Origin of the sequence: Antrihabitans auranticaus (assembly GCF_016481275.1) — a bacterium.
Taxonomy (GTDB): domain Bacteria; phylum Actinomycetota; class Actinomycetes; order Mycobacteriales; family Mycobacteriaceae; genus Antrihabitans.
Genome location: NZ_JAEMNW010000002.1, coordinates 1 through 57,430, shown reverse-complemented (window position 1 = coordinate 57,430; position 57,430 = coordinate 1). Strand labels below are relative to the sequence as shown.

51 protein-coding genes (1 of these 51 cut by a window edge) are annotated in these 57,430 nt (G+C 63.5%); 19 read left to right on the top strand and 32 right to left on the bottom strand.

Annotated features, from left to right (window positions below; all coding sequences use genetic code 11):
• Positions 1–858: the 5' portion of an oxidoreductase gene (locus tag JGU72_RS08210; RefSeq protein WP_199683329.1), read on the bottom strand. Its footprint begins 54 nt before the window's first position; the window shows 858 of its 912 coding nt (coding positions 1–858); its start codon is at positions 856–858; its stop codon lies beyond the left edge, outside the window.
• 77 nt (positions 859–935) lie between these two features.
• Between JGU72_RS08210 and JGU72_RS08205 the strand changes: the two genes are divergently transcribed.
• Complete coding sequence (locus JGU72_RS08205) at positions 936–1,538, top strand: TetR/AcrR family transcriptional regulator (protein ID WP_199683328.1); 603 nt, start codon at positions 936–938, stop codon at positions 1,536–1,538.
• Positions 1,539–1,639: 101 nt separating this feature from the next.
• Here the strand turns inward: JGU72_RS08205 and JGU72_RS08200 are convergent, their stop codons facing one another.
• Positions 1,640–4,816, bottom strand: a complete 3,177-nt coding sequence (locus tag JGU72_RS08200; protein ID WP_199683327.1) for a multicopper oxidase domain-containing protein — start codon at positions 4,814–4,816, stop codon at positions 1,640–1,642.
• 80 nt (positions 4,817–4,896) lie between these two features.
• Positions 4,897–6,141, bottom strand: coding sequence for a PucR family transcriptional regulator (locus JGU72_RS31240; protein ID WP_199683326.1), 1,245 nt, complete (start codon positions 6,139–6,141; stop codon positions 4,897–4,899).
• A gap of 208 nt (positions 6,142–6,349) precedes the next feature.
• On the opposite strand from JGU72_RS31240, the gene JGU72_RS08190 reads away from it, so the two are divergent.
• Both JGU72_RS08190 and JGU72_RS08185 read left to right on the top strand, forming a co-directional pair.
• Positions 6,350–8,053: an aldehyde dehydrogenase family protein gene (locus JGU72_RS08190; protein ID WP_199683325.1), complete on the top strand. Its 1,704-nt coding sequence runs from the start codon at positions 6,350–6,352 to the stop codon at positions 8,051–8,053.
• Positions 8,054–8,121: 68 nt separating this feature from the next.
• The gene (locus tag JGU72_RS08185) at positions 8,122–9,621 is read left to right on the top strand and encodes a carboxylesterase/lipase family protein (protein ID WP_199683324.1); all 1,500 of its coding nucleotides are present in this window, start codon (positions 8,122–8,124) and stop codon (positions 9,619–9,621) included.
• A gap of 87 nt (positions 9,622–9,708) precedes the next feature.
• Here JGU72_RS08185 and JGU72_RS08180 read toward each other — a convergent pair whose 3' ends face one another.
• Positions 9,709–10,323 (bottom strand): TetR/AcrR family transcriptional regulator, encoded by a 615-nt coding sequence (locus JGU72_RS08180; RefSeq protein ID WP_199683323.1) that lies wholly within the window; start codon positions 10,321–10,323, stop codon positions 9,709–9,711.
• A gap of 111 nt (positions 10,324–10,434) precedes the next feature.
• Between JGU72_RS08180 and JGU72_RS08175 the strand changes: the two genes are divergently transcribed.
• Positions 10,435–11,175, top strand: coding sequence for a nuclear transport factor 2 family protein (locus JGU72_RS08175; protein WP_199683322.1), 741 nt, complete (start codon positions 10,435–10,437; stop codon positions 11,173–11,175).
• Between the two features lie 10 nt (positions 11,176–11,185).
• On the top strand, positions 11,186–11,869 hold the full coding sequence (locus tag JGU72_RS08170) for an O-methyltransferase (protein ID WP_199683321.1): 684 nt from the start codon (positions 11,186–11,188) through the stop codon (positions 11,867–11,869).
• Here JGU72_RS08170 and dapA read toward each other — a convergent pair.
• Complete coding sequence (gene dapA / locus JGU72_RS08165) at positions 11,859–12,770, bottom strand: 4-hydroxy-tetrahydrodipicolinate synthase (protein WP_199683320.1); 912 nt, start codon at positions 12,768–12,770, stop codon at positions 11,859–11,861. The two genes, JGU72_RS08170 and dapA, sit on opposite strands and share 11 nt — an antisense overlap.
• Before the next feature lie 70 nt (positions 12,771–12,840).
• Between dapA and JGU72_RS08160 the strand changes: the two genes are divergently transcribed.
• From JGU72_RS08160 to JGU72_RS08150, 3 genes are read left to right on the top strand one after another with little or no spacing between them, the layout of a single operon-like run.
• A complete protein-coding gene (locus JGU72_RS08160) occupies positions 12,841–13,767 on the top strand; it encodes a LysR family transcriptional regulator (RefSeq protein ID WP_199683319.1) in 927 nt (308 codons plus the stop codon).
• Positions 13,768–13,799: 32 nt separating this feature from the next.
• Positions 13,800–14,627: an LLM class flavin-dependent oxidoreductase gene (locus JGU72_RS08155; RefSeq protein ID WP_199683318.1), complete on the top strand. Its 828-nt coding sequence runs from the start codon at positions 13,800–13,802 to the stop codon at positions 14,625–14,627.
• Positions 14,624–15,523: an alpha/beta fold hydrolase gene (locus JGU72_RS08150; RefSeq protein WP_199683317.1), complete on the top strand. Its 900-nt coding sequence runs from the start codon at positions 14,624–14,626 to the stop codon at positions 15,521–15,523. The genes JGU72_RS08155 and JGU72_RS08150 overlap by 4 nt, the downstream gene beginning before the upstream one ends.
• A gap of 10 nt (positions 15,524–15,533) precedes the next feature.
• Here JGU72_RS08150 and JGU72_RS31235 read toward each other — a convergent pair whose 3' ends face one another.
• Entirely contained in the window at positions 15,534–17,747 is a 2,214-nt protein-coding gene (locus JGU72_RS31235; RefSeq protein WP_199683316.1) for a serine/threonine-protein kinase, read from the bottom strand.
• 280 nt (positions 17,748–18,027) lie between these two features.
• Between JGU72_RS31235 and JGU72_RS08140 the strand changes: the two genes are divergently transcribed.
• On the top strand, positions 18,028–18,171 hold the full coding sequence (locus JGU72_RS08140) for a hypothetical protein (protein ID WP_199683315.1): 144 nt from the start codon (positions 18,028–18,030) through the stop codon (positions 18,169–18,171).
• Here JGU72_RS08140 and JGU72_RS08135 read toward each other — a convergent pair.
• Positions 18,150–18,965, bottom strand: coding sequence for a PIG-L deacetylase family protein (locus JGU72_RS08135; RefSeq protein WP_199683314.1), 816 nt, complete (start codon positions 18,963–18,965; stop codon positions 18,150–18,152). The two genes, JGU72_RS08140 and JGU72_RS08135, sit on opposite strands and share 22 nt — an antisense overlap.
• Positions 18,966–19,069: 104 nt before the next feature.
• Between JGU72_RS08135 and JGU72_RS08130 the strand changes: the two genes are divergently transcribed.
• Positions 19,070–20,251 carry an acyl-CoA dehydrogenase family protein gene (locus JGU72_RS08130; protein WP_199683313.1) on the top strand — a complete coding sequence of 394 codons (1,182 nt, stop codon included), beginning with the start codon at positions 19,070–19,072 and terminating at the stop codon, positions 20,249–20,251.
• Positions 20,252–20,255: 4 nt separating this feature from the next.
• Here JGU72_RS08130 and JGU72_RS08125 read toward each other — a convergent pair whose 3' ends face one another.
• Both JGU72_RS08125 and JGU72_RS08120 read right to left on the bottom strand, forming a co-directional pair.
• Complete coding sequence (locus JGU72_RS08125; protein WP_199683312.1) at positions 20,256–23,120, bottom strand: AfsR/SARP family transcriptional regulator; 2,865 nt, start codon at positions 23,118–23,120, stop codon at positions 20,256–20,258.
• 1 nt (position 23,121) lies between these two features.
• A complete protein-coding gene (locus tag JGU72_RS08120) occupies positions 23,122–24,759 on the bottom strand; it encodes a glutamate decarboxylase (protein WP_199683311.1) in 1,638 nt (545 codons plus the stop codon).
• 144 nt (positions 24,760–24,903) lie between these two features.
• Here JGU72_RS08120 and JGU72_RS08115 point away from each other — a divergent pair, with 144 nt between their 5' ends.
• Positions 24,904–25,737: an SDR family NAD(P)-dependent oxidoreductase gene (locus JGU72_RS08115; RefSeq protein ID WP_199683310.1), complete on the top strand. Its 834-nt coding sequence runs from the start codon at positions 24,904–24,906 to the stop codon at positions 25,735–25,737.
• A gap of 55 nt (positions 25,738–25,792) precedes the next feature.
• Here the strand turns inward: JGU72_RS08115 and JGU72_RS08110 are convergent, their stop codons facing one another.
• From JGU72_RS08110 to JGU72_RS08060, 11 genes are all read right to left on the bottom strand, one after another.
• Positions 25,793–26,719 (bottom strand): potassium-transporting ATPase subunit C, encoded by a 927-nt coding sequence (locus JGU72_RS08110; RefSeq protein WP_199683309.1) that lies wholly within the window; start codon positions 26,717–26,719, stop codon positions 25,793–25,795.
• A gap of 1 nt (position 26,720) precedes the next feature.
• Positions 26,721–28,850, bottom strand: a complete 2,130-nt coding sequence (gene kdpB, locus JGU72_RS08105; RefSeq protein WP_199683308.1) for a potassium-transporting ATPase subunit KdpB — start codon at positions 28,848–28,850, stop codon at positions 26,721–26,723.
• Positions 28,850–30,520, bottom strand: a complete 1,671-nt coding sequence (gene kdpA / locus JGU72_RS08100) for a potassium-transporting ATPase subunit KdpA (RefSeq protein WP_199683307.1) — start codon at positions 30,518–30,520, stop codon at positions 28,850–28,852. The genes kdpB and kdpA overlap by 1 nt, the downstream gene beginning before the upstream one ends.
• Entirely contained in the window at positions 30,521–30,610 is a 90-nt protein-coding gene (locus tag JGU72_RS30645) for a potassium-transporting ATPase subunit F (RefSeq protein ID WP_233531802.1), read from the bottom strand.
• A gap of 212 nt (positions 30,611–30,822) precedes the next feature.
• Complete coding sequence (locus tag JGU72_RS08090) at positions 30,823–32,595, bottom strand: AMP-dependent synthetase/ligase (RefSeq protein WP_199683305.1); 1,773 nt, start codon at positions 32,593–32,595, stop codon at positions 30,823–30,825.
• Positions 32,596–32,610: 15 nt separating this feature from the next.
• On the bottom strand, positions 32,611–33,447 hold the full coding sequence (locus JGU72_RS08085) for an SDR family oxidoreductase (protein ID WP_199683304.1): 837 nt from the start codon (positions 33,445–33,447) through the stop codon (positions 32,611–32,613).
• A 19-nt stretch (positions 33,448–33,466) separates the two neighbouring features.
• Complete coding sequence (locus tag JGU72_RS08080; protein WP_199683303.1) at positions 33,467–34,324, bottom strand: alpha/beta fold hydrolase; 858 nt, start codon at positions 34,322–34,324, stop codon at positions 33,467–33,469.
• 5 nt (positions 34,325–34,329) lie between these two features.
• Positions 34,330–35,217 (bottom strand): SDR family oxidoreductase, encoded by an 888-nt coding sequence (locus JGU72_RS08075; RefSeq protein WP_199683302.1) that lies wholly within the window; start codon positions 35,215–35,217, stop codon positions 34,330–34,332.
• A gap of 34 nt (positions 35,218–35,251) precedes the next feature.
• Positions 35,252–35,686, bottom strand: a complete 435-nt coding sequence (locus JGU72_RS08070; RefSeq protein ID WP_199683301.1) for a type II toxin-antitoxin system Rv0910 family toxin — start codon at positions 35,684–35,686, stop codon at positions 35,252–35,254.
• Between the two features lie 67 nt (positions 35,687–35,753).
• Positions 35,754–36,965, bottom strand: a complete 1,212-nt coding sequence (locus JGU72_RS08065; protein WP_199683300.1) for a lipid-transfer protein — start codon at positions 36,963–36,965, stop codon at positions 35,754–35,756.
• A 14-nt stretch (positions 36,966–36,979) separates the two neighbouring features.
• Complete coding sequence (locus JGU72_RS08060; protein ID WP_199683299.1) at positions 36,980–37,834, bottom strand: MaoC/PaaZ C-terminal domain-containing protein; 855 nt, start codon at positions 37,832–37,834, stop codon at positions 36,980–36,982.
• 142 nt (positions 37,835–37,976) lie between these two features.
• Here JGU72_RS08060 and JGU72_RS08055 point away from each other — a divergent pair, with 142 nt between their 5' ends.
• A complete protein-coding gene (locus JGU72_RS08055; RefSeq protein WP_199683298.1) occupies positions 37,977–38,975 on the top strand; it encodes an AraC family transcriptional regulator in 999 nt (332 codons plus the stop codon).
• A gap of 69 nt (positions 38,976–39,044) precedes the next feature.
• On the opposite strand, the gene JGU72_RS08050 is transcribed toward JGU72_RS08055, so the two are convergent.
• The 4 genes from JGU72_RS08050 to JGU72_RS08035 all read right to left on the bottom strand — a co-directional run bounded on the left by JGU72_RS08050 (position 39,045) and on the right by JGU72_RS08035 (position 44,671).
• Positions 39,045–40,148 (bottom strand): CaiB/BaiF CoA transferase family protein, encoded by a 1,104-nt coding sequence (locus JGU72_RS08050; RefSeq protein WP_199683297.1) that lies wholly within the window; start codon positions 40,146–40,148, stop codon positions 39,045–39,047.
• A complete protein-coding gene (locus JGU72_RS08045; protein WP_199684512.1) occupies positions 40,148–41,272 on the bottom strand; it encodes an acyl-CoA dehydrogenase family protein in 1,125 nt (374 codons plus the stop codon). Before JGU72_RS08045 ends, JGU72_RS08050 begins: the two co-directional genes overlap by 1 nt.
• A 231-nt stretch (positions 41,273–41,503) precedes the next feature.
• The gene (locus JGU72_RS08040) at positions 41,504–42,907 is read right to left on the bottom strand and encodes a WS/DGAT/MGAT family O-acyltransferase (protein ID WP_199683296.1); all 1,404 of its coding nucleotides are present in this window, start codon (positions 42,905–42,907) and stop codon (positions 41,504–41,506) included.
• A gap of 48 nt (positions 42,908–42,955) precedes the next feature.
• Complete coding sequence (locus JGU72_RS08035) at positions 42,956–44,671, bottom strand: GMC oxidoreductase (protein ID WP_199683295.1); 1,716 nt, start codon at positions 44,669–44,671, stop codon at positions 42,956–42,958.
• A gap of 100 nt (positions 44,672–44,771) precedes the next feature.
• Here JGU72_RS08035 and JGU72_RS08030 point away from each other — a divergent pair, with 100 nt between their 5' ends.
• Positions 44,772–45,458, top strand: coding sequence for a MerR family transcriptional regulator (locus JGU72_RS08030; protein ID WP_199683294.1), 687 nt, complete (start codon positions 44,772–44,774; stop codon positions 45,456–45,458).
• A 72-nt stretch (positions 45,459–45,530) separates the two neighbouring features.
• Here the strand turns inward: JGU72_RS08030 and JGU72_RS08025 are convergent, their stop codons facing one another.
• Together JGU72_RS08025 and JGU72_RS08020 are read right to left on the bottom strand one after the other, a co-directional pair.
• Complete coding sequence (locus JGU72_RS08025) at positions 45,531–46,136, bottom strand: NUDIX hydrolase (protein ID WP_307828358.1); 606 nt, start codon at positions 46,134–46,136, stop codon at positions 45,531–45,533.
• Between the two features lie 68 nt (positions 46,137–46,204).
• Entirely contained in the window at positions 46,205–46,855 is a 651-nt protein-coding gene (locus JGU72_RS08020; RefSeq protein WP_199683293.1) for a hypothetical protein, read from the bottom strand.
• A 358-nt stretch (positions 46,856–47,213) separates the two neighbouring features.
• Here JGU72_RS08020 and JGU72_RS08015 point away from each other — a divergent pair, with 358 nt between their 5' ends.
• Genes JGU72_RS08015 through JGU72_RS08000 form a run of 4 tightly spaced genes read left to right on the top strand, consistent with a single transcriptional unit; the run spans position 47,214 to position 50,774 of the window.
• The gene (locus JGU72_RS08015; protein WP_199683292.1) at positions 47,214–47,858 is read left to right on the top strand and encodes an ABC transporter permease; all 645 of its coding nucleotides are present in this window, start codon (positions 47,214–47,216) and stop codon (positions 47,856–47,858) included.
• Positions 47,855–49,072 (top strand): ABC transporter ATP-binding protein, encoded by a 1,218-nt coding sequence (locus JGU72_RS08010; RefSeq protein ID WP_199683291.1) that lies wholly within the window; start codon positions 47,855–47,857, stop codon positions 49,070–49,072. The genes JGU72_RS08015 and JGU72_RS08010 overlap by 4 nt, the downstream gene beginning before the upstream one ends.
• Positions 49,069–49,806 carry an ABC transporter permease gene (locus JGU72_RS08005; RefSeq protein ID WP_199683290.1) on the top strand — a complete coding sequence of 246 codons (738 nt, stop codon included), beginning with the start codon at positions 49,069–49,071 and terminating at the stop codon, positions 49,804–49,806. Before JGU72_RS08010 ends, JGU72_RS08005 begins: the two co-directional genes overlap by 4 nt.
• Positions 49,803–50,774, top strand: coding sequence for a glycine betaine ABC transporter substrate-binding protein (locus JGU72_RS08000; protein ID WP_199683289.1), 972 nt, complete (start codon positions 49,803–49,805; stop codon positions 50,772–50,774). Before JGU72_RS08005 ends, JGU72_RS08000 begins: the two co-directional genes overlap by 4 nt.
• A gap of 10 nt (positions 50,775–50,784) precedes the next feature.
• Here the strand turns inward: JGU72_RS08000 and JGU72_RS07995 are convergent, their stop codons facing one another.
• From JGU72_RS07995 to JGU72_RS07975, 5 genes are all read right to left on the bottom strand, one after another.
• Entirely contained in the window at positions 50,785–52,242 is a 1,458-nt protein-coding gene (locus JGU72_RS07995) for an APC family permease (RefSeq protein ID WP_199683288.1), read from the bottom strand.
• Between the two features lie 143 nt (positions 52,243–52,385).
• Positions 52,386–52,622: a microaggregate-binding protein 1 gene (gene mbp1, locus JGU72_RS07990; protein WP_199683287.1), complete on the bottom strand. Its 237-nt coding sequence runs from the start codon at positions 52,620–52,622 to the stop codon at positions 52,386–52,388.
• Between the two features lie 143 nt (positions 52,623–52,765).
• Positions 52,766–52,939, bottom strand: a complete 174-nt coding sequence (locus tag JGU72_RS07985) for a CDGSH iron-sulfur domain-containing protein (protein WP_199684510.1) — start codon at positions 52,937–52,939, stop codon at positions 52,766–52,768.
• Between the two features lie 22 nt (positions 52,940–52,961).
• On the bottom strand, positions 52,962–53,666 hold the full coding sequence (locus tag JGU72_RS07980; protein WP_199683286.1) for a HemK2/MTQ2 family protein methyltransferase: 705 nt from the start codon (positions 53,664–53,666) through the stop codon (positions 52,962–52,964).
• 41 nt (positions 53,667–53,707) lie between these two features.
• On the bottom strand, positions 53,708–54,694 hold the full coding sequence (locus tag JGU72_RS07975) for an iron-containing redox enzyme family protein (protein WP_199684509.1): 987 nt from the start codon (positions 54,692–54,694) through the stop codon (positions 53,708–53,710).
• Positions 54,695–54,903: 209 nt separating this feature from the next.
• Here JGU72_RS07975 and JGU72_RS07970 point away from each other — a divergent pair, with 209 nt between their 5' ends.
• Together JGU72_RS07970 and JGU72_RS07965 are read left to right on the top strand one after the other, a co-directional pair.
• On the top strand, positions 54,904–55,377 hold the full coding sequence (locus JGU72_RS07970) for a hypothetical protein (RefSeq protein WP_199683285.1): 474 nt from the start codon (positions 54,904–54,906) through the stop codon (positions 55,375–55,377).
• A gap of 25 nt (positions 55,378–55,402) precedes the next feature.
• Positions 55,403–56,101 (top strand): CPBP family intramembrane glutamic endopeptidase, encoded by a 699-nt coding sequence (locus JGU72_RS07965; RefSeq protein ID WP_307828357.1) that lies wholly within the window; start codon positions 55,403–55,405, stop codon positions 56,099–56,101.
• Here JGU72_RS07965 and JGU72_RS07960 read toward each other — a convergent pair whose 3' ends face one another.
• Positions 56,102–57,007, bottom strand: a complete 906-nt coding sequence (locus JGU72_RS07960; protein ID WP_307828356.1) for an NAD(P)H-binding protein — start codon at positions 57,005–57,007, stop codon at positions 56,102–56,104.
• Between the last annotated feature and the right edge of the window lie 423 nt (positions 57,008–57,430).

Below are 57,430 nucleotides of genomic sequence, written 5' to 3'. Positions count from 1 at the left end.
CTCTTCCGACGCGGTCCACAGCTTCTTGGCGAGGTCGGCGTCTTGCGCTTCGCGGGTCCGGCCGACCAGCTTCGGGTTGCCCCGCATTTCCAACAAGCCGTCGGGGCCGACGTAGCTCCCGCCCGGCAGATCCTGGCTGACTGCGTAGAGCGTCGGCTGGGCTCCCGCCGTCGAGTCCTGGGCGAGAAGCTTGTTGCCGATCGCCATGAAGGCGTTGAGAACGCGGTTGCCCGAATGCGACTGGAGATTTGTCGCAGCCCAGCCCGGGTGCGAGTTGTGCGCGCGGACCGCTGAACCGGCCTCGTCGAGACGGCGCTGCAATTCGAGGCTGAACAGCAGGTTGGCCAGCTTCGACTGACCGTAGGCGGCGGTCCGGTTGTAGTCGCGTGTTTCCCAGTTGAGGTCGTCGAGTTTTATCGTGCCGCCACGGTGTGCGCCCGACGAGACGGTGACGACACGGTCCGTGATGTGCGGCAGCAGCAAGTTGGTCAACGCGAAGTGCCCGAGATGATTTGTGCCGAACTGGGTTTCGAACCCGTCCTTGGTCGTGCCCTTCGGCGGCACCATGATGCCCGCGTTGTTCACCAGCACGTCGAGCGGGCCCGTCCACTCGTCGGCGAAGCGGCGGACCGACGCGAGGTCGGCGAGGTCGAGTGCGCGAACCTCGGTGGTGCCGTCGATGGTGGCGGCGGCTTCGGCGCCGCGAGTCTTGTCACGCACGGCCAGTACGACGCGGGCACCGACACGTGCCAATTCCCGCGCGGTCACCAGACCGATGCCGCTGTTGGCGCCGGTGATGACGACTGTCTTGCCGTCGAAGGAGGGAAGGTTGGCTGAGGACCAAGATGATTTCGTCATGGGCACCAATGTAGGCACTGACAACAAAGTAGTCAATGCCTACATTTTTTCGAACTTTCGGATATCCTCTGTGGACCATGACGTTCACCCGCCCACGCTCGTACCACCACGGCGATCTACGTCTCGAACTCCTCCAGCGAGCCGAAGAAACGCTGCGAGAGTCGGGCGTGGATGGCCTCTCGCTGCGGCAACTCGCCCGCGACCTCGGCGTCAGTCACGGCGCTCCGAGCAGGCACTTTCGCGACAAGCAGGCACTCCTGGACGCGCTCGCGCTTGCCGGATTCGAGCGACTGGGCGCGCTGTTCACAGTCGCATCCGGCGCCGGCTCGTTTGCTCAGCGACTCGAATCGGTGACTCGGACCTACGTCGACTTCGCGACCGAGAATTCCGCGTTGCTCGAGTTGATGTTCGCTCGGAAGCACAGCCCTACCGGGGGGACCGTACTACCGGCTGCCGCGGACAAGACCTTCGCGATCCCGATGGCGCTGATTGCCGACGGTCAGGCGAACGGCGATGTCGTGACCGGAGATCCTGCGAGGATCGGCTTTGCCGCGTTCGCGACGATGCAGGGCATGGCCACCTTGGTCAGTTCCGGCTTCGTACCTGCCGACCTCGCCGAAACGATGCTCGCCGACGTCACCACCCATATTTTGAACGGCCTGACGCCTCGAACCCCGTGACCGAACTCTTCAGAGGAGTTCCCACCCCGGAATCCGGGGCCGAAAGCAAACTGAAGGATTTTCCCCGGATTACGGGGAAAATCCTTCAGTCTCGACAACCTCTAGCGACCACCGAGCGGCGCTGACGCGGATCCCTCCGGGAGCGGCGGCAACGTCGTAAGCAGCGTCGGCACCACGGTTTTGGCCGTCGGGTCAGGCCGATTGAGCGAATACTTGCGAACCTCGGCACCACTGCTCACGAGCAGATCGGCCCCGACTGTCGTGCTGGTTGTCCCCACGAGCACACCGGCGCCGCCGGAAAACGGTGCGAAAGAAGCAATTTCGGCGAACTCCATGTGACCCGAGTCGTGGTTGGGGTTTTCGAGGTACATCTCCGGCTGACCGTCCAAGCGTGAACCCGTCGACCAGACCCGAACCGTCCCGGCGCCACCGAGTTCGCCCGTGACGACGCTCTGCGCGCCACCTTCCGCTCCCGCAACCCACCCGGTTGCCAGCGAAACCCCGCCCGTATAGGCCGGATCGGCAGCCAGGAACTCCGCCACCATGGCGGGCCCGTCGCCGTGCGAATGCTCATCGCCGTGCGAAGGCTCGTCGCCACTGCCCGCCGACCGCTCGGTGGGCTTGTACAGGTCGTAGCGAAACGTCTTGATCTGCGCCGGTTCACCCGGTCCCGGTGCGGTCACGATGCTGGGTCGTCCCGACATCGAATCGACCAGCCCCGTCGCGAGAGTCACCCCGGACTCCGATCCTGGATACGGCGAAAAGGTCGAGAACACCTCCGGTGCCGAACCGGGCTCGGCAAGCTTCGACGCAAACACCTTCACCTCCGACTCCGTTCCGGGGCCCGTCGCGACGATGATGTTGTCGGCCAGCGCATTACCGTCGATATCTGCACCGGCGACTGACACGCCACCGCGGAAATCATCGGCGAAGGGAACGAACTCGGCGAGCTTGTCGCTGAACGGCCCCAGCCCGCCGTCCGCGCCGCTGTAGACCACCACCTCGGGGGCGACGCCCGCACCGGTGCCTGCAACGAGGTCGAGAATTCCATCACCACTGATGTCGGCCATCGCCACCGACGCACTGCCCTCGAAATCCGGAAACGGCACAACGGCTGCAAGTACTTCGTCGCCGGTGCCGTCGTGCACCCGGACAGTTGCCGGCCGGCCGTTGGACCCGGGAACCGCGACGGCGTAACTCGACACCTCGGGAATCACGTTGATCATCGCCATCATCCCATTGTCTTCGTGGTTGAGCCGATGGCAATGCAACACGAAAGCGCCTGTGTATTCGGCAAATTGGGTGCGAATCGTCGCCGATGCTTCAGCGAGCACATTCTTCTGTTCGTCCACGAGCGGCGCGGGCACGTTCACGATGTCTTGGCCCCACGGCTGCACGCCCGTTCTCGTGCTGTCGATCGGATCGACGATCTCAGTCACCTGAAAGTTGTTGACGTGCACATGGAATGGATGCGCATCGTTGTTGTAGTTCGTGAACTTCCACTCCTCCACCGAGTTCACGCGCGGTTGGATCAGCGGAATGTTCGGGAACGTATTGCCGTCCATTTCGTAGGTGAAAGACTTCGGATCGCTCTTGCTGGCTTTGTCGTTGCCGAAGCCGCCGCTGAGTTTGAAGTCCCGCGTCATGTCCGGCGTCATTACCGACGTGTCGACGTACGACGTGTAGGTGTCCAGGTCCTGGCCGGGCTCGAATGCGGTGGTCGTGCCCTGACCGTCGTCGGGAGTGATGCGCAGCAGGGTCTGAATCGGGAACGCGAAGAACCCGTCCGCATAGCTGAGATGCGCGGGATCGACGCTGACCGTTCCCAGCAACGCCGGAGAATTGGGCGTGCCGTTGTTGGTGTACAGCACTCCGGGATTGACAATCGGTTTGGCGCCCGGCACCGGCGGCAGCTCCACAACGAGATCACCAGTGGCGGGCATCGTCACGGCGATCGCAAACCGCGTTCCGGACGGAATCAGCAACGCGGTTCCGTCGCCCTCGACCGGGCGCTGTACTTGCGTGAACGGTATTCCGTCCTGCCCCACGATCGCGAACGGTGGGTGCTTGCCCGTTGCAGTCTCGGTCAACTGCACACGTAGATACGCGAGGTCCGTCATGTTCGCGAGGGTCCAGATTTCGGTCTGTCCCGGCTTCACCTTCAGCTCGGGCTGGAACTGCCCGTTGATCGTGTACTGGACGTCTCGCTCGTTGTCGGGCAGGTCGGGATTCGCGGGCACATTCACCGAATCACTGGTGAAGCTCTGCAGGTTGGACGGTATGAACTGATTCTGCCCGCGGTGGTTCGCCGGCGAGAGCGGCCCAGTGTACCAGTTCGTCATGTACTGGGCGCCCTCACTGGTTTCCGCAAGATTCACGGGAGCAAGACTCGGCCGGTACGTGCCATCTGCGAGTTGGGAGCCCTCCGGCCCGGTCAGCGTGTTCACCCATTTCGGCCATGAGACGTTGCCGAGCTTGTGGCCACTTCCCTTTCGGTCGAACACGAAGTTGTACTGCAGCGCCATGGTTCGGATCGGAATGTCGTTCTCGGTTACCAGAGGCAGATTGCCGTCGGGCCGCCCGATCTCCAGCATCCCGGCCAAACCCATGTAGGTCTGCGGCGCTGTCACGGTGTGCCGATGGCTGTGATACCAGTACATTCCGTTGGGCATGTCGTCCGGAACCGCAAAGTCGTACACGTTGCCCATGCCCGCCGGAATCGACAGCAACACGTTGTCCGAGTTGCCCGTTGGACTCACGTGCAAGCCGTGGACGTGCAGATTCAGTGGTGCCGCTTCCAACGGCTTCGGGGTGAGCGGTACTTCTCCGCCTACCGGCACATACGCCGGATTCATGAAGTCGCCGACGGTCAGATTCTGTAAGTCGTTGTCCAAGTGCACAATCAATCGCTCCCCGGGGTCGACGTGCAACGTCGGAGCGGGGTAGACGTTGTCGGCGCTGGTGGCACCGTCCGAGCTTGTGCCCTCGATCAGCTCGTAGCTGAAGACCAGGAAGTCGTCGACCGGCTGCGTCACCGTGTCGAGATCGACCTGCCCCTGATGCGCCGAGAGCCGAACTTCGAGGACCCCGTCCGCGCTGGTCAGCTTCACCGGTTCGTGGTACTGGGCGGGCTTGCCGTCAGGACCGGCAAACACTCCACGCTCGTTCGGCGCACCTGATTCGGACTCGTCCGTCGAACAGGACACCATCGCCAGTACAAGGGCGGCCACCGCGCCGAGCGCTATGCGAGTTCGACCTTTATCTCGACCCAGCAACATAGTTCGACCCTCGCGTCCTCGACGCACACAGCGCCGAACTCGATAGCCGCGAATCGCCTCGATTCAGCAGCTACTCGACCCTAGGCGCCTGCCGACAGCTTCCGGTCCAGATTCCGCACAGCCGATCCCGATTCTCCGCTACGCTCGCCCACCAGCTGCATCGCAGCCAACGCACAATAGAGCTCGGCGGCAGCCTTCGGATCGGCGCAATTGCGTCCGGTGAGTTGCTCGATTCGCCGCAGCCGGTAGTGAATCGTGTTGCGGTGAAAGTGCAATCGACGTGCGGCGTCGGTTGCTGAACCACCGCATTCGAACCACGTCGACAACGTCTCGAGTAGAGACGCCGCTTCGTCGTCCTGCAGCTCGAGCACGGCACCGAAGACGCTGCGGGCTATGAGCCGACCCGCTTCCGGGGAATGCGCGACCAACAGCGGAACAGGCGACTCGCCGTAGCTGTTCACTTCGACCGAACCGGGCGCGCTACAGCGAATGGCAAGCTTCGCCTCCCGCAACGCTGCGCGCGCACCATCGGGCGTTGCGAACTGTCGACTCACACCGACGCGGGCGGCGGCGAGATCGACGAGCACTTGCCGAGCGATCTCGTACGATTTCGCCGACCCCAGACTCAGCAGGCCGACCTGCGCGTCCAACTCGACCAGCCAGACCGAATGGACAGCGTGGCGGCGCAACCGCTCTTCGACGCGAGCGAGCGGTTCGACTCCAGGTGCCGACACCTCCGCGACTGCCACGACGAATGCCCCCGTATCAGGCAGCCGAAGCAAGCGGAGCACATCGACGTGGCGCGCGGCCGACGAGCCTTCTCCCGACAGAAGAGAATTCAGCAGCAGCGCTCGCGACTGCGCATCGCGTCCCGCCCGTTCCGCCGACGCCAGACCGTACGCTTCGGCGGCGGCACTCGAGAATTCGTCGATGAAGGTCCACAGGTCCGACGCAACACGCGGGAGCCACTCGGGTGGCTCCGGACCGGCGTCCAGAACGAGCTGGTCCCAGATCGCGCGGCCGGCCAAGCGGTACGCATGAAGCAATGCCGCCAGTGGCACACCCTGCGCTGCCTTCAGCCGACCTGCGTTGCTGGCGGCGTCCAATCGCCCCCGCGATCCCGTGGCGAGCTGGTGCAGAATCGCATCGACATTCTCGAACACCGAGACACGCAGCTGTTCTTCCGTGAGCGCTGTCGTCTCCGCGTACGCATGGTCGCCGGTCCGGATCCGCTCCACCAGGTCGTCGGTAAGTTCGTCGATGCGCGACAGGAGTCCGCGCGCGAGTTCGGCCGAACTCGCGACGTGCGGCGGCGCGTCGGTCACCACGCAAGCATAGACGCGGGGACGATCCGCCGACGAAGCCCACGTGTGCACATGCACAATCAGAACGGCCGGAACTCGAAGCGTGAGCCTATAGCGATCGAGCGCTGATCGGCGGACGATGAAGGGGCGTGACGCGGGTCACCCGCGCCCGAAACCGACCGAGCACGGTCAATTGCGACCGGCAGGGACGCCTTCGACGGAGGAATAGATGACAAGCACGGCAACCAGCGTCGACGAAGCAGTCGCGGCACTCAAGGTCGGCGAAAGCAACTGGGCGCGAACCACATTGGAGCAGCGCCGCGCGCTGCTCGAACGGCTTCGGGTCGCCACCGAAGCCGCCGCCGCGGAGTGGGTCGAGATCGCGCTGAAGATCAAAGGACTGCCCGCCGATTCGCCGCTCGCCGGCGAAGAATGGATCAGTGGACCGTACGCTGTCCTCGGCGGCGCGAACGGCTTGGCGGCCTCGCTCGCGAAGCTGGAGAAGGGTGGCAGCCCGCTCGACGGCTACAAGATCAAGGCCGCACCTGGCGGACGAAATGCGATTCGTGTTCTGCCACACGGCATTTTCGATCATTTGCTGTTCAGCGGCTTCGAGGTCGAGGTGTGGTCCAAGCCCGATGTCGACAGTCGGGCTCTGAAAGCCCACGCCGGCCTCGGTCAGCGTCGGCCAGAAGACACCGATGGTGTGTGCGCCGTGATGGGCGCCGGAAACATATTCTCGATCACGCCACTGGACGTCCTCTACCAACTGTTCGCCGACAACCGTGTCGTAGTGCTCAAGCTCAACCCGATCACCGACCCGCTGCTGCCAATTCTCGAACGAATCTTTGCCGGATTCATCGAGGGCGGGTTCGTGCGGATCCTCACCGGAGGCGTCGACGTCGGTCAGGCGCTCACGCAACATCCCGATGTCACGTCGGTCCACATGACCGGCAGCAGCGCGACCCACGACGCGATCGTCTACGGCGGCGGCAATACCGGGAAGGAGAACAAAGCCGCGAAAACTCCGATCTTGGACAAGCCGATCACGAGCGAACTGGGCGGCGTATCCCCCACGATCATTCTTCCGGGCAAATGGTCCAAGGCCGACCTGAAGTTCCAGGCAGAACATCTCGTGACCCAAAAGCTTCACAACAACGGCTATAACTGCGTTGCATCCCAGGTGGCGATCGTCAGCGCGGATTGGGCACAGAAAGATGCGTTCCTGGCCGAAGTGCGGGCGGCGTTCGATCGGGCACCGAGCCGCGCGGATTACTACCCGGGTAGTGCCGATCGAGTGCAAGCGGCGCGCTCGACGTACAAATTTGCGGAGAAGCTCGGCAAGGATCAAAGCCGCACTCTGCTCGTTGGACTGAAGCCGACCAGCGGAGAAGCGGCACTCGGCATCGAATACTTCGCGCCGGTACTCGGAATATCCGAGCTACCCGGTACCGGTGCCGAGTTCCTCGACGCCGCGGTAGAGGCGTCGAACACACAGTTCGTCGGCACGCTCGGGGTCAACATCATCGCGCGTCCGAACACCATTGCCGAACTCGGGGAGCGCTTCGAGAAAGCCATCGTCGACTTGAAGTACGGAACGATCGCGATCAACGCGTGGACCGGCGTCGGCTATCTGACGCCCGAGGCAAGTTGGGGCGCGTTCCCGGGCCACACGATCGACGATGTCCAGAGCGGAATCGGGGTCGTGCACAACACGCTGCTCATCGCCGATCCCGAGCGGACGGTCGTTCGGGGGCCCTTCCGACCGTCACCTCGCACACTGATCAACCGGGAACTGTCGATTGCGCCCAAACCGCCCTGGTTCGTGACCAACAAGACAGCCGCGGTCACCGGCCGCCGCCTCACGTACTTCAATTCGAAGCCGTCGTGGCTCAAGCTCCCCGCGATCTTCGCATCGGCGCTGCGAGGTTAGAGGCCAGGTGCGCATCTGACCTAAAGTAGATTGCGCCGATCCACCGAACCCCAGAGGAGTCGTTCCGGATGCAGCCGATCGTCGAGGTAGCCAGTGGAAAAGTACGCGGCCGAACGACGAACGGAGTGTCAGCGTTCCTCGGAATCCCTTACGCCGCACCACCGGTCGGCGCGGCGCGGTTCCGAGCGCCCACACCGGCAGCGACGTGGGACGGTATTCGTGATGCCACCGAGCATGGCCCCACATGCACTCAATCCCCCTATCCCCCACCCCTCGAGGCCTTGCTTCCGAAGAAGCAGATCCCGGGTCCGGACTACCTCAATGTGAACGTCTGGGCGCCGGAAACCGGAGCGTCGGGCTTACCGGTGATGGTCTGGATTCATGGCGGTGCGTTCACTCGCGGCTCGAACTCGATCTCGAACTACGACGGTTCCGCCTTCGCCCGGGACGGTGTGGTGCTCGTATCCATCAATTATCGCCTCGGTGTTTCGGGCTTCGTCTCCCTCGATGGCGCGCCGGATAATCGTGGGTTGCTCGATCAATTGTTCGCGCTCGCGTGGGTGCAGGAGAACATCGAGGCATTCGGCGGAGACCCAGCCAACGTCACCGTATTCGGCGAATCAGCGGGCGGGATCAGCATCGCGATGTTGCTCGGTGCCCCCGCCGCGCAGGGCTTGTTCGCAAAGGCGATCATCCAGAGCGGCAGCGGCGGAGTCGTTGCCGACCGGGCGGATGCGCAGCGGTTTGCCGCCGAACTTGCTGCACACCTAGGGATCTCACCGACGGCCGACGCGTTCTCGCGTGTGGCACCCGATGCGCTTACTGCCGCGCAGGATGCGCTCACCGCCGCGTTCGTCCTCGATCCGAACCCGGAACGCTGGGGCGACACTCTCGTACGAAACGGACTCGGAGTTACTCCGATATTTCCGGTACTCGACGGAGTGGTGATCCCCCGGCTGCCCGCGGAAACAATCCAGTCCGGTGCGGGAGCGAACGTTCCGCTTCTTGCAGGCACGACCACCGACGAGTTTCGCCTCTTCTTGATTCCGACCGGCATCGCCGTGGCGATCACGCCGGAGGCTCTGCCGTTCATGCTGAAGAGATTCGGCATCGATCCTGCTGTGGCAGAAACCTATTCCGCGAGTCGCCCGGAAGCGACGAGCGGCGACATCTTGTGTTCGATTCTTTCCGACCACGCGTTCCGCGGCCCGACCATGGACCTCGCGCTCACGCATTCGGCAGCGGGAAACTCCGTGTACGCCTACGAATTCGCCTGGCGAACAGCCGTTCAGGATCTACGCGCATGCCACGCACTCGAGATTCCCTTCGTATTCGACACGCTGGGAACAGAATTCGCCGCAGCTGGCGCCACACCACCACAGCGGGTCGCCGACGATATGCATTCGGCCTGGGTCGCGTTCGCAAGAACCGGAGACCCCGGATGGGCGGCATTCACGCAGGGGCGACGCTCAGTGCTGACCTTCGACGAGTCCGGGGGCGAACTCGTCGATGGTCCCCGCGCGTCCGAACTGGCAGTGCTCCAGGCGTCGGCGGCCACAGTCACCTGACGAATGTGCCCGCGCCGCATATCGTGAGCGGACCGAACTGCAGCGTCCCGACCTAGGGGCGGGCGACCGCACAAGAAATCGCAGCAACTAGCGATTCAACATCGTCACGATGAGGTTCGTTGCGTAAGTGGTGACTTCGGACTGGACCGCCTCGAACCGACCGTCGGTCCAGTCCAGCACCAATGACACCAGCGCACCCGCCAGCGCACTGCCCGCGAGCGCACGATCGGATCGATCGGGTGCGAACTCGACTCCCAATGCGGTTGCGAGCGCTGCGAGAAAGTCCGGCAGAATGACCGACCGTCGCTCGGTCAGCAACGGACTCGTGAGCGGTTCGCGTAGAAGCACCCGAACCCGGCGAACATCGGCGCCGAAGAATCCGGCTGCGCCTTCCACAGCGGCCGCTATCGTCGCCTCGGTATCGGGCCGAACCCCCGCGGACGCGATTGCCGCCGCCAACTCAGCATTGCACTCGTCGTACACGGCGGCGATCAATTCGTCTGTGTTGGTGAAACTTTCGTAGAAGTATCGCGGGCTGAGTTCGGCGCTCCGGCAGACGGCCCGCATCGTCACCCCGCCGACCCCCTCGTCGCCGAGCAGTTCGAAGCCCGCGCGCAGCAACGCAGTGCGCCGGTCCAGCACCCGATCGTCGAAGCTCTGCCCTCGCCACACCTTCGTTCCGGCTTGCTGCCGTTCGACCATCGTCTCGCACCCTTCAGACGTTCTGGAACCGCTTGATTCTAGTTCACGCGCGTGCAAGCATGATCTGGAATCGGTTGATCGCAGTTCGGCGGAGGCAAAGGGAGCTCGCGAATGTTCGACGAAGCACTTTTTCAAGCAGCACTGGCCAAACCGCGGCTGCGGCAGCCGGTTCCGCAGTTCCAGGCAGGTAACCGCGCCGGCGGGAGGGTCCCCGTGCTCGACGAAGCAGAACTCAACGCGATGACGCAGCAATGGTTCGAGGACCTGGAAAAGAAAGTTGCCCACTACCGCGGCTTCGGGATCGACATCGCCTGGGTCGTCGAGTGGTCCAAGAAGTACTGGTGGAGTTGGTTGATGCGCGACATGTCACGCAACGACGAGCTCTATACGAAGGACCTGCGATACAAGGACGTGACAACTTTCGGCCGCGTGATCGTCGGCCACGAAGAGTTCGTCAAGTACAACTTCGCCTTCTTCGACGCTATCCCCGACTGGCGCTACGACCCTTTGCCAGGACAGATCTACATCGACCTCGATCCGAGCGGCGAGGTCCGTGTGATCGTGCGCTACATAGGCAGTGGACATTTCGACGGCACCCTCCGGTTTTACCCGTACGACGACACGGCACCGTCGTTGCGCGGCACGGGATCCTTTCTCCAGTGCACAGCGGTCGACCGCTACCACTTCAACTCCGACGGACTCATGTACGAAGGCGAGACACTGTTCGACATTCTCGACGGGACCCAGTCGGCCGGCATCCTGCCCGCTGGTGACAGTTGGCAACTCCGCGCACTGATGCGCGCCTCGTATGTCCCTGGGATCATCCAGGATCTGCGCCGCCGCCTGCCGTAATGTCGCAACGATGAAGGGACTGGGCGACGCTTCGCTGGACGAACTACTCGATCGGCTCTACGCGGCAAATACCGGCCAAGAAGCCGGGGTCATCGAATACTTCACCGACCGGGCCAAGTCGGGAACGCTGGACTGGCGCCAACTCGACGACGACGCGAATCGATTCCTCGCCGACAAACTGGTTGCCCTCGATCGGGACAAAGCGTTGTTCTGCCACCGCCTGTGCGTCGCGTTGCGGGCTCGGCGCGTCGTGGAAGCCGGTACATCCCATGGCGTGTCGACACTCCACCTCGCGCAGGCGGTACGGCTCGTCGCCGAGGAAGATCGGGCCGAGGGTGTCGTGATCGCCACCGAGTACGAACCCGACAAAGCCGCGGTCGCGCGCAGGAACTTCGAAGCCGCAGGACTGTCGAAGTACATCGACCTCCGAGAGGGTGATCTGCGCGAAACACTCGCTGTGATCGAGGGCCCGGTGGACTTCGCCTTGATCGATATTTGGACCGAGATGGCCCGTCCCGCACTCGAACGGATTGCGCCGCAGTTGCGGCCCGGTGCTGTCGTGATCGCCGACAACACTGCCAGTTTCGCCACCGCGTACGAGCCCTACTTCGATTACGTCAACGACCCTGCGAACGGGTTCGTGACGCAGACGCTTCCCTTCGACGGCGGACTCGAAATGACGATCAAGCTCTGACCAGATCAGCGTCGAGTGCGCGGACGTGGTGGAGCGCGGCCGCGACCGCGGCGCGATCGGTGACCGCCAACAACGGGAGCCGGACGTGCGGACTCGAAATCCGTCCCTCCGCATGAAGAACAGCTTTGATCATCGTGGGATTGGGCTCTGACATAAGCGCGCACGCGGGTGCCACGAGGTTGTTCCCCAAAGTTCTTGCTTCCGAGAGCCTCTGGCCGCGCCACAGCTCGAACAGTTCGGCAAACGCCCCCGCGCAGACGTTCGCCGTCGCCAGGATTGCGCCGGCCGCACCCATCGCGAGCAATGGAGATGCGAGCGCGTCTTCGCCCGCAAGAAGGGCGAACGAATCCGCAGGCTCTGCGAGCAGGCGGGCGGTATCAGTGTCCAGCGAACCGACCGCCTGCTTGATGCCGACGATGCGCGGATGCTGCGCCAACCGCACGATGGATTGCCAACCCAGCTCCTGACCCGTGCGATACGGGACGTTGTACAGAATCAGCGGCAGTGGGCTGCGTTCAGCGACGTACTCGAAATGCGCGACTACCCCGGCCTGCCACGGCCGCGTGTAGTACGGAACCACCACAAGTGCCGCCGCTACATCTGCCTCCGTATGCAGCGCCTCGATCGCGCGAATCGTGCCTGCCGTGTCGTTCGCCCCCGCTCCGACCAGCAGCGGAACACCGCGCTCGCGACAGACTTTGCTGCAGATCCGGACCACCTCGCGACGTTCCTGCAGGCTCAAAGTCGCGGGCTCAGCAGTCGTTCCCAACGCTACGATTCCCGCCGCGCCGTCCGACAGCACCTCGTGTGCGAGGCGCTCCAGGTCGGCTGAGGCAAGTTCGCCTTCTGCAGTGAACGGCGTGACGAGAGGAACGAATATTCCTGACGGCTGAAAGCTCATACGACGAGTCTCGCCGGACTCATCATCAAGATCCAGTTACTGTTTGTAATAGGTTGCGTAAGCTGAACTGATGCTCGATATCCGCAAACTGAGACTGCTCCGCGAACTCGCGCATCGCGGCACCATCGCGGCGGTTGCGGAAGCGCTCTCTTACACTCCGTCCGCGGTGTCTCAGCAGCTCACCGCACTCGAACGTGAGGCCGGCCGACCGCTGCTGACGCGCACAGGGCGCGGAGTCAGTCTGACGCCCGCGGGGATCTTGCTCGTCGAGCACACAGAGCTCGTTCTGGCCGACCTGGAACGGGCAGAGGCTGCGCTGTCGGAAACTGAAACCCGGTTGGCGGGATCGGTCCGCCTCGGGGCATTTCCGACCGCGCTCCGGACGATCGTGCTACCCGCGATGCGCGAAATCGCTTCTGCTGAGGCGGCTTTGGAGCTGACGGTCACGGAGGTCGATCCCGCCGACGTACCGGACCTCCTGCGCAGCGGCCAGCTCGACCTTGCACTCGTACACGAATACGACAACGTGCCCTCTGCCATGGGGTCGGGCATCGAGCTCGAACCGCTTCTCGACGAGGTCGTATACCTCGCGTCGCGAACACCACCAGAAGCGTCGGGCGACGCAGTGATTCGCGGCCACTCCGCCAGCAAGTGGATCGTCGGCAATCCCGGCACGCTCTGCCACACCATGACCATCCGCACCTGCCAGGCACACGGCTACGAACCACGCGTAGCGCACCGGGTCGACGACTTCGCGACGGTCTTGCGCCTGGTCGCCGCGGGAGCCGGCGTTGCCCTGGTCCCGCAACTCGGCGCAACCGACGTTCCGAAAGGGGTCATTCTGACGCCTCTGACAATCGGCAGGCGGACTCGGATCGCATATCGACTTGGCAGCCGGTCCCAGCCCATGTTCAAAGCCGTGAGCGTCGAACTGCAGCACGCGGCCCGGCAGTTTCGCGTGGACTCGACAACGCGCACGCCACAAAGCGAATCGTGACAACCTGTCGCAAACCAGGCAGGCTATGCAGAATGCGGACTGTGGGATCCGGACTGTTCCTGCCACCCTTCGATGCCCTCGCCGATCCACTTCTCATCGCGCGGCTGGCGGCCGAAGCCGAGGAAGCCGGTTGGACGGGCGTCTTCGTGTGGGACCATCTGCGGTGGAGCGAGCCGGTGGCGGCCATCGTCGATCCGTGGATCACTTTGTCCGCCATAGCAACAGCGACGTCACGAATCCGGCTCGGGCCGATGGTGACACCGCTCGCACGCCGGCGGCCGGCGAAGGTCGCCAAAGAGACGGCGACTCTCGACCAGCTCAGTGGCGGCCGCCTGACGCTGGGCGTAGGGCTCGGCAGCGACGCGTACGGCATCGAATATACGAAGACCGGTGAGGAGGTCGACGACCGGAAGCGAGCGAGCATGCTCGACGAATCGCTCGAAGTGATCACACGCGCGTGGACCGGCGAGGAGGTCGTCCACCGGGGGGCGCACTACACCGTCGATGGGGTTCGCTTCCTGCCCCGGCCGGTGCAACATCCTCGAATTCCGGTCTGGGTCGCGGGATTGGCCGGCAACAAACGACCGCTGCGCCGAGCCGCGCGCTATGACGGATACTTTCCGGTCTTCATCGAAAGACCCGATCAGGTCGAGGAAATAGTTGCCGATATTGCAACACTCGGCGTGGCAGATGAATTCGACGTCATTATTCCGCTCGAACCCGGAACCGATCCTGCGCCGTACATCGCTGCGGGTGCAACGTGGCTTCTGGTCGAGTTTCCCTGGCGTACCGTTTCGGCGGATCTTGTTCGAGGAGTAATTCGCGACGGCCCCTGGGGCGGACAGGGGGAACCGCAATGACAGACGGAACCGACGGCTCGCTTCAGACTTCAGATGGGCGCACGCTCGCGTACATGTCTGTCGGACCGGCGGACGGTCCGTTGATATTGCATCAACATGGCGGCCCGGGCAGCCGGCTCGAAGCCATGCTTCTCGCCGACATCGCTCATTCGGTCGGCGTTCGGATCGTCGTGCTCGACCGTCCCGGTATGGGCAGGTCAACCGCGCAACGATCGCGCTGCTATGCGGGTTGGGCCGACGATTTACAGGTCGCAGCAACTGCTTTGGGAGCTGACGTATTCGCTGTGACCGGCGTTTCCGAAGGCGGACCGTGGGCCCTCGCGGCCGCCTACTACATTCCCGAGGCGCGCCTGGCGAACGCAACCTGCATGGCAGGCGGCTGCTATGGAACCTTCGGTGCGAACTGGGCGGCGCAATATCTCTCGAAAGCCGACGCGCTCGGCGGTCGCCTCGCGATGCAGTTTCGGCCCGGCTTCGCGGCGATGTACGCAATTCTGGGCGTGACGGTCACAAAGTTTCCCAAGCAATACGCGAAAACGATAATGAAGTCCGTCTCCGCTTCGGACCGACTCGTACTCGAGCGGCCCGGCGCCATGGACATGTTCGTGCAAGACAGTGCCGAGTGCTTCCGCGCGGGGTCATCGGGTCTCGTCATCGACGCGGAATTGCTGTATCGGCAATGGGAATTCGATGTCACGAAAATTGTCCGGCCCGTTCATTTCTGGCAAGGATTGGCCGACACGTTGGTTCCCCCGGTCATCAACCAAACCGTCGCGGAGCGAACACCGGGGGCAATATGGCACCCCGTCGAAGGTGAAGGTCACCTGCTGTCGTTCGTCCATCCGGAAATCTTTCAGCAGGCGAAGGACGATATCCAAGCAGCGAAATCGGCCTGACCGCCGGTAGCTAACTGTTGGCGAGAATCGCGTATTGCGCAGCGGCACGCTGCCGAACGTCGTCTTCCTCGTTACTCCAGACGCTCGCAAGGTACCGGCCGTAGGTCACGTTGCAGACGAAGCGGAGGTTGGCGCTGTCGGTCCAAATTTCCTGGTTCTGTTCATAACAGCGCGCGTCGGAGATACCTTCGGGTGCGGGCACGTCGTGATCGATCCGTGTACCCGCGTAGCTTCGGACGGTCTTCGACAGAAGATCGCTGGCCGCGCCCTCGTCGGCTGCCCGCAAGATTTGGGCGTCGTTGCTGAACGCGCACCGATCGACCTCAGCCTGCTCGAACAAATGCTCCTTGTGCGGTTCGCTGTTCTCACAGAGTTCAGCGGCCCGTGGGCCCATGCTGCCGAAGTCGGCCGATATCTTCGGTTGCTGATCTGTGGTGAAGACCCGGGTGAGGATGCGATCCGGGTCGCGCGGAAGCGACGTGAGCGAGACCGTCGTTGCCGGAATCACGTTGGCCATCAAAGGTGTCTGTAGGTCGAACACCTTCTCGACTCGCTGCAACAACGAGTCGATATCCGGCGCGGTCGAACTTGCGGTGATGACCGCAGTGACAAGTGATCCCCTCGCCATCGTCGCGGCAACGGATGGGCTACCCGATCGATAATGCGCTTTGGCGTCCGGATATCCCGGGACCGCGGCCTGCCTGTTATCAGCGTTTGCAGCGAAGTCGACGGCGTCGATTTCTGCCGCCGCCCGCGCAGCAGCGTCGGGATTGGGAAAGCTCATCACAACCGTGATCAGCGCATCACCGTTCGGGTCGCGGAGAAAGTCCTGGATGCGCTCTGAATATCCTTGGACTTGATAGGCGCTGATCATCCCGAATTGCTCCAACACCGGCTGGATGATCGGAAGTGCCGTACCCGCGAGGGTCGTGGCGACGAGCTCCGGATCGGGAGCGGCCAATCCGTAGCGGTAGTCCAGCTTCCGATCGACCGCGTACGGGTCGGCAAGCGCCTCCGCGAGTCGGAAGGCTTCCAGGTAGCGGCCCTCCGCCTCGGTCGGCGGTCCGGAGACTTGCTGTGGTTCTGGCGAATACCGACCCATGTCGAGCGCGCTGACGTCCACCGCCGGAGTGGTTCTGTCGGCGTCCGTTTCAGCCGACTCGCCGCCGAATTTCCAGATCCCGAGTCCGATCGCCAGCGCGATGACGATGACGAGGACCGCAGCTCCGACGACGAGCCGTCGCCGTCGGTGCGGCGCTGCAGGACCCGGAGTGGTGCCGGGTTGCTGGGTCGGCGGTTGCTGGATCGGCGGCTGTTGCTGGGCATATCCGCCGGGGACCGGTCCCCCGCGGTTCATCGGACTGGCAACCGTGGCAGTGCGGCTGTCCGCCGCAAGCGCATCTCGAGCCGCGGCGGCCAACGCACCCGCTGTCGCGTACCGGTGGCCGGGATTCTTGGCAAGCCCCCGCGCGATTACGGGGTCCAGAGCCTGCGGTGTCCCAGGACGTGTGACGGACGGCCTCGGTGGCGGCTCGAACAGGTGGGCTCGCACGACTTGCGCATCGGTATCTGCACGGAAAGGACGCCTGCCGGTCAGGCATTCGTAGAGCACACAGGCGAGTGCGTAGGTATCGGCGGCGGCTGTGATGGGCCCTTCTTCGAAGCGTTCCGGTGCCATGTAGCCGTAGGAACCGACGGCCCCACCGATTGCGGTGAGCCGCTCGTCGGTTGTCGAGTTCGCTATTCCGAAATCGACAAGGTAGGCAAAGTCGTCGCTCGGAGTGAGCAGGATGTTGTCGGGTTTGACGTCGCGGTGGACGAGTCCGTCGCGGTGAGCGGCGTCGAGCGCAGCACCGATCTGGGCAACGATGGCGACCGCGCGCGCCGGGGGTAACGGCCCGGTGGTGACGATGACCTCGCGAAGGCTGCTCCCTTCGACAAGGCGCATGTCCAGATACAGGTGGCCATCGATTTCGCCGTAGTCGTGAATCGGGATGACATGCGCTTCCTTCAGGCGCGCGGCTGCGTGTGCCTCGCGCCGGAACCGTTGCCGGAAGACGGGATCACCGGCAACCTGTTCGGTCAGGACTTTCAGTGCGACGGTCCGGTCCTTGACGGTGTCGTACGCCTCGTAGACCTCACCCATGCCGCCACGGCCGAGCAGGCGGTCGAGCCGGTAGTGCCCGAACATCGTGCCTACTCGCGGCATCGCCCCCTCGACCATTCCGCGCCCTCCATCCCCGGCACCAAGCCCATCGGATCGACCGAATTGTCCCACGGTCGGCGGTGACTCACTGCGAGATCTGTGCGCGCACAAAAAATCTCGACAGCCGGCAGCGATCCGAAGTGCGCAATCGCAGTCTCGACCAGTTCCAAACCACTTGCGCGCCTGCTGGTATCGATCAGGTAAACCCTTGCTGTTCAGGGTTCGGAGGCGTGTACTTAGTACAACCACTTGTTGGAGTCCCGGGCCTGAGCGCGAGGCGGCAGAGAGAGGATTCGACATGATTCGAGCCGATCAGCACACCGTGGAAATGATCATGGAACGGCGGCGGCACCGGCAGCTGAGGCACCATCACCGGACCCGCGCGATGCGGCGCATGCAGGCACACTTCGCCCTCGAGCATCACCTGTTCGCAGCGGGCTGACTTTCGGGCAGAGTCTCCACGGCGTCGAACGTCTCCACGGCATCGAACGTCTCCACGGCGCCGAACTTCTCCACGGCGCCGAACTTCTCCGCGGCGACGAACGTCTCCTCGGCGACCATCTCCCGGAAGACCTCCTCGCCGATCGCTGCGATCACGTCACCGGTTTGCGTCGCCATGGCACGTAGCGCAACGAACTTGCGATCGAGTTCCGCGCCCGCGAAGCAGCGGTGTGTGTCGGCGTTTTCGGCAGCGACGCCGGTCGGCCGGTCGTCGGTCATGTACATGTTCCACTCTTCGTAGAGGTCACCGAAGCGGGCGAGGTCGGCCACCGTCGGGGTCGCATACAGCAATCTGGCGCGGCGCCCAGAGTTGCGCCACGCTGCCGTCACCCAGCGGTGCACCGCGATGTGGTCGGGGTGATACGTCATGCCGTCAGCGCCGAACGTCAAGACCGTGTCCGGCTCGACATCGTCGAACAACTGCTCGGCCCAGCGGTGTCCGGCACGCGAATGCGCCGTGAGCGCGCCGTCCGGCAAGCCGAGAATGCGATGTTCGTCGACACCGAGGACGCCCATTGCCGCTGCAGCCTCCCAGCGGCGGACCCGTCCAAGCCTGCTGGGCGGCCACGTCAGCGGATCGGAGGTGCCCAACTCCCCCGCGCTGGCCGAGGCGCACACGACGCGCTGACCGTCGTCGCGCGCCGCGGCCATGATGCCGCCGGCGAGGTAGGTTTCATCGTCAGGGTGCGCCCAGACCGACAGGATCGTGCCGAGGTCGGTGCTTCGAATTGTCATGCAGCACAGCGTCGGGCATGGTGCTGTCACCGCCCTGTCATCGCCTCACATGCCGTGGGACCGGATGGGAGTGCCGTGACAGGCAAGCCGGCCACAGTAGTGCCATGACTGACGCACTCATCCACACAGCCACCGAACTACCCGTCGAGATGCTCGAGCGGTTCCATTCCCGCGCAGGCGAACTGGACCGGACCAATGCCTACTTCGAACAAGACCTGGCCGAACTCCGATCCATCGGCTACCTCGCCGCCACCGTCCCCGTCGAACGCGGTGGTTGGGGACTCGACCTCGCCCAGTTCGCGGCGAGCCAGCGTCGACTCGCCCGCTATGCGCCCGCGACCGCTTTGGCAATGACGATGCACTCGTACTGGATCGGTATTGCGAACGAGCTCGACAAGATGGGCGACACGTCTTTGCGCTGGATCCAGGACGCCGCGGTGGCGGGTGAGGTGTTCGCTGCCGGACATGCAGAGCGCGGCAATGACATTCCGGTCCTCATGTCCACTTGCCGTGCCGAGCGGGTCGCCGGCGGCTACCGGCTGACCGGTCGCAAACAATTCGGATCCAACGGACCGGCGTGGGGCTGGCTGGGCGCTCATGCACTCGACGTCGATGCTCCGGGCGGTCCGCAAATTGTGCACGCCTTCGTCGAGCGCACCAGCCATGGGGTGAGCGTCGTCGAGACGTGGGACACCCTGGGCATGCGCCCGACCCAGAGCCACGACACCGTGCTCGACAACGTCTTTGTGCCTGACGAGCGCGTCGGAAGGGTTGTCCCTGCAGGCGACGGTTCCGACCCATTTGTGGTCGCGCTGGCGGTCTGGCCCCTCGCGCTGATCGCCGCGGTGTATGTGGGTATCGCCGATCGCGCGTTGGAGTTGGCGACGGGCGGTGCCCTGAAAAAGACTTCGGTCGCCATCGAACGCGGCGCATACGCCTACAACCCGTTCGTGCAGCACCAGGTCGCCGAGATGTATCTCGCGCTCGACGCGGCATCCGCAACACACGATCGGTTCGTCGCCGATTGGGTGGCCGGTGTCGAGCACGGCGCCGCGTGGGTACCCAAGGTGTACTCGATGAAGTGGCACGCGGTCGAGGCGGCCAAGCGCGTCGTCGATATCGCACTCGACGTCTCCGGCGGCGCCGGGATGTTCCGCGGTAACGAGCTCGAGCGACTCTACCGGGATGTTCGCTGTGGGGGCTTCCATCCCGGCAACGACGCCCTCACCCACGAACTCGTGGGAAAGGCCGTGTTGGGCTTGCTCGGCGAGCAACCACGCTGGTAGCGAACTACAAAGAGCGCAAAGCGAATTCGAGCAGGGCGTCGCCATCCAGGGCGGCGCCCTGTGCGCGTGCGGCCGCGTAGGCTTCGACGCCCATCGACTCGCCGAGCCGATCCGAGAGTGCGGCGAGTACGACCTCGTCGGTGCCGAAGACGCGGTGCCCGGTGGTACTCGAACGGATCGCCCCTTCCAGCACAGCGGCGTCGCGCCACCTGCCGAGCCGGTCCAGCAAGACCGCGATCGAACGGAGCATCGTCCACTGCGTCGACCACATGCCTGCTCGCCGCCAGTGACGGATCAAGTTCGCGTAATCCCGTGCGACCGCCTCGAGATCGGTTCCGAGGCGCATGTCGATCGACGCCTTGGACGCGCCCGCCACACCGACGACGAACCCTGCATTCGTCGCGTCGGCGATCTGTAGCGCCCGGTCGAACCTGTCCCGCGCGCGGCTGTCCAAGCCCGCCGCCAAATCAGCCTCCCCTGCGCAGTACCACACATAAGCAGCATGTGGACTGACGAGATCGCCGAGTTCGCCGATCAAGGCGGCTCCGAGCGCCTCCGCCGAAGGGGCCTGCGCGTAGCCGAGCGCGAGCAACTCCGAGGCCGCTGCAAACGGTCGATACGTCGGCTCGGACAGGGCAGCCGCTTCGGCAGCGCTCCGGTACCAGGCTGCGGACTCGCTGAGCCTGCCTTCGAACAAATCGAACCCGCCATTCGCCGCTGACACGCGCGGTGGCACCGGACCGCCGACACGCTGCGCGACCCGTAGGGCTCGGCGGGCACGTATCCCACACGCATTCACATCGCCCGCCATCCACGCGGCGTACGCGGCCGCCGCCCACATCTCCGCCGCGAACGGACTGTCGTCGCCCGGATCGGCTGCCGCCACACGTTCCGCCCACACCAGTACGTCCGGTCGCAATCGGAGGAAGCAGTAGTCGATAAGCGCCACCACGAGCCGGCCCGCAGACGCCACCCGCTGGTGGTCGAGCAGCCAATCGAGCGCACGGAGCAACTCGGGGACTGTCTCGTCGACCTGGCCGATGACGGCGGCGTCTGACTCGGACAGGCGCTTGTTGGCGTTTTCGGCCCAATCGATCAGGTACAGGGCATGCCGTTCGCGTACCGAATCGCGTCGGTCGGCTGTCGCGAGTCGCTCGCCACCATAGGTCCGCAGCGTCTCCAACAAGGCATATCTGCGTTGCGGAATGCGCGTGACCAGCGACCGCTCCACGAGCTGAGCGAGGCGCTCACCTGCGGTCGCGCGCTCGAGAGCACACACTGCGGCGGCACCCGTCACATCGAAGGCACCCGCAAACACCGACACGTCGGTGAAGGTTTCCTTCAGTTCGTCATCGAGCAGTGCGAACGACCACGAGACCGCGGCAGCAAGTGATCCGTGCCTCGACGATGTGCGGTAGCCGGTGGACAGGAACTCGAAACGACGGTCGAGCCCGGCAGCAATCTCGTCGATATCGTGGCTGTGCATTCGCGCGGCCGCAAGCTCTATCGCAAGCGGCAATCGGTCGAGTTCGCCTACGATCCAACCGATTCGGTCTACGTCGGGGCGCAACGTCGCGTCGCCCGTCACGTCTCGGGCACGCGCAAGAAAGAGTTGTACTGCGTCTTCCACCGTGAGGGGCGGGACTACGTGGATCTGCTCGCCGGAGATTCGCAGCCGTTCACGGCTCGTCGCTATCGCCCGGATGTTGGGGCAGTGCGTCAGCACATGGTCGGCAAGTTGCGCGATCGGCGCAAGGACATGTTCGCAATTATCAAGGAGCACAATCAGTTCCGAATCGGCGATGACACTCGCGATCCGCTCCGGAATTGGCGTGCCGGGCCGCACATCGATTCCCAGCGCGGCGGAAACCAGATCGGCGGCAGATGACTCGTCGGCCCGCGAGAGTTCACACAGGACGACCGGTACGTCGGTTCGTGTTGCGGCCCAGCGTCGCCCGAGCTCGAGCAGAATGCGGGTCTTCCCCACGCCACCGGGGCCGACGAGGCTGAGCAGCCTCGCAGCCTGGGACTGGGTGGTCAGTTCGGCGACCAGTTCGGCGCGACCGATCAGTGCTGTTGTCGCAAGCGGTAGGCGATTTTCCGGCGACCAATCTACGGGCGCGGACTGAGTGAGCAATTCGCGGTGTCGGGCCGCGAGTGCGGGCGAGGGTTCGATCCCGAGGTCGTCCGCCAGCAACCTACGGAAGTCGTCGTACACGCGCAGGGCATCGGCCACGCGCCCGCTCGCCGCAAGTGTCTCCATCAGCAGCGCACGCGGTTGCTCACGCATCGGGTGTTCGTCAGCGAGCGCCTGCAACTCGACCGCAAGACCGTCGACGCTGCCGTTTGCGAGCAGGACACGTGCCCGAAGCTCGTGCGCGCGGACTCGCAACTCTTCGACCCGCTCCGTTTCGATGCGAGCCTCGGCGACATCGTCGAGGTCTGCGTACGCCGGCCCGCGCCACCGGCGCAATGTTGCCTCGACCTCCGCGAGTGCGGCCGGATCCGATGACGCCAAGCCAAGCGCCGCCGCCAGCCGGTCCGCGTCGACGTCGACCGCCGCGGGGTCGATCCGATAGCCGTCGCCAACCGACTCGATCACTCCGGGCGGTAGTACCTGACGAATTCGGGAGACGTGGTTCTGGAGCGCGGCCACCGGATCTGCCGGCCGACCCCGCGGCCACAGCACCTCTGCTGCGACATCGAGCGGAAGCACCCGACCCCTACGGAGTACGAGCATCGCAAGCAACCTTCGTGGCAGCTTTCCGGCCGGAGTCAGATCCCGGTCGTCGGCACCGAGCACGCGCAGTGGCCCCAGAACATCCAACCGGAGCCGCGCCCCCGTGCCTGGAACGTCATTGCGGGACATGTCAGTGTGCGAAGACCTGATCGTCGCCGCCGATGAATTGCGGCAGCGGCGCCGATAGCTTTTCGAGCTTCGCAGTGTGCTTGCGCAAGTCGGCGACAAGCAGGTCGGCCATGTCGTGCGTCATCCCCGCGCGCACGACGATACGCAGCACCGCCAGGTCTTCTCGACCCTCCGGATACGTGTATGCCGGTACCTGCCAACCTCTTTCACGAAGACGATCGGAGACGTCGAAGACGGTGTAGTTCTGCACCGAGTCCGCGAGCTTGAAGGCGAACACGGGTAGATCTGTGCCGTCTGTGACCAACTCGAACGGCCCGATCGACGCAATCTGCTGGGCGAGATACTGCGCAACGTCGGCGCTGTTCTGCTGAATACGTTGGTAGCCTTCGAATCCGAGACTGGTGAACATGAAGTACTGCGCCACGACCTGGCTGCCGGGGCGCGAGAAGTTCAGCGAGAACGTCGGCATGTCACCGCCGAGGTAGTTGACCCTGAAGACGAGGTCTTCGGGCAGGTACTCGGGACTGCGCCAAATCGCCCAGCCGACGCCGGGAAACACGAGCCCATATTTGTGCCCGGATGTGTTGATGGAGGCGACGCGCGGAATTCTGAAGTCCCACAGCAGGTCCGGCTGAATGAAGGGCGCAACGAAGCCGCCCGACGCCGCGTCGATATGGAGTGGAACGTCGAGCCCGGTATCTTCCTGAATCCTGTCCAGCTCGGCCGCGATCTCGGCGATCGGCTCGTACCGGCCGTCGTATGTCGAACCAAGGACGGCGGCGACGCCGATCGTGTTCTCGTCGACGAACTCCCGCAGCCGGTCCGGCGTCAACGAAAGGTCGTCACCTGCCATCGGGACCAAACGCGGTTCCACATCCCAGTACTTCATGAACTTCTTCCAGCACACCTGAACGTTCGCGCCGGTGACAAGGTTGGGCCGGTCGGTGGGTTTGCCCTGCGCGCGCATCCGCTCCCGCCAGCGCCACTTCATCGCGAGCCCGGCGAGCATCGCCGCCTCGCTGGATCCGGTCGTGGAGCAGCCGACGGCTTCTTCGCGCGCGGGTGAGTTCCACAAATTGGAGATGATGTTCACGCAGCGGTTCTCGATCTCCGAGATCTGCGGATACTCGTCCCGATTGATCAGGTTCTTGTCGGCGGTTTCGGCCATGAGCCGGTCGGCAAATGCCGGCATCGATGTCGTGCAGAACGTCGCGAGGTTGAGTCGTGTCGTGCCGTCGAGGAGCAGCTCGCTCGAGATCAGATCGTAGGCGTTCTCGTAGCCGACGCCGTCGGCCTGGAGAAAGAACGTCGGCGCGCGAAGCGGTTCGGGGCGCGGCTGCGCTCGCGCTGGACCCGGCCGCTGCGGCGCCGCATCGGAACCCGTTCTCAGATTGACGGCGCTGGCGAGGTCTGCAAGCCTGCCTCTGAACTGGTCGCCGACCTTCGCGGCATGCTGGATTCCGCTTGTGATCGCCTCCTGCGTGCTCGCGGTCGCCGCGCTCATGTCGCCGGAAACGGCCGCCGAGATCCCCTTCTCGAGTGCCCGTGCGAGGTCCTCGGGCAGCACGGCACCCGTGAGCTGCGTACGCGTCGCTCTACGGACGATCTCGTCGATTCGGGCTTTCCTGTTGAGACCCATCTACGACCTCACTGACATCACGGCTGAACACACGGGTGCGACGCTACAACGTGAGGGCATTCGACAACTTGTGTGTCCGCAAATGTCAAAGCCATGCCCTCGCGGGACAAAGGGTGCGACGGTCGCGGACCATACCGTTGAGGTATGACGAATTCGCTGGAAGACAGAGTGGTTGCGATCACCGGCGCGGCGCGCGGAATCGGATACGCGATCGCGACCGCGGCAAAGGCTGCCGGTGCGCGGATCGCGATAAGCGACATCGACGAAGTGGCCCTGAAGCAGGCCGCTACCGCACTCGACGCGGATTTCTCCGCTCCACTGAACGTGACAGATCCAGCGGCCTTCCGTGCATTCCTGCGTGACACCGAATCGATGCTCGGCCCGCTCGACGCTCTCGTCAACAACGCCGGCATCATGCCGACCGGTCCGCTGCTGGAACAAGACGACGCGCTGATCCGCCGCGTCATCGAGATCAACACACTCGGCCTGATCTTCGGCACGAAGCATGCTCTGGAACTGATGGTTCCACGCGGTCGTGGACACATCGTGAACATGTGCTCGACGATGGGCGAAACCGCGGTTCCCGGCCTTGCGGTTTACAACGCGAGCAAGGCCGCGACCGTGCTTTTCACCGACTCCGCACGGTTGGAGCACCGTAGGACCGGCGTCAAGTTCACCGCGATCCTGCCCGGCACGGTCGGCACCGAGCTCGCATCGGGATTGTCCAATCCGCCCGGTGTGCGCATCGCGACCGCGGACGAGGTGGCCGAAGCGGTGGTGAAAGCAATCGCGAGCGAGCAGTCTCATGCACGGGTGTATCTCCCTCCCCTCTTCGCAGCCATCACCCGCAGCGCAGCCCTGCTGCCGAAGAGCATGCACGAAGCGATCCTGCGCCTACTCGGCTCCGACACCGCGATTCTCGAGCCCAAAGACCCCAGCGCTCGCGCCAGATACAACGACCGCGCAAGCCAGAGCTGACGTGCCCGCAGGAAGCGAGACAGCCTGCGCTGTTCTCGTCGTCCGAATGACCCGTTCAGCCGCCGACCGGGTACCGGGCGTCGAGCTCGATATTCAGCTGCAGAACGTTGACGGTCGGCTCGCCGACGAACCCGAGCCAGCGACCACTCGTGTTGTTCGCGATGGCCTCACGAACTCGATCGACGGAGATTCCGCGCGCCTTGGCGACCCGACTGGCTTGGAGATCCGCGTACGCAGGCGAAATGTGCGGATCAAGGCCACTTCCGCTGGCAGTGACACCGTCAGCGGGTACGACAGGATCGGTCGGGGCGCCACCCTGGACCGGCACTGTCTGTCCGATCGAGTAGTCCACGCCGAATTCCGCGCACTCGACCCGCACGCCCTCGTATGTGGCCAGGAAAGGTGGGGGCGAGTTGTCGGAGCACGGCTCGTTCACGCTGACCACGTCGATCGGCCTGGTGACATTGCCGGTCGAGTCGCGTGGCCCGATGACCGACAGCACCGCGCCGACACCGTTCGGGGTACAGAACGGCCGGGACCCGTCGACGCCTTCGAGTTCGCCGACAGCCACGCTTCGGGCACAGACCGTCGTCAGCAAGCTCGGCGAAAAGCCTGCGGCAACGGGGTCGAGGCCCGCCGCGAGGAGCGCGGGATCTGCGGGTGAGTCGACCACGTCCTCCGGGCCGAGGTTGCTCGCGCTGGTCGACAGCGGGTCGTATCCAGCGCCCGCCGCCGACGGCCTGCTTTGGAAGTACTGGATCAGCGGGTCACCGTTGCTGTCGGTGAAACTCTGACCGATGAGCGCGCTCCCGACCGGTCGTCCGCTCACCGCAATGATCGAACCGTTGGCGTTGTCGCGCAGTACAGGTATCTGGGCGACCCCCCACACTGCAGCCGGGTATGCGAAGCCCAGGACAACGGTGAGGACCAGGAGGGCGCGTAGGGCAGCCAGGTGCTGGCGAATCCAGATCGAGGTACGCATCTCAGGACATCCCAGGTAGGTAGCGGACGATCGAGTCGATAAGTTTGATACCGATGAACGGCGCGACGATACCGCCGAGCCCGTAGACATAAAGGTTGCGGCTCAACAGTTTCGACGCACTGCTAGGCGTGTATTTCACTCCGCGCAGCGCGAGCGGGATCAACGCCACGATAACGATCGCGTTGAAGATCACCGCCGAGAGGATGGCCGATTGCGGACTGTGCAAGCGCATGATGTTGAGCAGATCGAGCCCGGGAAACATGGCCACAAACAGCGCGGGAATGATCGCGAAGTACTTGGCGACGTCGTTCGCGATCGAAAATGTGGTCAACGCACCGCGCGTGATGAGCAATTGCTTGCCGATTTCGACAATCTCTATGAGCTTCGTCGGATCCGAGTCGAGGTCGATCATGTTGCCGGCCTCTTTGGCGGCGGAAGTACCGGTATTCATCGCGACGCCGACATCTGCCTGCGCGAGTGCGGGCGCGTCGTTGGTGCCGTCGCCGGTCATCGCGACCAGTTTGCCCCCGGCCTGCTCCTTCTCGATGAGTGCGAGCTTGTCTTCCGGGGTCGCCTCGGCCAGAAAGTCGTCGACGCCTGCCTCGTCGGCAATTGCTTTGGCCGTCAACGGATTATCGCCGGTGATCATCACCGTCCGGATGCCCATTCGGCGCATCTCGTCGAACCGTTCGCGCATGCCGACCTTGACGACGTCCTTCAGATGGATGACGCCGAGGACATGCGCCCTTCCTGCCAACATTCGCCCAACGACCAGCGGTGTCCCACCCGAAGCTGACACATCGCCGACAATCTGGCCGAGTTGCACTGGGACAGTGCCACCTTCGGCTCGCACCCAGTCGGCGACAGCGGTCGCCGCGCCTTTGCGCAGTCGGTCACCGTTGCCGAGATCGACCCCGGACATGCGAGTGTGTGCGCTGAATTCGACCCAGTGGGCGTTGTGCAGTTCACCGGAGTGCCGCTCACGCAGTCCATAGGTGTCCTTGGCGAAGACTACGATCGAACGGCCCTCGGGCGTTTCGTCGGACAGGCTGGAAAGCTGAGCCGCATCCGCCAGCTCGTCCACCGAGATACCCTCCACTGGAACGAATTCCGCTGCCTGCCGGTTTCCGAGCGTGATCGTTCCGGTCTTGTCGAGCAGCAGCGTATTCACGTCGCCTGCGGCCTCTACGGCCCGGCCCGACATCGCCAGAACATTGCGCTGCACCAACCGATCCATGCCCGCGATACCGATCGCGGACAGCAGCGCTCCGATCGTCGTCGGAATCAAGCACACGAGCAGAGACACCATCACGATTCCGGTGATTCCGTGCCCATCGAGGGCCAAGCTGTCCGGCACCCCCGGGTTGTTCGCTTTGGAATAGATCGCGAGAGGCTGGAGCGTCGCGACCGCGAACACGAAGATGATCGTCAGTGCCGCAAGCAAGATGTTGAGCGCGACCTCGTTCGGTGTCTTCTGCCGATTTGCGCCTTCCACCAACGCGATCATCCGGTCGATGAAACTCTCCCCCGGCCGCTGTGTGATCCTGACGACGATCCGATCGGACAGGACCTGCGTTCCACCCGTGACCGCAGACCGATCGCCGCCCGACTCTCGGATCACCGGCGCGGACTCCCCGGTGATCGCCGATTCATCAACGGACGCAATGCCTTCCACTACGTCTCCATCCCCCGGAATTGTCTGGCCCGCCTCGACGACGACGTAGTCTCCCAGTTGGAGGTGCGACGCAGGCACCATTACTTCGACGCCGCTTCGCACCCCGTCGGTGAGCCGACGGGCCTGCATATCGGTCTTCGCTCGGCGGAGGGTGTCGGCCTGCGCCTTGCCGCGTCCTTCGGCAACCGCTTCGGCCAGGTTCGCGAAAATCACGGTCGACCACAACCAGAAGACGATCAGCACCGCGAACCACGAAGGACTCTTGACGGCGAGAACTGTGCCCCACGCCGCGCCGATCTCGACGATCAGCATGACGGGATTGCGCCACAGCGTTCGTGGATCGAGCTTGCGGACAGCGTCGGGAAGGGACTGGAGCACCATCTTTCGATCGAGCCCACCCCGCGCCTGCTTTGTCGGCGTGTGTCCAGCAGCGACTGGAACTGTTTGCGTGGCCATCAGTGAATTCCTTCTGCCAGCGGCCCGAGAGCCAAGGCGGGGAGAAACGTGAGCGCGACGAGGATGAGGGTCACGCCGGCGACCATGCCGACGAACTGGGGCCGATGAGTAGGCAACGTCCCCGCCGATTGCGGGGTGAACCCCTGCGACGCGAGCGAACCGGCAAGCGCCAGAACGAAAATCATCGGCAGGAATCTGCCGAACACCATCGCCAGACCCAGCGCGGTGTTGTACCACTCGGTGTTCACGGTGATGCCGGCGAACGCCGAACCGTTGTTATTGGACGCAGATGTGAAGGCGTAGAGGACTTCGGACAGACCGTGCGGCCCGCTGTTCAGCATGCCCGCCCGCTCGCCCGGCAACGCCATCGCGCACGCGGTACCCACCAGCACCACAAGGGGCGTGACCAAAAAGTACGCCGCAGCAAGCTTGATTTCTTTCGGCCTGATCTTCTTGCCGAGGTACTCGGGAGTCCGCCCGACCATCAGACCTGCGACGAAAACGGTGAGGATGGCGAGGACCAACATGCCATAGAGACCCGATCCGGTACCACCGGGCGCGACCTCACCGAGCTGCATGTTGAACATCGCGACCATACCGCCGAGGCTCGTATAGGAATCGTGAAACGAGTTGACAGCGCCCGTTGAAGTCAGCGTCGTGGATGCAGCGAAGGTTGCCGAATCAGCCACGCCGAACCGCTGTTCGACGCCCTCCATCGAGGCACCGATCGCCGTGGGGACTGTGCCGTGATGCTGAAGCTGGAACCAGCTCATCAATGTGAGGCTGATGATTGCGATCGTTCCCATCACCGCCGCGATCGCGTACCCCTGCTTCGTGCTCCCGACCATGCGGCCGAACGTCCGTGGCAGGGAGAAGCTGATCACGAGAAGTAGGAAGATTTCGATCCAGTTGGTCCACGAGGTCGGATTCTCGAAGGGGTGCGCGGAGTTGACGTTGTAGAAGCCGCCGCCGTTGGTGCCGAGTTCCTTGATTACTTCCTGGCTCGCGACGGGTCCGCCGGTAATGCCTTGTTCGGCTCCCGAAAGCGTGTGCACAACTTGCGTGTGCAGATCGAAGTTCTGCACGACACCACCGGCAACGAGCACGAGCGCGCCGACGAACGCGATCGGCAGCAAAATCCGAATCGTTCCCCGAACGAGGTCGATCCAGAAGTTGCCGAGGTCGCCCGTGCGGCGTCGCGCAAACCCGCGGACCAGCGCAATCGCGACTCCCATGCCGACGGCGGCAGAAACGAAGTTCTGTACGGCGAGGCCCCCCATCTGCACGAGGTGGCCCATGGTGGATTCGCCGGCGTATGCCTGCCAATTCGTGTTGGTGACGAAACTGACGGCGGTGTTCCACGCCAGGTCCGGCGTGACTTCGGTACCAGGATCGGTCAGATGCAGTGGGAGGTGTTGCTGGAGAAGTTGCAAGCCGAACAAGAACAGAATGCCGACTGCCGAAAAAGCAAGCACGCTGCGGGCGTATACCGCCCATGTCTGTTGAGCCGTCGGGTCGACGCCGATAAGTCGATAGATCACGCGTTCGGCGCGCACATGCGCGGATCCGGAATACACACGAAACATGTAGTCGCCGAACGGTTTGTGTACCGCGACCAGCGCAAGTACGAGCGATCCGGTGAACAGGATCCCCGCCGTGGTCGTACTCATTCAGAACTTCTCGGGAAACAACAGCGCGGCGCCGAGAAAGACGGCGATGAGCACAGCCAGCACGAGGCCGACGACATTGTCGAAGTTCACAGCCGCTCCACGCCTCGCGCAACGAGGCCGAGGAGGCCGAAGACAGCCACCGTCAGCACGACGAACGCAACAACAGACATTTCTCTCCCTTGGGGTCAGGACTGCAGATCGAGTCAAGACCCCACGGAAGAGAGTTCGTCTGCCCTTGACGACTCCTTTGCGCCTCCCCCTCCGGCTTTAACGCTTTACTGACGGTTGACGCTGCCGTCGCGTCAGTACATCTTTTCGATCGCGTCCGAGTAGTCGGCAGCGATGGGCTTGCGTTTCAGCTTGCTGGTCGGTGTGAGATGACCGCTGCCTGGCTCCCACACGTCGGGAAGGACCGTGAACTTCTTGATCTGCTCGACGCGTGAAAGTTTGCTGTTCGCCAGTTCGACTCCGGCTTCGACGGCCTGTCGCACGACGTCGTTCGAGGCGAGTTCGCTGACTGCGGCAGACCCGAGTCCGTGCTTTCGGGCGAAGGCGGCCGCAGCGTCGGGATCCAGGCAGATCAACGCTGTGTTGTACGGGCGCGCATCGCCGATTACCGCGATCGACCCGACGAGCGGGCAACTCGCGGCGACCGCATTCTCGATGTTCGTCGGCGACATGTTCTTGCCGGCCGCGTTGATAATCAGCTCCTTCTTACGATCGATGATCGACAAATAGCCCTCGGCATCGATCGAACCGATATCGCCCGTGTGCAACCAGCCGTCGGAATCGATTGTCTCGTCAGTCTTTTCGGGGTCCTTGCGGTAGCCCCGCATCACCATCGGGCCGCGCACCAATACTTCGTGATCGCGGGCCAGCATGATTTCGGCACCGGGAACCGGCGAGCCGACGGTCCCGATCTTGATGCGGTTCGGCCGGTTGACGGTCACCGCTGCAGTGCATTCCGACATTCCCCAGCCCTCGCACAGGGGTACGCCGAGGCCGAGGATGAACTCGTGGACCTCTGGCGGAATCGGTGCTGCACCGGTGACCGCTAGGCGAACCTGATCCATCCCCAGCTCTGCGCGGACCTTCGAGAGCACCAGCCGATCTGCCAACTGATACTGGATTGCGTCCAGGAACCCCAGCCGCCGACCGCTCGATTCGACCCGTGCCTTCGCCTGTCCGGTCGCGAATGCCCAATTCGCCAGCTTCCGCTTCGCCGGATTGGGTTCATCGGCGATTCGTTGCTCCAACGCAGCCTTCAGCTTCACCCAGATCCGTGGCACGCCAAGGAATCCCGTGGGCCGGACGTCGGTCAATGCAGCGATCAACTGCTTGACATCGGCCACCGTGGTAACCGGAACCCCGAAAAGCAGATTCATGTAATGCGCAAACCACCGATTTGCCGCGTGTGCGTCGGGGAGATACGAAATCACGCGGTCGGACGAGCCGATCGCGCCGAATTCCTCTGCGATGCGGGCATTCTCGATGAAATTCCTGTGCGTGAGCTCTACGCCCTTCGGCGGTCCGGTCGTGCCGGAGGTGTAAACGATCGTCAATAGATCACTCGATCGCACTGCCCGCCATGTGGCATCGAAGTCGAAGCCCTCGGCAATCGTCGATTCGATGTCGCCGAGGCTCGTTGCGCCGTCTGCCTTGCCGTCGACGCAGACCACATGTTCGACCTTGCCGCCGATCGCAACGGCTTCGAGAACCGTTGGCAGGAACTGCTTCTCGCAGACCACGACACGGTTGCCGGCGTTCTCGAACTGGTAGGCAAGAACGGCCGCTGGATTGGTGTTGTACACCGAGAACGGAGTTGCACCAGTGTGCAGAATCGCTGTGTCACACAGGTGGAACTCGGGACGATTGGTCAGCATCAGAGCGACCGTGTCGCCGGGCGCGACGCCGTGCGCAGCCAGTCCGGATGCGATCGTGCGCACCCGATCTGCGTACTGCCGCCAGGTGACGACCGTTGCGCCGGAGGAACTGCGCAGCGCTACGGCGTCCGGTTCGCGGGCGGCGACGCGCTGAAACGCCTCACACAGAGTCGTTGGGGCGAGAGTGCTCATCGAGTCGTCTCCATTTCATGCTTGTCCGCGGGCGCGGTCCTCGTAGGCCTTGCGCTGCGCATTGTCGACGTTGTCGGTGAATACGTGCTCGCCACCGAACAGTCGGGTGAGTTCTTCGGCGACAGCCCTCGGGAAGAATTTCTGCGATGCGACGAGTGCACCTGCCAGCCAGGTAACCCGCACCTTCGGTCGCGGCGAGAGGACGAGATCGACTATCGCGTTGGCGATGTCGGCTGGTTCGGCGTTCTTGATACCGCGAATTCCTGCGGTGCCCGCCGTGAGTTCGGTGTTGACGAACGAGGGCAGAACGACAGAAAAGTGCACACCGGTTTTGCGATTCTCCACGCGCACGGCGTCGGTGAATCCGACGACCGCGTACTTGCTCGCGCAGTACGTCGCCAATCCGGGCGAATACGTCTCTCCCGCCAGTGAAGCGACATTGACGACGTGTCCGGAACCGCGCGGCACCATCCGCTGCGCGGCGAGTTTCGTACCGATGATCACGCCGTAGGTGTTGATGTCGAGGATGCGCCGGGTGACCGCTTCGGGTTCGTCTGTGAGCAGACCGACGGGCATAATGCCTGCGTTGTTGATCAACACATCGAGCGGGCCGAGTTCGCCCTCGACCGCATCGAGGAAATCGGAGAACGACGCGAGGTCGGTGACGTCCAGCTTGGTTGCGAACACATCGATATCGACGCCGGCCTGCTTGACGGTCACCTCGTCGACGTCGCCGATCGCGACCTTCGCCCCAAGTGCGCGCAACGCGGATGCTGTCGCGAGGCCGATGCCACGGGCGCCACCGGTGATGGCGATCACCCTGCCGTGCAATAGATCTGATCGATTCTTCATCGAGCATTCTCCTTTGGTTTCACGCTGGCCTGCACTGGCCCGGCGAACCCGCCGCGAGGCCGCGTGCGAACCCGACGATGTCGTCGGGTGCATCCAACTGCGGGCAGTGACCGGCTTGATCGAGTACGACAAGCCAACTGTGTGGAATGGCCTTGTGATAGCGCTCGCTCGAGGCAAGCGCAACAATGCGGTCCCGGCGCCCGTGCACGAAGACCGTCGGACAGTCGACGCCCGCGATCGGGGGTCCGGCATCGACTTCGGCTCTCATCCGCATCCCTAGTTCGAGGAGTTCGCGTGCGCCGCGACGACTGTGGATCTGCGAACTGAGGATCCGAACCAACTCCGCGTCCATGGTTGTCCGGTCGCCGTAGAGCAGTCGGCTCACGACCGTGTCGGTGCCGTGTACCCGGAGGAGCTTGGGCACGCCGGCGGCCGCTGCGGCAAGGAGTCGTCCGTTGCCGACGAGCGAGGCTCGGGCGAGCGGCGTCCAGCCCCCACCCGGGGTGGCCGTCGCGACGACGCCGCGGATCGGCAGTCGTTGCGGTGCGGCAGCCGCTCGGAGGGTCAAGAAGGCGCCGAGCGAGTTCCCGACCAGAACGACCGGACCGTTGTTGCTGTGCTGCGAGATCACTTCGCTGACGAAGTGATCCCCCTGCGGCAGCCACGCTCCCGGTGCGGCCGGATCGGCAGCACCGAAGCCCGGCAGGTCCACGGCGACGGCCGATTGGCCGACCGCGGCGAGCCGGTTCAGAACCGGTCGCCAACAGTCCGCGGGATGGGCAAACCCATGCAGCAGCACGATTGTCGGCCCATCCCCGTCGACGAACAACTCCCGCGTGCCCACTCCTGCGTGGACTGCGCGTCGTTCACCGATCACGGGACTCAGTCCCGCTCTGCCCAGTTGTCCAGCTGGCTGGGAAGCTCATCGAGCTGCCACGGGCCATCGACCTCGACGGTTTCCACGGACGACCAGCCCTTCAGCAGCGTGATGGCGCCCCCTTGAACCGCAAGGACCTTGCCGGTGAGCGGGCACTTCTCGTCCGCCAGGTAAGCGACGATCGGTGCAATGTTCGCGGGGCTGAATGCGTCGAACTCGCCCTCGGGAACCTCTTCGGCGAAGATCGCGCCCATACCAGGCGTCGCCAGGGTGAGCCGGGTTCGAGCCACCGGGGCGATCGCGTTGACCCGCACCCCGTAGCGCTCGAGTTCAAGCGCGGCGACCTCGGTGAGTGCCGCGATACCGGCTTTGGCCGCACCGTAATTGGACTGGCCCGCATTTGGCATGAAGGTGCCCGACGCCGACGCGGTGTTGATGACCGCCGCGTTGACCGACTTACCGGCCTTGGACTGCTCCTTCCAGTACCCCGCCGCGTGGCGCAGCACCGAGAAGTGTCCCTTGAGGTGAACCGCGATGACGCTGTCCCACTGGGCCTCGTCCATCGACGCGACGAATCCGTCACGCAGGATGCCCGCGTTGTTCACAACGATGTCGAGGCCACCGAACTCCGAGATCGCCTGGTCGACAAGCTTCTTCGCGCCGTCCCAGGTCGCGATGTTGTCGGTGTTGGCGACAGCCTTACCGCCGGCAGCAACGATTTCGTTCGCAACTTCCTGCGCGGGGCCGACGTCGGAACCAGTGCCTTCGTTCGAGCCGCCGAGGTCGTTGACGACGACGCTTGCGCCGAGTTTCGCCAGTAGCAGCGCGTGTTCACGGCCGATGCCGCGGCCGGCGCCGGTGACGAGCGCTACGCGGTTCTCCATTGAACCCATGTGAATTTCCTTCTCAGAATTGAATGTTCGGATGTCAGACGACGAGGGTGGCGAGCTTGTCGAGCGATGCGGCGAGTTCCTTGGTGGATGCGCGCTCGATGGCGCCGCCGATTGCACCGACCATCATCTGGCTGATGAACTCGGCATCGACGGTTGCGACGGAAGCATCGGCACCGTTCGCCTCCACTGTGAGCGTGAAGCTGATCTGGGCCCCGGCCATACCTTTACCCGAAAACTTCGTGGTGTTCGGAGCGTCGTACTCGTCGACCGTGAAGTCGATCGTGTTGGCCATGCCCATGATCGTGAGAACTTCGCTCATCGTCGCTCCCTTGGAAAGCTCGGTCGGGGGCGCTTCTTTCCACTTCGTGTGCACCGACAGCCACTCCTCGAAGCGCGAGGGGTCAGAAATAACAGCCCACACCTTCTCCTGCGGTGCGGCGATCTCTTTGGAAACGTTGGCCTTTGCCATGGTCTTGCTCCTTTGTTGTTGGTAGAGAAATGAATTCAGCGCTGCGTTGGATAACGCTTCGCTGCGCTCAGCGTTCTGCTGGGCGGTATGCCGTGACTACGGCGGATCCGCCGAGCCCGATGTTGTGCTGCAGCGCGACCCCGGACTTGCCGGCGGCGCTTTCGACCTGTCGTTTGTCGGCAGTACCGCGCAGCTGCCAGGTGAGTTCGGCGCACTGCGCCAAACCTGTTGCGCCCAAGGGATGTCCCTTCGAAATCAACCCACCCGATGGGTTGACAACCCAACGACCGCCGTAGGTGGTGTCGTTGTTGTCGACGAGCTTGTGGCCCTCGCCCTCGGCTGCGAGGCCGAGCGCCTCGTAGGTGAGCAACTCGTTGGGCGCGAAGCAATCGTGCAGCTCGATCACGTCGATGTCGTCCGGCGTGATGCCGGCCTGCTCGTACACGCGATTCGCGGCGGTCCGGCTCATGTCCGCACCGACCAGCGTCGCCATGCTCTTGCTCTCGAACGTGCCGGGAGTGTCGGTGACGAGTGCCTGACCGACGATCTCGATCGCCGCAGCGGCGAGGTCGTGCTTCTCGACGAATGCTTCGCTGGCGAGAATCGCCGCGCCCGAGCCGTCGGAAGTCGGCGAGCACATCGGGCGGGTGAGCTGCCCGGGTGCGTAGATCATCTTCGCGTTCGCGATCTCGTCGTCGGTGTACACGTCCTGGAACTGCGAATACGGGTTGTTCACGGAGTGCTTGTGGTTCTTGACGGCGATCCGCTGAAAGTGCTCGGGGGTCGAACCGTACTTCTGATTGTGCTCGACGCCTGCGGCACCGAACATCCACGGCGCCACAGGAAATGCGAACTCCTGCAGTTCGGCCATCGCCTCCATGTGCTTCTGCATCGGCTGTTCGCGGTCGTCGTAAGTGGAGCCGAGCGAGCCCGGCTGCATCTTCTCGAACCCGAGCGCCAGGGTGCAGTCCGCGAGCCCGCCGCGTATCGCTTGCGCGGCGAGGAAGAGCGCACTCGAACCGGTCGAACAGTTGCTGTTCACATTGAAGACCGGGATGCCCGTCAGACCGAGCCCGTACACAGCGCGGTGGCCGGAGCACGATTCGCCGTAGCAGAATCCGGTGTAAGCCTGCTGCACCAGGTCGTATGCAACCCCGGCGTCGTCCAATGCCCTGGTACCGGACTCGAGAGCCATGGCCGGGTAGTCCCAGCCCTCGCGGCGACCCGGCTTTTCGAACTTGGTCATGCCGACGCCGACCACAAATACTCTGTTGCTCATTGTTTCTAGCCTTCCTAGGCGAATTCGGCGAGGCCGTCGGTGATGACGAACTTGCCCGGCTTCTCGTCGCCGGCGGTTTCGAATGCATAGCGGCCTGCACCGGTACTCCAGAAATTGCTGGAGATCGTTTCCTTCGGCAATGCGGGTTTGCTCATTCGAACCGCCAGCCGCTTCAGGCGGGCGGGATCGTCCGGGCTGACCTGTGACAGCAAAGCGTGCGACGTGAAGGCGATCGTGCAGAGACCGTGAATGATGATGCCCGGCAAACCCATTGCCCTGGCGAACTCGTCATCCAAGTGAATCGGCATCGGGTCACCCGCAGGCTCGCTGTAGCGGAACGTCTGGTCCGCGTCGAAAGTCTGGACAGCACTGAACGTGGGATCCGTGTCGCGAAGCGACGCATCGAAGCTGTGCTCCGGGCTCTTCACGCCGACGGTGCCGTCGAACTTGCCGCCGCGGAAGAATCCGATGAAGTACTGCTCGTTCACCAGATCGCCACGGTCGCTGCGGGTTTCTATCAGCGTCGTGACGACGACACCTGATTCCTTGCCTTCGATTCCGATCGGCTTCGCGCGCACGGTAAGGAGTTCGCCGGGCTCGATCGGCCGGTGAATTCGGAAGTCGTGCTCGCCGTGCAGGATTCGCATCATCAGCTCGTCCGGGACGACGCCCATCGTGGCATCCGCCATGATCGCAGTGACCGGGACCACCGCGAATACCGGCGGCGCTAGAGTGCCGTCCAGGTGTGCCGCGATGGGGTCGTTGGTCGCCTTCGCGTATGCGATGGTCTGTTCGCGTTCGACCTTGAATTCCTGCTCCCCGACCCATTGATCGAGGAGATCGAGGTTGAATCCCTCGTTGGTGGACATGCAGACTCCTTGTGCTCTGTGCTTCTTCGAACCGAGACCGGCTATCTGCAAATAACGTTATGAGGCAGGTGCTTTGCGAGCGATGACCGAACTTCTCGGGTTCTTGACCTAAACGCTCGCTCGATGTTGGTAGTTTCGGCACATGCCCTCGACCGAGTACACGATCCCGATTCAACGGGTGCAGGTGCTCGTCGGCATTGCGCTTGCACGTGGCTGGGACATCGAAGGAATGCTGGAAACGGCAGATATTTCGGCAGATCTGCTGCCGGAGGGCCGCGCCCGCGTGACCACCGAACAGCTGACGATGCTCATCAAGCAGCTGTGGCGGGCGACTGACGACGAACTGCTCGGCTTCGGGTTGCGACCCGTGCCGCGCGGCACGTTCCGGTTGCTGTGTATCGCCGTTCTGACTGCCACGAATCTGAGGGCGGCGATCGAGCGTTTCGACGACTTCGGTCGCGCAGCTCCGGGCATGCCACCTATTCGAGTGGACGTCCGCGATGGTCAGGCCAGAGTGTCTATCGATATCAGCAAGATCGAACAGCCCATAAACTTGCTCATCGACACACTTCTTGCGATTACACATCGCTTCTTCGCTTGGGCGATCGGAAAGCGAATTCCGTTGGGACTTGTCGAACTTCCTTACGACGAGCCCGCGCATGTCGACGACTACGACCTGATTTTCGGTGCGCCTGTCGCCTTTTCGACATCCAGATGCGCATTGCTGTTCGACGCCGACGTACTCAACGCGCCGATAGTGCGAGACGAGGCGGCACTGAACGAATTTCTCCGCGATGCGCCGGCGGGCGTACTGACCCGCCGAACGTACGCGACGTCGGTATCCAGTCAAGTGCGAGTACTGCTCGCGGGTGGACTTTCCGGCGAATGGCTGACAGTCGACGAGATTGCAGCCGAACTCTTGATGAGCCCACAAACGTTGCGCCGTAAGCTCCGTGAGGAGAACACGTCGCCGCGCGAGATCAAGGAAGAGATCTTGCGCGACGCCGCGATCGCCAGCCTGGCGCGCGGTGACGAGACCGTCGCCGCGCTGTCTCGACGCCTAGGATTCTCCGAGCCGAGTGCATTCTCGCGCGCGTTCCGGCGCTGGACCGGGAGTCCACCCGGGTCGTATCAGCACTAGCCCCCGCGACTGTGCAGTTATCGTCGCAAAAGTGTGGTGAACGCGACGATAACTGCACTTTCGACGGGATCAGTCTGCCTCGACACCCCAGGCGGACAACAACGTCCGCACTGCCACCGCATCCGACGATTGCGGTTCGGGCAGGTCTGCGGGGGTGCGGCTGAACCGCGGCGCCGGGGCAGGCTGACGCAGTCCGCCGACCTCGATGAACGCATTCCGAGCCTTGTTGTGGGCGTGCTCGTGCGCTTCCCAGGGACTGAGCACGGGCGTCACGCAGGCGTCGGACACCGCGAAGACCTCGGCCCACTCGTCGCGCGTCCGTTCCTTGAACTTCGCACCGATGACACTCCGAAGCTGTTGCCAGCCACTCGAATCCAGCTGGAACGGCAGGTCTGGATCGTCGATCCCGAGCGCCGCTAGTAGCTGCGCGAAGAACGGATACTCGACGCAGCCGACCGCGACGTAGCAGCCGTCGGCGCACTCGTAGGTGTCGTAGAACGGTGCACCACCGTCGAGGATGTTCTCGCCCCGTGGCTGATTCCACAGCCCGTTGGCGTGCATGCCGTGCATGAACGAGGTGAAAAGCGACGCGCCGTCGACCATTGCCGCGTCGATCACCTGCCCCTTGCCCGACCGCTCCCGCTCGTAGAGAGCAGCGATCACACCGAGAGCCAAAAGCATTCCGCCGCCGGCAAAGTCGCCGATGATGTTGGCTGGAGGCACCGGTCGCTCCCCCGCGCGGCCGATCAGGTCGAGGGTACCGGTCAAAGCGATGTAGTTGATGTCGTGCCCCGCCGTACTTGCGAGCGGTCCCTGCTGACCCCACCCCGTCATCCGGCCGTAGATCAGGCGCGGATTGACGGACTCGAGGTCGGCCGGTCCGATGCCGAGTCGCTCGGCGACGCCGGGCCGGAAACCCTCGACAAAGACGTCGGCCTTCGCGACCAGTGCGTGCAGTCTGCGAATGTCATTGGCGTCCTTCAAATTCAGCGCTATCGTGTGCTTGCCACGATCGAGCGGGCCGTCCGGCGGCGTAAGCCCGTCGCCGCCACCGCCGGCGCGTTCGACTCGCAAGACGTCCGCACCGAGGTCGGCAAGCACCATGCAACCGAACGGCGCGGGTGCGAGTCCCGCAAGTTCGACAACCTTGACACCCTGCAGCGGCCCTGCCATCAGAGCGACCGCGCAATGATCGTCTTCATGATCTCGTTGGTGCCGCCGTACACCTTCTGGATGCGCGCATCGGCGTACAGCCTTGCGATCGGGTATTCCTTCATGTATCCGTAACCGCCGAACAGCTGCAAGCATTCGTCGGCCACCTGGCATTGCTGCTCGGTGAGCCACCACTTCGCTTTGGCGGCGGTCGGCACGTCGAGTTCGCCGTCGAGGTGCTTGGCGATGCAGTCGTCGAGGAAGCTCCAGGCGATCGACTTGATCGTGTCCGCCTCGGCGAGCTTGAACTGGGTGTTCTGGAACTTGAAGATCGGCTTACCGAAGGCCTCGCGCTCCTTCGTGTACGCCAGAGTCACCTCGACGGTCTTCTCGATCGATGCAGCTGCGGCAACGGCGAGCACGAGGCGCTCCTGTGGCAACTGTTGCATGAGCTGGATGAATCCGAGGCCCTCGGCGGCGCCGACGAGGTTCGACTGCGGGACGCGGACGTCGTCGAAGAACAGTTCGCAAGTGTCTTGGCCGTGCTGGCCGATCTTCTCCAGGTTGCGGCCGCGCCGGAAGCCATCCCGGGTGGTCTCGACAAGAATCAGCGAGACGCTGTCGATACCGGTGCTTTCGGGGTCGGTCTTCGCGACGACGACGACGAGGTCGGCGTGGTGGCCGTTGGAGATGAAGGTCTTGGCGCCGTTGATGACGTAGTCGGCACCATCCTTGACCGCCTTGGTCTTGATGTTCTGCAGATCCGAGCCCGTGCCCGGTTCGGTCATCGCAATGGCGCTGACGATCTCCCCCGACGCCATCTTCGGCAGCCAGGTCTTTTTCTGCTCTTCGGTGCCGTAGGAGGCAATGTAGTGCGCGATGATCGCGCTGTGCAAGATCCCGCCGAAGCTCGGTGCCATCGCGCGAATCTGCTCGATGGCGACGACTGCCTCGTGCGCGAACGTCCCGCCACCGCCGCCGTACTCCTCAGGGATGCTCAGGCACAACAGTCCCAGGTCACCGGCCTTTTTCCAGACCTCACGGTCGACATGGTGCTGCTCGCCCCAGCGTTCTTCGTTGGGGGTGCATTCCTTCTCGAAGAATCGCCGCGCGAGATCGGCCAGGGCATCGAGATCTTTGTCCATCCAGGACGAGCGGTGTAACGCCACGGTAGAACTCCCTTGTTCAGAAACCAGTGGCTTCGACGCTATGGTCCCGCCGGCACTGCGCCAATGACCGTGCCGACCACGTGATTGACTCGACCGCTCACAGCTACATCCAGTGCATGGTTTCCAGGGTCGTTCAGGCGGAAACCGCCAGTGAAACTATGCGCTCGGCGCACAGAGGCGCAAAATCCTCCAAGCCTGATCGCGGAACTAGGTCAATGCGGCGTCGAGTTCGTCGAATGCTTCGCCGGTGTACACGGCCAGCCGCTGTAGGTGCGGTAGTTGGTCGCGGCAGCCCATGAAGCCGACGCAGAAGTTTCCACCCGTGGAGAGCACGGTGATGTTGAGCGCCTGACCGTGCATGATGACCGACACCGGATGCAGTTCATCCATACGAGCGCCCCGCAAGTACTGCTGTTCTCGTGGGCCAGGCACATTCGAGATGACGAGGTTGTACGGCGGCCTCACTCTGCCTGCGAGACCGATCATGTTCTGCATGATGTACGGGCCGTTGGTCAGGACGCCGTACTGGTTTGCGGCAGCAGTCGACAGGTTCGCGAGATTCTGCTTGGCCAACGAACTCGACCGCTGGATGGCGCGCAGTCGTTCGACCGGGTCCTCGATGTCGGTGAACAGTTTGATCATCACGAATGCGATCGCATTGCCGCGGTCGTCGTCTTCGTCCCGACGCACCGAGACGGGCGCGCCCGTGACCAGGCCATCCAGGGGCAGTGAGTCGATCTCCCCCAAGTACTTTCGAAGGGCGCCCGCGCAGATCGCGAGGAACACCTCGTTGACAGTAGCGTTGGCGCGCTTGCCGATTCGCTTCAGGTCGTCGAGTCGATAGGTCTGCGTCGCGTACCGGCGTTGCCGGCCGATTCTTCCGTTGAGCAGCGGCGACTTCGGCGCTACGAACGGCACGGCGAGGTCGGGATCGGTCGGCCGCGCTGCATCCTTGACGATCCCGCCGGTCGCCTTACCCAACTCGGCTGTCAGCCTTGCGCGCTCCCTCCCGGTACGCAACGCGCTCGCCGCTCGCTCGGCGACCGACGCCTTCGCGAGCGCTTCGGCCCTGCAGCGCGGACGTGGCCCGATCGTCCAAATCGGCCGTACCTCGTTATCAGCGGAATTCGACGTGACCATCTGGAAGAACCGTCGCGATCCACCGACGCCGTCGAGCAGCGCGTGATGCACCTTGAAATAGATCGCGAATCGATTGCCCTCGAGACCTTCGATTACGTGACATTCCCAGAGCGGGCGTGTCGGGTCCAGCGGTCGGGAGTGCAGTCGCGAAATGAGCACACCGAGTTGCCGCTGCCCGCCTGGACCGGGCAGGGCCGAATGGCGTAGGTGGAAGTCGAGATCGATCTCTTCGTCGTCGAGGACGTCCCATTTGGGCGCGACCGAGGAGAACATCCTGTTCGATAGCCGATAGTTGAACGGTGGAGCGAACTGCTTGTAGGAGTGCAGGTCTGCGACGAGGTCGCTGAGAAATGTGTCGGACGCATCCTCGGGAAGCGAGAATGTCGCGAGGATTGCTACGTGTGCCGATACCTCGGCTGAATCGAGTGCGAGAAACGCGCGGTCGAGAATCGACAAGGGCTTGGTCGTCATCGTGGTACTTCCTGGTTGCTGCTGGGAAAGTTGTGGCGAGCCTGCCGTTCAGGCCGACGGAGCGGTACGGATCTCGACGATCGGCAGCCGCAGTGCACCCGGAGCATCGGCAGGTACAACGGGCCGTGACGGCGCAATCGGCCGAATTCGCACATAGGGCATCCCCTGCTCGGGACGCTGATCGGCCTCCCCCTTGTTCGGCCACAGCGACGCTGCCCGTTCGGCTTGCGCGCTGATGGTCAGGGATGGGTTGACGCCGAGGTTCGCCGACACCGCGGACCCGTCGACGACGCTCAGTGTCGGGTACCCGTACACCCGGTGATATGGGTCGATGAAGCCGTGATCCGCGTCTGCACCGATCGCGCATCCGCCGAGGAAGTGCGCGGTGAGCGGGATGTTGACCAGTTCGCCCCAACTGCCCGCCGCCACGCCGTCGATCTTGTTCGCGATACGCCGAGTCGCCTCGTTGCCGACCGGGATCCACGTTGGATTCGGTTTGCCGTGCCCCTGCTTGCTCGACAGTCTCCGACCGAACAGCCCGCGCTTGGTGAAGGTGACTATCGAGTTGTCGAGGTGCTGCATGATCAGTGTGATGATCGTGCGTTCGCTCCAACCCTTGACGACGGCGAAGCGCCCGAAGGCGATCGGGTGCCGCAACGTCAGGCCGAAGAACTTGAGCCACCGCGGAATTCGGCCGCCACCATCGGTCATGAGCGTCTGCAGCATGCCCATGGCATTGGAGCCCTTGCCGTAGCGGACAGGTTCGATATGGGTGTCGGACGTCGGGTGGAAGGACGACGTGATCGCGACTCCACGAGTCAGGTCCATGTCGGCGTCGACCTTGAACTTCGAAGCCCCGCAGATCGATTCGGAGTTGGTGCGGGTCAGCATCCCGAGCTGATTCGATATCTCGGGCAACTTGCCCTTGTCACGCATCTTGTGGAGAAGGTTCTGCGTGCCCCAGGTCCCGGCTGCGACGACGACGTGGTTCGCCGTCAGCGTGTGCCGCCTCTTACGGACCCAGGCACCGGTGCGTTCGACCGATACTTCCCAGACGCCGTCCGAACGCTGCTGCACACTAGCGACCGTGCTGAGCGGAAGTACTTCTGCACCTGCCTTTTCGGCAAGAGCGAGGTAGTTCTTGACGAGTGTATTCTTCGCCCCGTAGCGACATCCGGTCATGCACGAGCCGCATTCGACGCAGCCGGTCCGATCCGGCCCTGCACCACCGAAGTACGGGTCGGCAACGGTCTTGCCGGGTTCGCCGAAGAAGACGCCGACCGGCGTCTGCACGAATGTCTCGCCGACACCCATGTCCTCTGCGACCGACTTGACGATTTCGTCTGCCGGCGTCATATGCGGGTTGCGGACGACGCCGAGCATGCGTTTCGCCTGCTCGTAGTGCGGCGTCAATTCCGCGCGCCAGTCCGTGATCGTGGACCACTGCGGATCGGCGAAGAACGCGTCCGGCGGCACATACAGCGTGTTCGCGTAGTTGAGTGAGCCGCCACCGACACCGGCGCCGCCAAGAATCAGTACATCGCGTAGGAGATGAATTCGCTGAATGCCGTATAACCCGAGCATCGGCGCCCAGACGAACTTGCGCAGATCCCAACTCGTCTTTGGCAACTCGTCGTCCGCAAACCGCCGACCGGCTTCGAGCACACCAACTCGGTAACCCTTTTCGGTCAGGCGCAGCGCGGTGACGCTGCCACCGAAGCCTGATCCGACGATGAGAACGTCGTAATCGAGATCGTTGGGCACAGTTCCTCCAGGGCCGTGGTAATCGCTGTGAGCACACACACTAACGATTGCAGTAAACACTGTCAATAACAGTTAATGCTGCAACTGATACGCTGCACCCGTGCCCGAGTTCACGATCGCGCAGCTAGCCGAACGAACAGGCGTGCCACCGCGCACGATTCGCTACTACCAATCGACGGGGTTGCTCACCAAGCCCACTCGAATTGGCAAGGAGGCGTACTACAACGACGGACACGTGGAGCGGCTCCAGCTCATCGCCGATATGCGCTCTCGCCGAATGAAACTCAGCGCGATGTCAGCCGTGCTCGAATCCGACGCACACGCGCGGAACTCGGCGGCCGACTGGCTCGGACTCGACGCGCTACGAGTCGCGCCGTGGACGGAAACCCAGGACCGCAGCTACGACGACGCCGCGCTCACCGAACTCCTCGGCGATCGTCGCACAGAAATTCTCGACGACCTCGTTGCAGCGGAGTACCTGCATTTCGAAGAGGGGCAGTGGCACGTCAAGGACTTTCCGCTGTTCAAGGCGGCGCTCGTGCTGTACGACGCAGGACTCAGCGTCTCTGTGAGCGCGGACCTGCGAAAGAAGTTGCGCACGAGCTTGGCTGCCCTCGCGGACGAGCTCGTCGGAAAGGTAGCCGGGGAAGCCGGCGCCGGATATGCAGGCGAGGGAAGTGCGAGCGACCTGCGACGTAACCTGGAGCGATTTCGGGCCGCGGCGTGGGAGGCGGCAGGCCACGTTCTGGTGCAGGAAATCGGCCGAGCGGTCGCCGAATTCGAATGAGGACGCTCAGACGACAAGGTGGCGGTCCATTCCAATGGCGTTGCGTTTGATGCTGGTACCTATCGTGGAACGTCAATCTTCAGCGCGTACCGCAAGTTCTCGAAACGTCGTCAGGATTCGGTGGGTCAGGCCCCAAATCATGAGCGAGTCGAACGGCGGGAGGTCGCCCGTTCGAAACTCCCACGCGGGCCACGGACCCAGCAACCGGACCGGGTAGCGGACGCTCGCGGCGCGATCGGACAGCAGCGACAACGGGACCCAGTGCGCTGCAGCAACTTCCGCGGGGTCGGGAGTAAGCGGAACGGCTTCGTCGAGGACGAAGACCGCGGTCGATACGACGCCCTTGAGCATTCGACCGCCGATGTCGTCGAGCCTGCCGACCGGGTCGCCAATTTCTACGCCGACCTCTTCGAACGTCTCGCGGCGCGCGGTCGCTGCGACGTCCTGATCGGTCGGGTCCGTTCGGCCACCGGGTAAGGCCGCATGGCCCGACCACATGTCACCGGTCCGCGTGGCGCGGCGGATGATGATGAACTTCGGATCGGGCTCGGCGGCCAGGACGAGGGCGGTAGCCGCATGCCATTCGCCGGGTGGTTCGATGTGCGGCCGGTGCTCGGCAACTCGACTCAGCACTGCATCGAGGTTCACCGCGATATCCGCGCCCGACTCGGTGCCCACTCGACGTTTCGATTCGTCAGCATCCTTCTACGATCTCGCACGCGAGCGCGCTCGAGGTCGGCGGGTAGTCAGTACTCCCGCGGCGGATAGGTCGGTGGATAATTCGGCGGTTGCGGCGAACCGGGGGGCGGATAGCCCGGTGGCGGGTAACCGGAGTCTGGATAGCCGGGCGGCGGTGGGTAGCCAGGAGGTGGATAGCCAGGCGGCGGATTCGGTGGCGAGCGCCGCCGCAACAGGAATACGACGAGCACGATGATCGCTGGCAGCACGACCCCGCAACCGAGCGTTCCGATGACACCGAAAATGCTCGCAACGAATGCAAATACCGACCTGCGTGGGCCTACCGCGAAGTTGAGGGTGGTGTCGTCCGATACGCAGTCGACTTCGTACCGTCCCGCTTCGACCTCACTCGTGGATTGCAGAGCCAGATGCCACGACCCGAAGGACTGCTCGCCGGAAGGGTCCTCGAGTTCGACCTTGGTGCCGTCGGAATGTGTCGCGAGACAACGCATCTCGAACACCGGTTGATCCGCGTAGACATTCAGCCCAGGTTCGTCCAGCTGCACGGACAGCGGTGTCCCGACGCTGCCCTCGTCAGCTACCGACGGCACACTTGCGGCAATCCGCCAGCCGAGGACACCTGCGAGCACGAGCGCCACGACGAATATCCCGAGCGCAACCCAGTACCAATTCTTCGACGGCCCTGCTCCCCGTGCCACTCGATACCTCCTGCCGGCGCATTCGTCGAGGTCAACGCAATCGCGGAAACTCAGACTACTTGGATAGCATCGCCGCCGGATAGGAATGTCGTCACCCGCGCGCAGTGCACGCCGGACGGAACTGTCGATATTCGACTTCAGCCTGATTTTAATTGCACCGGAATCGGCGGCTCGGTCGACAAGCTGATGTTTACGCAGCTAGCCGATGGGCAACATTGAAGCGACCAAAGGTTCGCGAGCAACTAATTGTGCGCGGCGCCTGACGAAGGCGGTACTCGCGCGGTATCGTCGCCGTCCGGCACCCGCGTCGTACCGGAATCGGTGCAGACCCTGCAACGGTTGTCGTGAAGGGAGTTTCATGAACATCTGGAATTACCTTCAGGGCCGCGGAGAATTTCTCGCGTTCCTGACCTATCAGCATGCATCCCTCGCGTTTCAAACGGTTCTGGTCGGCACGCTTGTCGCAGTTGTCATCGCAATCGCGGTGTACCGTTTTCCGCTCGCATCGGCGTTGACGCTGACGAGCAGCCGCGTCGCTCTGACCATTCCGTCTCTCGCTCTGCTTGCATTGCTCATCGTGCCGTTCGGCTTGGGCGTCATCCCGTCGTTCGTCATGCTCGCGTTCTTCGCTGCTATGCCAGTGATCGGCAACGCCATTGTCGGTCTGCGGTCGGTGCCGGAGTCTGTGATCGAATCCGCGCGCGGAATCGGGTTCTCCCGTCGCCGCATCCTGTTCACGGTGTCGCTCCCCCTGGCCTGGCCCGTGATCCTTACCGGAATTCGCGTGTCGACGCAAATGGTCGTAGGTGTCGCCGCCATCGTCGCGTACGTGCTCGGACCGGGACTCGGTTCACTGATCTTCAACGGCCTGTCTCGATTGGGCGGCAAGAACTCAGTTGAAATGGCCCTCACCGGGACCGTACTCATCGTCGTCATCGCCTTGGTATTCGACGCCCTGCTCGTCCTCCTCGGGCGCCTCACCATCTCGAAGGGATTGTCATGACCGAAACTGCCGAAAGTGCGGGCGGCGAGCGCACCGTCACCGGTGCCGCTATTCGGCTCGACGGAGTTGTGAAGCAGTACCGCGGCCAAAAGAAGCCGGCCGTGGAGAAGATCGATCTCGACATCGAAGCGGGCCACATCGTCGCGTTCGTCGGACCGTCCGGTTGCGGCAAGACGACTACCCTGAAGATGATCAACAGGCTCATCGAACCGACCGAGGGACGCATCTACATCGGCGACCGCGACGTGACCGGTGAAGACCCGGACAAGCTGCGCCAGTCGATCGGCTACGTCATTCAGTCCGGCGGACTGTTCCCCCACTGGTCGGTAGCCAAGAACATCGGCGCCATTCCGCGTGTTCTCGGGTGGGATGCGAAACGCATCGCCGAGCGGACCGATTATCTGCTCGATCTCGTCGGACTCGATATCGACACTTTCAGGGACCGGCTACCGAAGGACATGTCCGGTGGGCAGCAACAGCGCGTTGGTGTCGCGCGTGCACTCGCCGCCGATCCGCCCGTACTCCTCATGGACGAGCCGTTCGGAGCGGTCGACCCGATAACCCGGGTCCGGCTGCAGGACAAGCTGATCGCGATTCACCACGAACTCGGCAAGACGATCGTGATCGTCACTCACGATTTCGAGGAGGCCACCAAACTCGGCGACAAAGTGCTGATCCTTTCCGAGGGCGGGCACATCGAGCAGTACGCGACGCCGGAGGAAATTCTGGCGAAGCCTGCCTCACCGTTCGTCGAGGAATTCATCGGATCGGGCGCAACGCTCGCCCATCTGACCCTGTCGCGTGTGAAAGACGTCCAGCACGATTCGGTGGTCACCGCACGAATCGGAGACTCCTCCCAAGAGGTCATCAACCGCGCAAAAGCGCAGGGCGCGACCTGGATCGTTGTCGTCGACGACCAGGGCAGAGCACGATCGTGGCCCTCGCTCGACGAAGTAGCGACCAAGGATCGCGTTTCCGACTACGTCGATCCGCGTCTCCCTACGGTCGCACCCTCGTCGACACTGAACGACGCACTCGACTCCATGCTCGCAGCAAGTCAGGGCGGCGTGCTCGTCACCGACGGCCGCGGGGCCGTTACCGGCGCACTCACCATCGCCACGATCATGTCGGTTATCCGCGGACAACTAGACGTCGCACGGGCCGATGACGGCCACGTCTCCTACCGCGACTACTCAGAAGACTCGGCGACATGACCCGCCTTTGGCGTACGCCGATCGACGTCTGGTTCGAGCCGCTGATCATCTTGATTCTCGGCGTCGGATACATCGTGTGGTACCGCTCGACCACGCTGACGCCGACCGAGCAGGCAGCACTGGGCTGGGACAACTTGCGCAGCACGATCATCGATCACATCACGCTCACTCTGACGGCAACAGTGATCGTTGTGCTGATTGCAATCCCCCTCGGGATCGCGCTCACCCGGGAAAAGACGAAGCGCTTCAAACCACTGGTGGTGAACATCGCGAACATCGGGCAGGCGGCCCCCGCCGTCGGCCTGATCGTTCTGCTCACGATGTGGCTCGGCACCGGATTCCGAACTGCGGTAGTCGGACTCGTGGTCTATGCGACGCTGCCGATCCTGCAGAACACCATCGTGGGCATCGACCAGGTAGACAAGCGAACTATCGAAGCTGCGCGCGGCATCGGCTTCTCGGGACCCCGGACCCTCGTGCAGGTCGAGTTGCCGCTCGCTGTTCCCGTGATCCTCAACGGCGTTCGGACCGCGTTGGTCATTCTGGTCGGTACCGCAACCCTCAGCACGTTCATCGGCGCCACCAGCTTGGGGACCCTGATCACCACGGGCGTGACCTTGTTCTTGCCCAAGCTGCTTATTTCGGGGGCGATTCTGGTCGGGCTCCTGGCGTTGACCATCGACTGGCTCGGGCGCTTGGTCGAGTTGGTCGCAACCCCGCGAGGAGTGGCATGATCCGGCAACTTCGAATCGCAGCTCTCGCGCTCGGTGTGACGGTCGCCGCCGGGTGCGGCTTGGTCAGCTCGTCTGGCACGTTCCACGACGCCTCGCTGCCAGGCGGCGAACGGCCGTTGGATGGCGCCTCGATCGTCGTGACTTCCAAGAGCTTCACCGAGGGCGTCATCCTCGGCAAGATCACCGCGACCTATCTCGCCGCCGCAGGAGCTGACGTCACCGACCTGACCGGCGCACCGGGATCCGCGTCGTCCCGGCAGGCGCAGCTGAACGGGGACGCCGACATCCTCTGGGAGTACACCGGCACCGGGTGGGTGAACTATCACGGCCAGACCGAGACCATTTCCGATCCCGCCCAGCTGTGGCAGCGCGTCCACGACATCGAGAAGCAGGTGAACGATCTCGAGTGGCTGCCTCCGGCCAACTTCAACGACACCTACGCGTTCGCCGCATCCGCAGCGACCGCGGACCGACTCGGCGTTCGCACGCTGTCCGACGTTGCAAAGCTTCCGGTATCCGACAGAACTTTCTGCGTCGACGATGAGTTCTTCAGTCGTGCAGACGGATTCGTCCCCATGCTCGAGAAGTACGGAATCCCGCTGAACGCGCCCGATGGCGTGCCGTCGGACAAGGTCACCAGAATGGACGCCGGCGTCGTGTACACCTCGACCGCCCGGAGTGCGCCGTGCAACTTCGGCATGGTGTACACCACCGACGGACGGGTGAAGAACCTGAACCTCACGGTCCTCGAAGACGACCGAAAGTTCTTCCTGCCCTACAGCGGTTCCGTTGTCATGCGGTCGTCCGTGTACGAGGACTACCCCGAGATCGCGGTTTTGATGGGCAACGTCTCCCAGCGCCTAACCGATGACCTGATGCAGGATCTCAACGGAAAGGTCGACATCGACGGGGAGGACCCCGCCGACGTCGCCTACGACTGGCTGAAAAGCGAGGGGCTGATCGAGTAATCGGCCCGCGCTAGATCGGCTCCTGCACAATAGGTTCCGCTCGCCTGCCGGTGCGGACTCCGACCGCCAGACCCGCCGCGAACGCCGCGACGAGCAGCGCCACGATTGCCCACGCCAGAACGCTCGATCCACCGACCAGGTCGTCGAGATTGGCGAGAATCAGCACAAGCGCGCCGAGCAACCCGATCAGCCCCAGCGCTGGAGCGATGCGTACGCGCCACTGGGAGTAGCCGCGTCGGTCGCGACCGAAGAACACGAGGACCGCGACGCTGGTGACGATGAGGAGTATTACGATGCCGACCGTCGTTGCGCCGGCGAACCAGGTGTAGAACTGCGCCGCGGGGTCGAGTCCGAATACGACCGCGAGAATTACGGCGCCCGCGACCGCACCCGAGATCCAGAGTGAAGCTGTATGCGGGCTGCCGTGCTTGCCGTGCGGTCGCGACAGCACCGCGGGCAGAACGTCGCGTTGTGCCAACGCAAATATGTAGCGCGACACGACGTTATGGAACGACAGCACGCACGCGAAGAGACTCGTGAAGTAGAGCACTGTGATGATGTCGGCGCCGACGGTGCCGATGTAGCGGGATGCGGTGTCGCCGAGGAACGTGGAACCGGCATCGGTTGCCTGCCGGAGGGCTGCCGCATCACCCCAACCGGAGATCAGTGCCCAACTGGTCAACGCATAGAACACACCGATGAGAACCAGCGAGACGTAGGTTGCGCGTGGGATGGTCCGTTCCGGTTCGCGCGCTTCGTCGCGGAAGATTGCGGTGGCCTCGAAGCCCACATAGCTGATGATCGCGAACAGCAAGCCGATACCGACCGACCCCGAGAGCACCGCACTCGGGCTGACAATGCCGGTCGACAACCCGTGTTCGCCCCCGCGACCGACGATGACCAGATCGAGGACGACCACGATCGCGATCTCGGCAGTCAGCAGCACGCCGAGCACACGGCTCGACAGTTCGATGTTTCGATAGCCGAGATAGGTGGTCGCGATGAACGCAAACGCGGCGAATACCCACCACGGCACACTAGGACCGCCGAGGAGTTCCACGACGCCGGCGCCGGCGGGTCCTAGCAGCCCGTAGACGCCGGCCTCGATCGCCAGGTAGCTCACGACTGCCACGAAGGCGATGCCGATCCCGACTGGAAAACCCAGGGATGTTCGGACATACGAGAAGAACGCGCCGGCTTCCGGGACGTGTGGGGTCATGGCAGTGAAACCGACCGAGAACAGCAGCAGGACGATCGTCGCAACGATGAACGTCGCGGGAAAGCCTGCACCGTTTCCTGCTGCGATGCCAAGGGGGACAACGCCGCCGATTACCCCGAGCGGTGCCGCCGCAGCGACGACCATGAAGACGATCGCGGGTACTCCGAGGTTGCCGCGAAGATGCCGTGCGGGCGCTGGGTCGTCGGGTACCGGTTCGAAAGGTTTTGCGGAGGTTGTTGTTTCAGACATAGGGTGACTCCGATTCGTGGGCACGTGGGCTGTCGCACCATACGGAGCACAGCGCTCACGAGACCAGATATCGGGTCATCGTGAATCAGAATGCAGCAGTTCCGCCCACCCGAAGGCGGACGGAACTGATGCGCAACGTTCCGCTACTGCTCTGCGCGCTGCCTCTCCTCGTTGGCCTTGGCTTCAGCGCGGGCTTCTTCGGCCTGGGCCTCGTGCTTTGCCACCTCGCGCTGGTCCTCTGCCTTGTCCTGCTGGGCCTCGCCCTCGCGTGCCAGGGAGTCGTTCCCCGTCACGTTTCCGACGGCTTCCTTCACAGTGCCCTTGACGTCTTCGACAACACCCTTGACTCCCTCGGCGGGTCCACTCTTGTCGTCGGCCATGTCAGCTCCTTCTGGTTGATTGCGGCCCACTCTCTATGGCGCGCCACTAGTTCGATACCCGTGCTTGACCGCTCTGAAACCCACAGCACGACAGAAACTTTGGTGAGCCGGCCGAATCGCCCGCGCTGTCCGATTTCGGAGGTTCAATCATCGACCGGAACCTTCCGACGCCGGTGGCTGGTGTCACAGAAGGGATAGGTCTTGCTGCGTTTGCAGGCGCACAACGCAACGAGAAACCGGTCCGAGCGCGCGGTCGTTCCGTCGTCGAGCACAACTTCCACCGGCCCCTCGATCAGAATCGGCCCGCCGCGCACCATTTCGACTCGCCGGGCGCTGCTGCTACTCGCGCGGCTTGTCACCACGGATCACCACCAATTCCTCGACCGCACAACCCTGTTCGCACAATCCGACTGTATTCAGGTAGCCCCGCCTGCTGCGCAGCACGGATCCGAATGGAATCGTCGTTCGCCGCACAACCTCCGCATCGAACCCGCCCGCCTGCAACGCTGCCACCGTTCTGGCCTCGTCATTGAAGGCCGAATGGACGACAAAGAGGCAACCGCCCGGCCGTACCAATTCCCAAGCCGCTTCACACAGGGGATCGAGCACCGCTCGGCCATCGGATCCGGCATCCCAGCGCTGCGCGAAGGGTCCACCCGCGGCGCTCGCCGGCGCTGGAACATAGGGCGGGTTGGCAACCACTATGTCGAAAGGCCCCAATTCCTTCGCACGCGAGAGATCTCCCCTGCACGCTGTCACCGGCAGTTGCCGAATACGTGCGTTGACCCACGTTGTCAGCACCGCGAGCCGCGAAATATCAACGGCGACAACGACTGCCCCGCGTTCAGCTGCGCTCAACGCGAGTACGCCGCTGCCGCTGCACACGTCGAGAACTCGCGTACCTGCCTGGATCGGTGCATCGTTCAAAGCGTCCGCGAGGAGCAACGAGTCTTCTTGCGGCCGGTAAACCCCCGGCGGAACCCAGACCCGCGAAAGTACCGGAGCCCTCAGATCGGAACCCCCCACAGCCTCGTATTCGAGCATGTATCAGACCTCTCCAGTGGTCGTGCGCGGCCCGGTTTCGGTCATCTAATCGCCAGCGCCGGAAGCATTTGCGACAAGGAACTCACACCACGTCGCCATTTCCCCAAAACGAACTCCGTCAAACGTCTTTCGAGAATTTCGGAACCGACAATTCCGAACACGACGTCATGCTCGAGCGCAGGTTGCTGGTCGAGCAACCCTTGCACGACTTCTCGGCGCATCACCTGTTCGTGTACGGCGTCGGCTTCGATGTGCTCTGCGTAGAAGTGGACGCAGGGTTCTGGCGCACCAAGGCGTTCGAGTGCCGCGACCGTGCGGCGTGAGCCTGGTGACGACGTCACCTCTGCAGCGGCGAGGATTCCGACACTGGCGCCCCGCAGACCCCGATGCAGACCGCACATCGACATGAAGTTGACGATTGCCAGCGCCTCAGCAGGAACACAATCCACGTAGGCGAGGTATCCCGCGTCCAGATCGGCCGCGCGCAGGAGGTCGGCGAAAAGTGCCGAATGGATCCGCTCGGCCCGGCCACCGCCGAATTCGTCGAATTCGACTGCGACGAGGCCTGCTTTCGCCCGACCGGTCAGCCGCGGGATCACCCACGCATGCGGGTCGGCTTCCTTGAGGTGATAGATCGACCGCATCGCGAAGTACTCGCGGAAGTTGTCCCAAGTCCCGGTATCACGCAGGTAGTACGAGAAGCCGTCACCGTCGGGCGAATCCACGCAGAGAGAATCGAGCACTGAAGCAGCGCTGAGGCCGCGCCCGACTTCGCCGCGAAGCCTGGCGAGGAAGGGCTTCTCGAGAGCGTTGCGGAGTCGAATGAGTTCAGGATCCCATTCCCACTCCGGGTCGACCCCGTCGAAACCGCGATAATGCAGTTCGTAGCAGACATGAAGAGCCAGTTGGTGATCCGCTACATACGGGTCGGCACGCGCGGACGGAAGGACAAACGAGATGTCGCCGGGACTGTGGCTTGCGAGCGCACCGATGACCTCGTAGGACATGGGACCGCGCGGGCGCGGCATTCGCGAGGCCAAACTGGCTGCATCTTCGTTCACCACAGACAGATACCCGCCGGGCACCTTCCCGACACTTCGGTTCCGTTATTCGTGGTCGGCGCCCTCTCGCGGTTGTGCCCTGCGCGCCCGGTCATTTCTCGACCGCTGTTGCGTTTCCCCGCTGCCGTGCGGGGGTAGCTCCTACAGAACGGAAGGATCGCGATGAAGGCTTCGCAATGACGGACCTGCTCGGCATCTACCTCAGCGACCACTTCGCGGGCGCGACCGGTGGCGTATCACTGATCCGGCGTATCGCCGAATCACACGACGGCGAAGCACGAACCGAGCTCACTCGGGTCGCACACGACATCGAAGACGACAGGACCGCGCTACGCGAAATATTGCGCCGTGTGGGTGCCGAGCCGCGCCACTACAAGGCTGCCGGCGCATGGGTCGGCGAAAAGCTTGCCCGTTTGAAGTCGAACGGCCGATTGTTCCGGCGTTCCGGCTTGAGTTCGGTGCTGGAGCTGGAAGCGATGCAACTCGGCGTCGAAGGCAAAGCCGCCCTGTGGCTCGCGTTGCGGCTGCTGGCCGACAACGACGACAGGCTGGATCAAGCGGCGCTCGACGAATTGCGAGCTCGGGCAGAATCTCAGATAGCGATACTCGAACGACTCCGGTGCGACGAGATCCGTCGGCAGTTTGCGTGATGCAGCTCATCCGTAGAGTCGAGTCGTGGTGACAGCGATCCGAGACTGGTTTCAGCGTGCGTTGTGGGACGTGGTACCTCGCGATCAGCGAATGAGCACAGAAGCGTTGCGCAGGCGGCAGATAGTGACCGTCGCATTCATCGTTCTCGGCGGCTTGGTACTGGGGTTCTCGCTGCGCCTGGAGCCCGGCAGTCCATGGTTCTACCCTGCGACCACTGCGCTCGCCTTGGTATGGACGGTTGGTGCGTTCACATCCGGCCCGCTACACCTGGGGCGCGTCGCGCACGCGTCGGGAACCCGCCGGCCCATCATCACGCCGATTGTGATCGGCGCGTTGCTCGTTGCCATGTTCGTCGTCGGAGCGCTTGTCGTCCGGCAGATTCCGTTCCTCTACGAACAGGTGCAATCCGTTCTCGACCACGCCGGTCAGGGCGCTGGTCCGATACTGGTCGCCATCACAGTCGTCAGCGGAGTTGCCGAGGAGTTGTTCTTTCGCGGTGCGGTCTATGCGGCAGCAACGCGCTACCCGGTGCCCGTCACGACTGTCGCCTACGGAATCGCCACCCTCGCAACGGGCAACGTGATGTTGGCTTTCGCCGCGCTTCTCCTCGGCGTCGTTGTCGGCCTTCAGCGCCGTGCCACCGGCGGTGTGCTCGCGCCGATTCTCACCCACATCACGTGGTCGACGTCGATGCTCTTTCTGCTGCCATTGTTGTTCGGATAGTCATTCCTGCGCGAGTGCCGAACGGACCGACTCCTCGTATGACATCGACTTACCAGGCACAAGGTTCTCGATGGACCGGTCGGTAACGACGACCTCGTTGCCCATCGAGTCGATCAGGTTCCGGCCGGTGGTCACGTCGACATCGGTGACGAGCGCCAGCCAGTACGAAGAGAGCGTCGGCGTCAGCACCGGAACCTTGAGGATCGGGAGGCTGCGACCGTTCCTGATCTTGGCCGCGATCTGCATCATCTCGAGATAGGTCAGCGCATCCGGCCCCCCGATTTCGAAAACCCTGCCGTACGCTTCCTCACATCCGATTACGCCTGCAAGATAACGGATTACGTCGTCGACGGCGATCGGCTGGGTGCGGGTCGATACCCACTTAGGGACGACCATCGCGGGCAGATTGCTCACCAGCTGCCGGGTCAGCTCCCACGAGATACCGCCGGCACCAACGACGATCGCCGCACGCAGTGCGGTCACGGGTACACCCGCCTCACCGAGAAGTCCTTCGACCTCACGCCGGGAGCGCAGGTGGGCTGACAATTGATCGTCGTCACTGCCGAGTCCGCCCAGATACACGATCTGCTTGACCCCCGCGGCAGCGGCGGCCGAGCCGAATGCTCGCGCGGCCGCGGCGTCCTTTCGCTCGAAGTCAGGATCGTCGAGCGAATGGACAAGATAGACCGCAACATCGACCCCGGCCAGCGCGTCGGTCAGTGTCGCAGGCTTGTGGACGTCTCCGTGGATCGCATCCGCCGGTCCCGAGTAGTCGTTGGGATGGCGCGTCATCGCGCGGACCGTCAAGTTCTGATCCACAAGGACCGGAACGAGTCGCTTGCCGATAAATCCGGTGGCGCCGGTTACGAGGACCGTTGTCGCACCCGGCGTCTGATTCTCTGTCACAGTCGCTCGTGATTGCATTCGACGATCAGAGCCATGGCGCACCAGCCTTCGATAATTTGCCGCTTCGATTGAGCGCTCGCGAATAGTCGTAGTTTATCCGCCACTAGGTTCCCCATCGACGCCGCTGCGAAACATGGCAATGTGTCAGCGGTGGGCTCAGCCCCATGAGGTGGGCCCACGCGTAATTGTGTCCGACCTACCGGTCAGCAGGCCCAGCTTGTCGGTTCGCCAATTTCCTCCATTCGCACCACTTTTCGGGACTCGCACTCGCTTGGGTTCAGGGAGTGATTGCAACACTGAAATTTCTCAGGAGTGTTGCGTGCATCTTTCACGGTTGCGGTCGGTTGTCGATCGGTACTGGTCGTTGGTCGGCGACGGCGTGCCGACGTCGACGGCGGGTGTTGCTGTCGGCGTGTCGGATAG

Bases quoted from the DNA above. Each gene is read 5' to 3' on its own strand.
- JGU72_RS31235 (WP_199683316.1), bottom strand. From the start codon at position 17,747: ATGGTCGAGGGGGCGATGCCGCGAGTAGGCACGATGTTCGGGCACTAC.
- JGU72_RS08110 (WP_199683309.1), bottom strand. From the start codon at position 26,719: ATGCGTACCTCGATCTGGATTCGCCAGCACCTGGCTGCCCTACGCGCC.
- JGU72_RS08190 (WP_199683325.1), top strand. From the start codon at position 6,350: ATGACAAGCACGGCAACCAGCGTCGACGAAGCAGTCGCGGCACTCAAG.
- JGU72_RS07975 (WP_199684509.1), bottom strand. From the start codon at position 54,694: ATGCCGCGCCCGCGCGGTCCCATGTCCTACGAGGTCATCGGTGCGCTC.
- JGU72_RS08065 (WP_199683300.1), bottom strand. From the start codon at position 36,965: ATGAGCAACAGAGTATTTGTGGTCGGCGTCGGCATGACCAAGTTCGAA.
- JGU72_RS08045 (WP_199684512.1), bottom strand. From the start codon at position 41,272: ATGGACAAAGATCTCGATGCCCTGGCCGATCTCGCGCGGCGATTCTTC.
- JGU72_RS08005 (WP_199683290.1), top strand. From the start codon at position 49,069: ATGACCCGCCTTTGGCGTACGCCGATCGACGTCTGGTTCGAGCCGCTG.
- JGU72_RS08070 (WP_199683301.1), bottom strand. From the start codon at position 35,686: ATGGCAAAGGCCAACGTTTCCAAAGAGATCGCCGCACCGCAGGAGAAG.
- JGU72_RS07980 (WP_199683286.1), bottom strand. From the start codon at position 53,666: ATGCTCGAATACGAGGCTGTGGGGGGTTCCGATCTGAGGGCTCCGGTA.
- JGU72_RS08060 (WP_199683299.1), bottom strand. From the start codon at position 37,834: ATGTCCACCAACGAGGGATTCAACCTCGATCTCCTCGATCAATGGGTC.
- JGU72_RS08010 (WP_199683291.1), top strand. From the start codon at position 47,855: ATGACCGAAACTGCCGAAAGTGCGGGCGGCGAGCGCACCGTCACCGGT.
- JGU72_RS08120 (WP_199683311.1), bottom strand. From the start codon at position 24,759: ATGGGTCTCAACAGGAAAGCCCGAATCGACGAGATCGTCCGTAGAGCG.
- JGU72_RS08040 (WP_199683296.1), bottom strand. From the start codon at position 42,907: ATGACGACCAAGCCCTTGTCGATTCTCGACCGCGCGTTTCTCGCACTC.
- JGU72_RS07970 (WP_199683285.1), top strand. From the start codon at position 54,904: ATGACGGACCTGCTCGGCATCTACCTCAGCGACCACTTCGCGGGCGCG.
- JGU72_RS08135 (WP_199683314.1), bottom strand. From the start codon at position 18,965: ATGACAATTCGAAGCACCGACCTCGGCACGATCCTGTCGGTCTGGGCG.
- JGU72_RS07995 (WP_199683288.1), bottom strand. From the start codon at position 52,242: ATGTCTGAAACAACAACCTCCGCAAAACCTTTCGAACCGGTACCCGAC.
- JGU72_RS08090 (WP_199683305.1), bottom strand. From the start codon at position 32,595: ATGAGCACTCTCGCCCCAACGACTCTGTGTGAGGCGTTTCAGCGCGTC.
- JGU72_RS08000 (WP_199683289.1), top strand. From the start codon at position 49,803: ATGATCCGGCAACTTCGAATCGCAGCTCTCGCGCTCGGTGTGACGGTC.
- dapA (WP_199683320.1), bottom strand. From the start codon at position 12,770: ATGAGCTTTCAGCCGTCAGGAATATTCGTTCCTCTCGTCACGCCGTTC.
- JGU72_RS08200 (WP_199683327.1), bottom strand. From the start codon at position 4,816: ATGTTGCTGGGTCGAGATAAAGGTCGAACTCGCATAGCGCTCGGCGCG.
- JGU72_RS08155 (WP_199683318.1), top strand. From the start codon at position 13,800: ATGCGGACTGTGGGATCCGGACTGTTCCTGCCACCCTTCGATGCCCTC.
- JGU72_RS08015 (WP_199683292.1), top strand. From the start codon at position 47,214: ATGAACATCTGGAATTACCTTCAGGGCCGCGGAGAATTTCTCGCGTTC.
- JGU72_RS08160 (WP_199683319.1), top strand. From the start codon at position 12,841: ATGCTCGATATCCGCAAACTGAGACTGCTCCGCGAACTCGCGCATCGC.
- JGU72_RS08185 (WP_199683324.1), top strand. From the start codon at position 8,122: ATGCAGCCGATCGTCGAGGTAGCCAGTGGAAAAGTACGCGGCCGAACG.
- JGU72_RS08050 (WP_199683297.1), bottom strand. From the start codon at position 40,148: ATGGCAGGGCCGCTGCAGGGTGTCAAGGTTGTCGAACTTGCGGGACTC.
- JGU72_RS08180 (WP_199683323.1), bottom strand. From the start codon at position 10,323: ATGGTCGAACGGCAGCAAGCCGGAACGAAGGTGTGGCGAGGGCAGAGC.
- JGU72_RS08085 (WP_199683304.1), bottom strand. From the start codon at position 33,447: ATGAAGAATCGATCAGATCTATTGCACGGCAGGGTGATCGCCATCACC.
- JGU72_RS08175 (WP_199683322.1), top strand. From the start codon at position 10,435: ATGTTCGACGAAGCACTTTTTCAAGCAGCACTGGCCAAACCGCGGCTG.
- JGU72_RS08055 (WP_199683298.1), top strand. From the start codon at position 37,977: ATGCCCTCGACCGAGTACACGATCCCGATTCAACGGGTGCAGGTGCTC.
- JGU72_RS08075 (WP_199683302.1), bottom strand. From the start codon at position 35,217: ATGGGTTCAATGGAGAACCGCGTAGCGCTCGTCACCGGCGCCGGCCGC.
- mbp1 (WP_199683287.1), bottom strand. From the start codon at position 52,622: ATGGCCGACGACAAGAGTGGACCCGCCGAGGGAGTCAAGGGTGTTGTC.
- JGU72_RS07985 (WP_199684510.1), bottom strand. From the start codon at position 52,939: ATGGTGCGCGGCGGGCCGATTCTGATCGAGGGGCCGGTGGAAGTTGTG.
- JGU72_RS08130 (WP_199683313.1), top strand. From the start codon at position 19,070: ATGACTGACGCACTCATCCACACAGCCACCGAACTACCCGTCGAGATG.
- JGU72_RS08140 (WP_199683315.1), top strand. From the start codon at position 18,028: ATGATTCGAGCCGATCAGCACACCGTGGAAATGATCATGGAACGGCGG.
- kdpA (WP_199683307.1), bottom strand. From the start codon at position 30,520: ATGAGTACGACCACGGCGGGGATCCTGTTCACCGGATCGCTCGTACTT.
- JGU72_RS08125 (WP_199683312.1), bottom strand. From the start codon at position 23,120: ATGTCCCGCAATGACGTTCCAGGCACGGGGGCGCGGCTCCGGTTGGAT.
- JGU72_RS08150 (WP_199683317.1), top strand. From the start codon at position 14,624: ATGACAGACGGAACCGACGGCTCGCTTCAGACTTCAGATGGGCGCACG.
- JGU72_RS08205 (WP_199683328.1), top strand. From the start codon at position 936: ATGACGTTCACCCGCCCACGCTCGTACCACCACGGCGATCTACGTCTC.
- JGU72_RS08115 (WP_199683310.1), top strand. From the start codon at position 24,904: ATGACGAATTCGCTGGAAGACAGAGTGGTTGCGATCACCGGCGCGGCG.
- JGU72_RS08170 (WP_199683321.1), top strand. From the start codon at position 11,186: ATGAAGGGACTGGGCGACGCTTCGCTGGACGAACTACTCGATCGGCTC.
- kdpB (WP_199683308.1), bottom strand. From the start codon at position 28,850: ATGGCCACGCAAACAGTTCCAGTCGCTGCTGGACACACGCCGACAAAG.